At 54.8% G+C, this 57,371-nt stretch carries 54 protein-coding genes (1 of these 54 running past the window's edge); 24 read left to right on the top strand and 30 right to left on the bottom strand.

What is annotated here, in order from left to right; all coding sequences use genetic code 11:
* Both mfd and melR read right to left on the bottom strand, forming a co-directional pair.
* Positions 1–1,201: the 5' portion of a transcription-repair coupling factor gene (gene mfd, locus V6940_RS09415; protein WP_333495662.1), read on the bottom strand. It extends 2,246 nt beyond the left edge of the window; the window shows 1,201 of its 3,447 coding nt (coding positions 1–1,201); the start codon lies at positions 1,199–1,201; its stop codon lies beyond the left edge, outside the window.
* A gap of 116 nt (positions 1,202–1,317) precedes the next feature.
* Positions 1,318–2,244 carry a transcriptional regulator MelR gene (gene melR, locus V6940_RS09410; protein WP_185666400.1) on the bottom strand — a complete coding sequence of 309 codons (927 nt, stop codon included), beginning with the start codon at positions 2,242–2,244 and terminating at the stop codon, positions 1,318–1,320.
* Between the two features lie 249 nt (positions 2,245–2,493).
* Here melR and melA point away from each other — a divergent pair, with 249 nt between their 5' ends.
* The 3 genes from melA (at position 2,494) to V6940_RS09395 (ending at position 5,620) form a co-directional block, all read left to right on the top strand.
* Positions 2,494–3,849: an alpha-galactosidase gene (gene melA / locus V6940_RS09405; protein WP_333495661.1), complete on the top strand. Its 1,356-nt coding sequence runs from the start codon at positions 2,494–2,496 to the stop codon at positions 3,847–3,849.
* 83 nt (positions 3,850–3,932) lie between these two features.
* On the top strand, positions 3,933–5,363 hold the full coding sequence (gene melB / locus V6940_RS09400; protein ID WP_333495660.1) for a melibiose:sodium transporter MelB: 1,431 nt from the start codon (positions 3,933–3,935) through the stop codon (positions 5,361–5,363).
* A 2-nt stretch (positions 5,364–5,365) separates the two neighbouring features.
* Positions 5,366–5,620: a SemiSWEET transporter gene (locus tag V6940_RS09395; RefSeq protein ID WP_185666395.1), complete on the top strand. Its 255-nt coding sequence runs from the start codon at positions 5,366–5,368 to the stop codon at positions 5,618–5,620.
* A gap of 28 nt (positions 5,621–5,648) precedes the next feature.
* Here V6940_RS09395 and V6940_RS09390 read toward each other — a convergent pair whose 3' ends face one another.
* Positions 5,649–6,272 carry a DUF2238 domain-containing protein gene (locus V6940_RS09390; protein ID WP_333495659.1) on the bottom strand — a complete coding sequence of 208 codons (624 nt, stop codon included), beginning with the start codon at positions 6,270–6,272 and terminating at the stop codon, positions 5,649–5,651.
* A 172-nt stretch (positions 6,273–6,444) separates the two neighbouring features.
* On the opposite strand from V6940_RS09390, the gene lolC reads away from it, so the two are divergent.
* The 5 genes from lolC to cobB are packed head-to-tail and all read left to right on the top strand — an operon-like array spanning position 6,445 to position 11,388.
* A complete protein-coding gene (gene lolC / locus V6940_RS09385; protein WP_185666394.1) occupies positions 6,445–7,644 on the top strand; it encodes a lipoprotein-releasing ABC transporter permease subunit LolC in 1,200 nt (399 codons plus the stop codon).
* On the top strand, positions 7,637–8,338 hold the full coding sequence (lolD, locus tag V6940_RS09380; RefSeq protein WP_220439555.1) for a lipoprotein-releasing ABC transporter ATP-binding protein LolD: 702 nt from the start codon (positions 7,637–7,639) through the stop codon (positions 8,336–8,338). Before lolC ends, lolD begins: the two co-directional genes overlap by 8 nt.
* On the top strand, positions 8,338–9,582 hold the full coding sequence (lolE, locus tag V6940_RS09375) for a lipoprotein-releasing ABC transporter permease subunit LolE (RefSeq protein WP_333495658.1): 1,245 nt from the start codon (positions 8,338–8,340) through the stop codon (positions 9,580–9,582). The genes lolD and lolE overlap by 1 nt, the downstream gene beginning before the upstream one ends.
* Positions 9,583–9,642: 60 nt before the next feature.
* Complete coding sequence (gene nagK / locus V6940_RS09370; protein WP_333495907.1) at positions 9,643–10,554, top strand: N-acetylglucosamine kinase; 912 nt, start codon at positions 9,643–9,645, stop codon at positions 10,552–10,554.
* A 12-nt stretch (positions 10,555–10,566) separates the two neighbouring features.
* On the top strand, positions 10,567–11,388 hold the full coding sequence (gene cobB, locus V6940_RS09365) for a Sir2 family NAD+-dependent deacetylase (protein ID WP_185666391.1): 822 nt from the start codon (positions 10,567–10,569) through the stop codon (positions 11,386–11,388).
* 206 nt (positions 11,389–11,594) lie between these two features.
* On the opposite strand, the gene V6940_RS09360 is transcribed toward cobB, so the two are convergent.
* Complete coding sequence (locus tag V6940_RS09360; RefSeq protein WP_333495657.1) at positions 11,595–12,791, bottom strand: ROK family transcriptional regulator; 1,197 nt, start codon at positions 12,789–12,791, stop codon at positions 11,595–11,597.
* Positions 12,792–12,905: 114 nt separating this feature from the next.
* On the opposite strand from V6940_RS09360, the gene V6940_RS09355 reads away from it, so the two are divergent.
* From V6940_RS09355 to V6940_RS09345, 3 genes are all read left to right on the top strand, one after another.
* Positions 12,906–16,163: a DUF5107 domain-containing protein gene (locus V6940_RS09355; protein WP_333495656.1), complete on the top strand. Its 3,258-nt coding sequence runs from the start codon at positions 12,906–12,908 to the stop codon at positions 16,161–16,163.
* A 66-nt stretch (positions 16,164–16,229) separates the two neighbouring features.
* Complete coding sequence (locus V6940_RS09350; protein ID WP_333495655.1) at positions 16,230–17,663, top strand: sugar porter family MFS transporter; 1,434 nt, start codon at positions 16,230–16,232, stop codon at positions 17,661–17,663.
* The gene (locus tag V6940_RS09345) at positions 17,663–18,502 is read left to right on the top strand and encodes an aldose 1-epimerase (protein ID WP_333495654.1); all 840 of its coding nucleotides are present in this window, start codon (positions 17,663–17,665) and stop codon (positions 18,500–18,502) included. Before V6940_RS09350 ends, V6940_RS09345 begins: the two co-directional genes overlap by 1 nt.
* A gap of 40 nt (positions 18,503–18,542) precedes the next feature.
* Here V6940_RS09345 and potD read toward each other — a convergent pair whose 3' ends face one another.
* Genes potD through potA form a run of 4 tightly spaced genes read right to left on the bottom strand, consistent with a single transcriptional unit; the run spans position 18,543 to position 22,371 of the window.
* A complete protein-coding gene (gene potD / locus V6940_RS09340; RefSeq protein WP_333495653.1) occupies positions 18,543–19,589 on the bottom strand; it encodes a spermidine/putrescine ABC transporter substrate-binding protein PotD in 1,047 nt (348 codons plus the stop codon).
* A 16-nt stretch (positions 19,590–19,605) separates the two neighbouring features.
* Positions 19,606–20,397 (bottom strand): spermidine/putrescine ABC transporter permease PotC, encoded by a 792-nt coding sequence (gene potC / locus V6940_RS09335; protein WP_185666385.1) that lies wholly within the window; start codon positions 20,395–20,397, stop codon positions 19,606–19,608.
* The gene (potB, locus tag V6940_RS09330) at positions 20,394–21,251 is read right to left on the bottom strand and encodes a spermidine/putrescine ABC transporter permease PotB (protein ID WP_333495652.1); all 858 of its coding nucleotides are present in this window, start codon (positions 21,249–21,251) and stop codon (positions 20,394–20,396) included. The genes potC and potB overlap by 4 nt, the downstream gene beginning before the upstream one ends.
* Positions 21,235–22,371, bottom strand: a complete 1,137-nt coding sequence (gene potA / locus V6940_RS09325) for a spermidine/putrescine ABC transporter ATP-binding protein PotA (protein WP_333012861.1) — start codon at positions 22,369–22,371, stop codon at positions 21,235–21,237. The genes potB and potA overlap by 17 nt, the downstream gene beginning before the upstream one ends.
* Positions 22,372–22,638: 267 nt before the next feature.
* Between potA and pepT the strand changes: the two genes are divergently transcribed.
* Entirely contained in the window at positions 22,639–23,865 is a 1,227-nt protein-coding gene (gene pepT, locus V6940_RS09320) for a peptidase T (protein ID WP_333012860.1), read from the top strand.
* A 96-nt stretch (positions 23,866–23,961) separates the two neighbouring features.
* Here the strand turns inward: pepT and V6940_RS09315 are convergent, their stop codons facing one another.
* From V6940_RS09315 to V6940_RS09270, 10 genes are all read right to left on the bottom strand, one after another.
* Positions 23,962–25,083, bottom strand: a complete 1,122-nt coding sequence (locus V6940_RS09315; RefSeq protein ID WP_185669972.1) for a ribosomal protein uL16 3-hydroxylase — start codon at positions 25,081–25,083, stop codon at positions 23,962–23,964.
* A 76-nt stretch (positions 25,084–25,159) separates the two neighbouring features.
* Positions 25,160–26,623: a two-component system sensor histidine kinase PhoQ gene (phoQ, locus tag V6940_RS09310; RefSeq protein WP_333495651.1), complete on the bottom strand. Its 1,464-nt coding sequence runs from the start codon at positions 26,621–26,623 to the stop codon at positions 25,160–25,162.
* Positions 26,620–27,294: a two-component system response regulator PhoP gene (phoP, locus tag V6940_RS09305; RefSeq protein WP_035896075.1), complete on the bottom strand. Its 675-nt coding sequence runs from the start codon at positions 27,292–27,294 to the stop codon at positions 26,620–26,622. Before phoP ends, phoQ begins: the two co-directional genes overlap by 4 nt.
* A gap of 123 nt (positions 27,295–27,417) precedes the next feature.
* Positions 27,418–28,788 carry an adenylosuccinate lyase gene (gene purB, locus V6940_RS09300; protein WP_333495650.1) on the bottom strand — a complete coding sequence of 457 codons (1,371 nt, stop codon included), beginning with the start codon at positions 28,786–28,788 and terminating at the stop codon, positions 27,418–27,420.
* Positions 28,789–28,791: 3 nt separating this feature from the next.
* Complete coding sequence (gene hflD / locus V6940_RS09295) at positions 28,792–29,433, bottom strand: high frequency lysogenization protein HflD (RefSeq protein WP_035896078.1); 642 nt, start codon at positions 29,431–29,433, stop codon at positions 28,792–28,794.
* Between the two features lie 74 nt (positions 29,434–29,507).
* On the bottom strand, positions 29,508–30,617 hold the full coding sequence (mnmA, locus tag V6940_RS09290; RefSeq protein ID WP_035896079.1) for a tRNA 2-thiouridine(34) synthase MnmA: 1,110 nt from the start codon (positions 30,615–30,617) through the stop codon (positions 29,508–29,510).
* A 53-nt stretch (positions 30,618–30,670) separates the two neighbouring features.
* Positions 30,671–31,132 carry an NUDIX hydrolase gene (locus V6940_RS09285; protein WP_185669975.1) on the bottom strand — a complete coding sequence of 154 codons (462 nt, stop codon included), beginning with the start codon at positions 31,130–31,132 and terminating at the stop codon, positions 30,671–30,673.
* Between the two features lie 57 nt (positions 31,133–31,189).
* Positions 31,190–31,519, bottom strand: a complete 330-nt coding sequence (csgC, locus tag V6940_RS09280) for a curli assembly chaperone CsgC (protein ID WP_333495649.1) — start codon at positions 31,517–31,519, stop codon at positions 31,190–31,192.
* A 58-nt stretch (positions 31,520–31,577) separates the two neighbouring features.
* The gene (locus V6940_RS09275; RefSeq protein ID WP_333495648.1) at positions 31,578–32,114 is read right to left on the bottom strand and encodes a curlin; all 537 of its coding nucleotides are present in this window, start codon (positions 32,112–32,114) and stop codon (positions 31,578–31,580) included.
* Positions 32,115–32,162: 48 nt separating this feature from the next.
* Positions 32,163–32,669: a curlin gene (locus tag V6940_RS09270; protein ID WP_333495647.1), complete on the bottom strand. Its 507-nt coding sequence runs from the start codon at positions 32,667–32,669 to the stop codon at positions 32,163–32,165.
* Between the two features lie 701 nt (positions 32,670–33,370).
* On the opposite strand from V6940_RS09270, the gene csgD reads away from it, so the two are divergent.
* From csgD to csgG, 4 genes are read left to right on the top strand one after another with little or no spacing between them, the layout of a single operon-like run.
* A complete protein-coding gene (gene csgD, locus V6940_RS09265; protein WP_185670000.1) occupies positions 33,371–34,021 on the top strand; it encodes a biofilm master transcriptional regulator CsgD in 651 nt (216 codons plus the stop codon).
* 2 nt (positions 34,022–34,023) lie between these two features.
* The gene (gene csgE / locus V6940_RS09260) at positions 34,024–34,413 is read left to right on the top strand and encodes a curli production assembly/transport protein CsgE (RefSeq protein WP_442910789.1); all 390 of its coding nucleotides are present in this window, start codon (positions 34,024–34,026) and stop codon (positions 34,411–34,413) included.
* A gap of 9 nt (positions 34,414–34,422) precedes the next feature.
* Positions 34,423–34,836: a curli production assembly/transport protein CsgF gene (gene csgF / locus V6940_RS09255; RefSeq protein WP_185669980.1), complete on the top strand. Its 414-nt coding sequence runs from the start codon at positions 34,423–34,425 to the stop codon at positions 34,834–34,836.
* A gap of 24 nt (positions 34,837–34,860) precedes the next feature.
* Positions 34,861–35,706 carry a curli production assembly/transport protein CsgG gene (csgG, locus tag V6940_RS09250; protein ID WP_185669981.1) on the top strand — a complete coding sequence of 282 codons (846 nt, stop codon included), beginning with the start codon at positions 34,861–34,863 and terminating at the stop codon, positions 35,704–35,706.
* 25 nt (positions 35,707–35,731) lie between these two features.
* Here csgG and rluE read toward each other — a convergent pair whose 3' ends face one another.
* Positions 35,732–36,403 (bottom strand): 23S rRNA pseudouridine(2457) synthase RluE, encoded by a 672-nt coding sequence (gene rluE / locus V6940_RS09245; protein ID WP_333495646.1) that lies wholly within the window; start codon positions 36,401–36,403, stop codon positions 35,732–35,734.
* Positions 36,404–36,632: 229 nt separating this feature from the next.
* Here rluE and icd point away from each other — a divergent pair, with 229 nt between their 5' ends.
* Complete coding sequence (gene icd / locus V6940_RS09240) at positions 36,633–37,883, top strand: NADP-dependent isocitrate dehydrogenase (RefSeq protein ID WP_333495645.1); 1,251 nt, start codon at positions 36,633–36,635, stop codon at positions 37,881–37,883.
* 96 nt (positions 37,884–37,979) lie between these two features.
* Positions 37,980–38,450: a GNAT family N-acetyltransferase gene (locus tag V6940_RS09235; RefSeq protein ID WP_333495644.1), complete on the top strand. Its 471-nt coding sequence runs from the start codon at positions 37,980–37,982 to the stop codon at positions 38,448–38,450.
* Between the two features lie 71 nt (positions 38,451–38,521).
* Here V6940_RS09235 and V6940_RS09230 read toward each other — a convergent pair whose 3' ends face one another.
* Positions 38,522–38,764, bottom strand: a complete 243-nt coding sequence (locus tag V6940_RS09230; protein WP_185669985.1) for a DinI-like family protein — start codon at positions 38,762–38,764, stop codon at positions 38,522–38,524.
* Positions 38,765–38,841: 77 nt separating this feature from the next.
* On the opposite strand from V6940_RS09230, the gene umuD reads away from it, so the two are divergent.
* The gene (gene umuD / locus V6940_RS09225; RefSeq protein ID WP_333495643.1) at positions 38,842–39,261 is read left to right on the top strand and encodes a translesion error-prone DNA polymerase V autoproteolytic subunit; all 420 of its coding nucleotides are present in this window, start codon (positions 38,842–38,844) and stop codon (positions 39,259–39,261) included.
* Between the two features lie 17 nt (positions 39,262–39,278).
* Here the strand turns inward: umuD and V6940_RS09220 are convergent, their stop codons facing one another.
* The 6 genes from V6940_RS09220 to V6940_RS09195 form a co-directional block, all read right to left on the bottom strand.
* A complete protein-coding gene (locus V6940_RS09220) occupies positions 39,279–40,391 on the bottom strand; it encodes a M20 family metallopeptidase (protein WP_333495642.1) in 1,113 nt (370 codons plus the stop codon).
* Positions 40,391–41,146, bottom strand: coding sequence for a glutamine amidotransferase (locus tag V6940_RS09215; protein WP_333495641.1), 756 nt, complete (start codon positions 41,144–41,146; stop codon positions 40,391–40,393). The genes V6940_RS09220 and V6940_RS09215 overlap by 1 nt, the downstream gene beginning before the upstream one ends.
* Before the next feature lie 13 nt (positions 41,147–41,159).
* Positions 41,160–42,239, bottom strand: coding sequence for a phosphotriesterase family protein (locus tag V6940_RS09210; RefSeq protein ID WP_333495640.1), 1,080 nt, complete (start codon positions 42,237–42,239; stop codon positions 41,160–41,162).
* A gap of 3 nt (positions 42,240–42,242) precedes the next feature.
* Entirely contained in the window at positions 42,243–43,244 is a 1,002-nt protein-coding gene (locus tag V6940_RS09205; RefSeq protein ID WP_220440619.1) for an ABC transporter permease, read from the bottom strand.
* Positions 43,245–43,262: 18 nt separating this feature from the next.
* Positions 43,263–44,009, bottom strand: coding sequence for an ATP-binding cassette domain-containing protein (locus V6940_RS09200; protein WP_333495639.1), 747 nt, complete (start codon positions 44,007–44,009; stop codon positions 43,263–43,265).
* A 380-nt stretch (positions 44,010–44,389) separates the two neighbouring features.
* Positions 44,390–45,412, bottom strand: coding sequence for a LacI family DNA-binding transcriptional regulator (locus V6940_RS09195; RefSeq protein ID WP_333495638.1), 1,023 nt, complete (start codon positions 45,410–45,412; stop codon positions 44,390–44,392).
* A gap of 345 nt (positions 45,413–45,757) precedes the next feature.
* Between V6940_RS09195 and V6940_RS09190 the strand changes: the two genes are divergently transcribed.
* Positions 45,758–46,711: an ABC transporter substrate-binding protein gene (locus tag V6940_RS09190; protein WP_333495637.1), complete on the top strand. Its 954-nt coding sequence runs from the start codon at positions 45,758–45,760 to the stop codon at positions 46,709–46,711.
* 4 nt (positions 46,712–46,715) lie between these two features.
* Here V6940_RS09190 and V6940_RS09185 read toward each other — a convergent pair whose 3' ends face one another.
* Positions 46,716–47,585 (bottom strand): ribokinase, encoded by an 870-nt coding sequence (locus V6940_RS09185; protein WP_333495636.1) that lies wholly within the window; start codon positions 47,583–47,585, stop codon positions 46,716–46,718.
* Positions 47,586–47,611: 26 nt separating this feature from the next.
* On the opposite strand from V6940_RS09185, the gene V6940_RS09180 reads away from it, so the two are divergent.
* The 3 genes from V6940_RS09180 (at position 47,612) to V6940_RS09170 (ending at position 50,713) form a co-directional block, all read left to right on the top strand.
* A complete protein-coding gene (locus V6940_RS09180) occupies positions 47,612–48,457 on the top strand; it encodes a BtpA/SgcQ family protein (protein ID WP_333495635.1) in 846 nt (281 codons plus the stop codon).
* Positions 48,457–49,101, top strand: a complete 645-nt coding sequence (locus V6940_RS09175) for a TenA family protein (RefSeq protein WP_333495634.1) — start codon at positions 48,457–48,459, stop codon at positions 49,099–49,101. Before V6940_RS09180 ends, V6940_RS09175 begins: the two co-directional genes overlap by 1 nt.
* A gap of 343 nt (positions 49,102–49,444) precedes the next feature.
* Positions 49,445–50,713, top strand: a complete 1,269-nt coding sequence (locus V6940_RS09170) for a Y-family DNA polymerase (RefSeq protein WP_333495633.1) — start codon at positions 49,445–49,447, stop codon at positions 50,711–50,713.
* Positions 50,714–50,819: 106 nt separating this feature from the next.
* On the opposite strand, the gene V6940_RS09165 is transcribed toward V6940_RS09170, so the two are convergent.
* The 3 genes from V6940_RS09165 to V6940_RS09155 are packed head-to-tail and all read right to left on the bottom strand — an operon-like array spanning position 50,820 to position 55,750.
* Entirely contained in the window at positions 50,820–52,172 is a 1,353-nt protein-coding gene (locus tag V6940_RS09165) for a TolC family outer membrane protein (protein WP_333495632.1), read from the bottom strand.
* Between the two features lie 40 nt (positions 52,173–52,212).
* Positions 52,213–53,574, bottom strand: coding sequence for an HlyD family type I secretion periplasmic adaptor subunit (locus V6940_RS09160; RefSeq protein WP_333495631.1), 1,362 nt, complete (start codon positions 53,572–53,574; stop codon positions 52,213–52,215).
* Complete coding sequence (locus V6940_RS09155) at positions 53,561–55,750, bottom strand: type I secretion system permease/ATPase (protein WP_333495630.1); 2,190 nt, start codon at positions 55,748–55,750, stop codon at positions 53,561–53,563. The genes V6940_RS09160 and V6940_RS09155 overlap by 14 nt, the downstream gene beginning before the upstream one ends.
* Before the next feature lie 594 nt (positions 55,751–56,344).
* Between V6940_RS09155 and V6940_RS09150 the strand changes: the two genes are divergently transcribed.
* The coding region (locus V6940_RS09150) for a retention module-containing protein (protein WP_333495629.1) at positions 56,345–57,371 on the top strand (1,027 nt) is incomplete at its 3' end.

Raw genomic sequence — 57,371 nt, 5'->3', positions numbered from 1 at the left:
GTTCACCCAGCGCTTCACGACGCCCCTCACTCTCTACCGAGAAAATCACCGGGCCGGTAAAGGACTCGATAAACTTACGCAGGTTCTCCAGCGGCGACTTGTTCTGCGCCTGAACGGCAAGCTCCGGCAGCGGCTGGAAGCCGAGGTTGGTGTTGGCCGCTTTCTTCGGCAGGCTCTCGGTTTTGAGCTGTATGCGCGGCCATTTTTTCAGCTCGCTGTTTAGTTCATCCGTTTTCAGCCAAAGTTGGGCAGGCGGCAGCAGCGGACGCATCGGGTCGACACCGCGATTTTCAAATCGTGCCTGAGTATCGGCCTGGAAGCGGTTCGCGCTGGCGTCGATATCACCGGTATTAACCAGCAGCGTATTGGCCGGGAAGTAGCTGAACAGCGGCGGCAGCGGTTCGCTGAAGAACAGAGGCTGCCAGTATTCAATACCGGCGGGCAGCGTGCCTTTGCTGACCTGCTGATAGATATGCTCGGCATCGCGCTTGACGTCGAACTTATCGCGCCATTGGCTGCGGAACAGTTCGATAGCGGTTTTATCGGTCGGGAATTCGTGCGCCGGCAGCAGGTTAATGGCGTCCACTTCTTCGAGCGTACGCTGGCTGTCAACGTCGAAGACGCGCAGGCTGTCGATTTCATCGTCGAAGAAGTCGAGGCGGTAAGGCTGCTCGCTGCCCATCGGATAGAGGTCAAGCAGCGCGCCGCGGGTGGCGTACTCTCCGTGCTCCATCACTTGATCAACATGGCGGTAGCCCGCGCTTTCGAGTTGGTTACGCAGCGCATCACGTGACAGGCGTTGGCCTTTTTTCATCACCAGCGCGTGGCCGTGCAGGAAACTGTGTGGGCAGACGCGTTGCATCAGCGTGTTGACCGGCACAATCAGGACGCCGCGCTGCATGGTTGGCAGCTGGTAAAGCGTCGACAGGCGTGAGGAGATAATGTCCTGATGCGGGGAGAAGCTGTCGTAAGGCAGCGTTTCCCAGTCGGCGAGATTCATCACCAGATTGTCGGTGAACTGGCCGATTTCGTCGTGCAGTCGCAGCGCATTTTGCATATCCGGGGCAATAAGGATCACCGGGCCTGCGTGACGTTCAGCAATCTCTGCTACCAGCGTCGCGCAGGCGGCACCGGTCAGTTCGCCAAGCTGGCGCTGGTCGCCAGGTTTACTCGGTAGGTCGTAACGGGCATGTTCAGGCATAGTCGGCGCACGTTCTCCAGAAAGCCGTGTTTTCACGGTAATAATATAAATTTGCTGTACTTATTATCCGTGATGGCGGCGGGAGTGCAACCGCATAAAATGATGAATCCGGCGGATCAGAGAGTTTGTCGCTTCTGCTGGCTTAGCTTGCGGTACTGCTGCGGTGACATGCCGACGTAGCGACTGAAGGTACTGTAGAAGCGGCTGCTGGAGCGGAAGCCCGCCGTCATCGCCACATCAAGGATGGTTTTGTCGGTGTCGCTCAGCAGGGCGCGTACGTGGTTAATGCGCATGGCGGTGATGTACTGCTTTAAGGTGAGCTGCATCACGCGTTGAAAAATGCCCATCGCATAGTTGGCGTTGAGCTTAACATGATCCGCCACGTCGTTGATGGTCAGCGCCTGATCGTAGTTATCGGCAATAAAACCCAGCATCTGGCTGACGTAAAACTGGGCGTGACGTGAGACGCTGTTCTTGTGGGTACGCGAGGTTTTGTTAAGCAGGATGGGTTGCCAGCCGGAGAGGCTAAAGCGTTTGAGCATCAGACCGATCTCATCGATCGCCAGTTGGCGAATCTGTTCATTCGGGCTGTAGGCCTCCTGCTGCCAGCGTAGCACTTCAAAGGTACTGAGCTGCTGGGTCGCTAGCGATTGCACCACCATGCCGTGGGTGACGTGGTTAATCAGCTCCCGGTCCAGCGGCCAGGAGAGAAACTGGTGCATCGGCAGGCTGAAAATCGCCATCTGCCGACAGTCGCCCGGCCGCGTCAGCTGATGCGGAGTACAGGCCCAGAACAGGGTGATGTGCCCCTGTTTTATCTGTACCACTTCGTTGTTAATCAGATACTCCACGTCGCCGTCAAACGGCACGTTGACCTCCACCTGACCGTGCCAGTGGCTAGCAGGCATGGCGTGCGGCCGACGCAGTTCAATGTCCATGCGCTGATATTCGGAATAGAGCGACAGTGGGCTACGGGTCTGCTTTTCATCGCCGTTGCACATATGCGGATCGCGGGGCAGAAAGGTGATTGGCTCGTCGCTCATGGTAACTCCGTTTCCTGAAATATCAGAATCATGCCGGCAGGGCAGATTCAAACGCGGGTGCTACAACAGATACTAGCCTGATTAGCAGGCCGGATACTCTGCTTTTTAGTCAATTTACTCCCAAAAACTCAGATCTTGTTGTGAGTGGCATCAGATCTGAGTTTCCGGGAATGCTCATCAGGGAAGACGGAGGTTTTCATCCAGGGCGCGTGCCACGATAAAGGCGTTCACTACTGTTTCTGGAGAGTCATGATGACAGCACCAAAGATTACCTTTATCGGCGCGGGTTCGACCATTTTTGTTAAAAATATCCTGGGCGATGTTTTTCATCGCGAGGCGCTTAAATCAGCGCATATCGCCCTGATGGATATCGACGAGACGCGCCTTGAAGAGTCGCACATTGTGGTGCGCAAACTGATGGATTCTGCCGGTGCATCCGGCCATATCACCTGTCATACCGACCGCAAAGCGGCGCTTCAGGGGGCTGATTTTGTGGTGGTCGCCTTCCAGATTGGCGGCTATGAGCCATGTACCGTGACCGATTTTGAGGTCTGCAAACGCCACGGGCTGGAGCAGACTATTGCCGATACCCTCGGCCCCGGCGGCATTATGCGTGCGCTGCGTACCATCCCGCACCTGTGGCAAATTTGCGACGACATGACTGAAGTCTGTCCTGACGCCACCATGCTTAACTACGTTAACCCGATGGCGATGAACACCTGGGCTATGTACGCCCGCTACCCGCACATTAAGCAGGTAGGGCTGTGTCATTCCGTGCAGGGTACGGCGGAAGAGCTGGCGCGTGACCTGAATATCGACCCTGCCACGCTGCGCTACCGTAGCGCCGGGATTAACCATATGGCGTTCTACCTGGAGCTGGAGCGTAAAACCGCCGACGGCCGCTATGTGAACCTCTATCCGGAACTGCTGGCCGCCTATGACGCGGGGCAGACGCCAAAACCGAATATCCACGGCAATGAACGCTGCCAGAATATCGTACGCTATGAGATGTTTAAAAAGCTGGGCTATTTCGTCACCGAGTCGTCGGAGCACTTCGCAGAATACACCCCGTGGTTTATCAAACCGGGGCGTGAAGATCTCATTGAACGCTATAAGGTGCCGCTGGACGAGTATCCAAAACGTTGCGTCGAGCAACTGGCGAACTGGCATAAAGAGCTGGAAGAGTACAAAACCGCCGACCGCATCGATATTAAACCGTCCCGTGAATACGCCAGCACCATTATGAATGCTATCTGGACCGGCGAGCCGAGCGTGATTTACGGCAACGTCCGTAACGACGGGCTTATCGATAACCTGCCGCAGGGCAGCTGCGTTGAGGTGGCGTGTCTGGTGGATGCCAACGGCATCCAGCCAACCAAAGTGGGCACGATTCCGTCGCATCTGGCGGCTATGATGCAAACCAATATCAACGTACAAACACTGCTGACCGAAGCGATTCTGACCGAAAACCGCGATCGCGTTTACCACGCGGCGCTGATGGACCCGCATACCGCCGCGGTGCTGGGCATTGAAGAGATTTATGCGCTGGTGGATGACCTGATTGCCTCGCATGGCGATTGGCTCCCGGCCTGGCTGCATCGTTAAGCCCAACTGCGCCGGGCGTAAGACCCGGCGCTTACCTCTCTAATATCAGAAGGCGGGCGCTGGTAACAGCGACCCGGTACCCTATGAGCATCTCTCTGACAACAAAACTCAGTTACGGATTCGGTGCGTTTGGTAAGGATTTCGCCATCGGTATCGTCTACATGTACCTGATGTACTACTACACCGATGTGGTGGGATTATCGGTAGGCCTTGTGGGCACGCTGTTTCTGGTGGCCAAAATCTGGAATGCGTTCAATGACCCGATCATGGGCTGGGTTGTGAACGCGACGCGCACGCGGTGGGGAAAATTTAAGCCTTGGATCCTGCTCGGCACGCTGGCGAACTCGCTAGTGCTGTTTTTACTGTTCAGCGCCCACCTGTTTGAAGGCACCACGCAGGTGGTATTCGTCTGCATCACCTACATCCTGTGGGGAACGACCTATACCTTAATGGATATTCCGTTCTGGTCGCTGGTGCCCACCATCACCCTGGATAAGCGCGAACGCGAACAGTTGGTGCCGTTCCCGCGCTTTTTTGCCAGCCTCGCCGGGTTTGTGACCGCCGGGATAACGCTGCCGTTCGTGAACTACGTGGGCGGAGCGGACCGCGGATTTGGCTTCCAGATGTTCACGTTGGTGCTGATCGCATTCTTTATCGTCTCAACGATTGTCACGCTGCGTAATGTTCATGAAGTCTTCTCATCAGACAGCGATGCTACTGCGGACAGCAGCCGTCTGTCGCTGAAATCCATTCTCGCCCTCATCTACAAAAACGATCAGCTCACCTGCCTGTTGGGGATGGCGCTGGCCTACAACGTGGCGTCGAATATCATCACCGGCTTTGCCATTTACTATTTCACCTATGTGGTTGGCGATGCGGATCTGTTCCCGTACTACCTCTCCTATGCCGGGGCGGCTAACCTGCTAACACTGGTGCTGTTCCCGCGTCTGGCGAAGGCGCTGTCGCGGCGGGTGCTGTGGGCGGGGGCGTCACTTCTACCGATGGTCAGCGGTGGCGTGCTGTTGCTGATGGCGCTGGCGGGTTCGGCAAACGTGTGGGTTATCTGCCTTGCGGGGATTTTCCTGAATATAGGCACCGCGCTGTTCTGGGTACTGCAGGTGATTATGGTGGCGGATACCGTCGATTACGGTGAGTACAAATTTAACGTTCGCTGCGAGAGCATTGCTTACGCTGTGCAAACGATGGTGGTGAAAGGCGGGTCGGCGTTTGCTGCTTTCTTTATCGCGGTGGTGCTCGGGGTGATTGGCTATACGCCGAACGTTGCCCAGTCTGCCGAAACCGTACTTGGCATGCAGTTCATTATGATTGTGCTGCCTGTCGTGTTCTTTGCGATTACCCTGGTGCTCTATTTCCGCTACTACCGCTTGAACGGCGACCAGTTGCGTAGAATTCAGATTCACCTTCTGGATAAATACCGCAAAGTGCCGACGCCCGCCGAACCGCAAGACACGCCGGTAAGGCCGATTGCCGTCACTCGCGATGCGCAGGCGTAATCATGGAGTGGGCCTCCTGGATTGGCTATGCGGCCGCATGCCTGACGACGCTGTCGTTCTTACCGCAGGCTATTAAGGTGATCGCCACCCGTAACACCCAGGGGATCTCCGGCCTGATGTACATTATGTTCGTTTGCGGACTAATAATGTGGCTGATTTACGGCGTGATGATTGAAGATACGGCGGTCAGCATGGCGAATTTGATGACGCTGGTGTTCGCCATGCCGATTTTGATTATCAAGTTCCGACGCGGGTAGGGCGTATTGTGAGGATTGCCGGATGGCGTTAGCGCCATCCGGCAGCTTTTAGCTGTCGACAGTGCCAACGGGCCAGCACGATAACCGTTGTCAGCGCTCCCAGAAGGGCGCAGAACATATCCGATTGCGTATCCCACGGGTCGCCCTGGGTGCCGAGAAAATCATCCGCACCTTGCCCCATTGCCAGCGCTGCCCACCACTCAATCAACTCGTAGGTCGCACTGATCGCGAGCGCCACGCAGCAGACCAGAAATGCCAGCATCTTACGCCCGCGTACAATGTGCCCACGCAGCAGAATTTCGCGCGTCGCCAGCGCCGGCACCAGCCCCTGGAAAAAATGCCCCAGTTTGTCGTACGGGTTACGGCTAAGGTCAAGCCAGGCCTGCACGTCAAAGCCAATCGGCACCTTAGCGTAAGTGTACTGCCCCCCAACCATCAGAATGATGGCGTGAAAGAAAATCAGCGTGTAAAGCAGTGGGGTGAGGGGATAGCGTTTCGCCGTCAACAGCAGCAGCGGTACGACGATAATCACCGGGGTGACCTCCATCAGCCAGGTCACTTTTTCAGCGGCGCTCACGCCGGTATAAATCAGGAACAGCGCCAGAAGGGCAGCACCTGCGGATAACAGCAGAGGATTTACGGTGCGGATCATCATGAATTCGCAAATAAAGGGAAAACATCACTATTGTCCGTGACGGCCAAAATTTCAATGTTTGCGTCCTTTCGTCAGCGAATGTCAGCCTTGCGCTTACGGTTCAGTCATTTACCCATCCTGCTTTCGCTTATATACTCGTGCATCTGCTTTCAGCAACCAGACGGATTACATGTACCAACCTGTCGCACTATTTATCGGCCTGCGCTACATGCGTGGGCGAGCAGCGGACCGCTTCGGTCGCTTTGTTTCCTGGCTGTCGACTATCGGCATCACGCTTGGCGTGATGGCGCTGGTCACCGTGCTTTCGGTGATGAACGGCTTTGAACGCGAGCTGCAAAACAACATCCTGGGGCTGATGCCGCAGGCCATTCTGACGGCCGAACAGGGCTCCCTCAACCCGCAACAGCACCCGGAACAGAGCGCGAAGCTCCAGGGCGTGACGCGCGTCGCGCCACTCACCACTGGTGACGTGGTGCTGCAAAGCGCACGCAGCGTTTCGGTCGGGGTGATGCTGGGGATCGACCCGGCGCAAAAAGATCCGCTTACGCCGTACCTGGTCAATGTTAAACAGACCGATCTCACCGCCGGAAAATATAACGTGATTCTCGGCGAGCAGCTTGCCGGGCAGCTCGGGGTGAACCGTGGCGATCAGATTCGCGTGATGGTGCCTTCTGCCAGCCAGTTTACGCCGATGGGCCGTCTGCCTAGCCAGCGCCTGTTCACGGTGATTGGTACCTTTGCTGCTAACAGCGAGGTCGACGGTTACCAGATGCTGGTCAATATTCAGGATGCCTCCCGCCTGATGCTCTACCCGTTAGGGAATATTACCGGCTGGCGTCTGTGGCTGGATAAACCGCTGCAGGTGGATACTCTGAGCCAGCAAACGCTACCGCAGGGCACCAAATGGCAGGACTGGCGCGAGCGTAAAGGCGAGCTGTTCCAGGCCGTGCGCATGGAAAAGAATATGATGGGGCTGCTGCTGAGCCTGATCGTCGCCGTTGCCGCGTTTAACATCATCACGTCGCTGGGGCTGATGGTCATGGAGAAGCAGGGCGAAGTCGCCATTCTGCAAACCCAAGGGCTGACGCCGCGGCAGATCCTCACCGTCTTTATGGTGCAAGGCGCCAGCGCGGGCATTATTGGCGCGCTGTTAGGAGCGGTGCTTGGTGTGCTGCTGGCCAGCCAGCTCAACAATTTAATGCCGATTATCGGCGCGTTCCTCGACGGTGCGGCGCTGCCGGTTGCCATCGAGCCGCTGCAGGTTATCGTGATTGCGCTGGTGGCGATGGCCCTGGCGCTGCTGTCGACGCTTTACCCTTCCTGGCGCGCTGCCGCCACTCAACCCGCTGAGGCTTTACGTTATGAATAAGATCCTGTTGCAATGCGACAACCTGTGCAAACGCTATCAGGAAGGCAATGTGCAAACCGACGTTCTGCACAATGTCAGCTTCAGCATTGGCGAAGGCGAAATGATGGCGATTGTCGGCACCTCCGGCTCCGGTAAAAGTACGCTGCTGCACCTGCTTGGTGGGCTGGATACGCCCACCACCGGCGACGTGATTTTCAGCGGTCAGCCGATGAGTAAGCTCTCTTCGGCGGCGAAAGCTGAACTGCGTAACCAGAAGCTTGGTTTTATCTACCAGTTCCACCATCTGCTGCCGGACTTTACCGCGCTGGAAAACGTGGCGATGCCGCTGCTGATTGGCAAGAAGAAAACGGCTGAAATCACCACCCGCGCGCTGGAAATGTTGAAAGCAGTAGGGCTCGAACATCGCGCGAGCCACCGTCCATCGGAGCTTTCCGGCGGCGAACGTCAGCGCGTGGCGATTGCCCGTGCGCTGGTGAATAACCCGCGCCTGGTACTGGCCGATGAACCGACCGGTAACCTGGATGCGAAAAACGCCGACAGCATCTTCAAACTGCTGGGTGAATTGAATCAGTCGCAGGGCACCGCCTTCCTGGTGGTGACGCACGATCTTCAACTGGCGAAACGGATGGGCCGTCAGCTTGAAATGCGCGATGGTCACCTGAGCGACCAACTGACCCTGATGGGAGCGCATTAATGGCTCCGTCCCTCTCGTTACTGATCGGCCTGCGCTTTAGCCGCGGCCGTCGGCGCGGCGGCATGGTGTCGCTGATTTCCGTTATCTCGACGGTTGGCATTGCGCTGGGCGTAGCGGTGCTGATCGTTGGCCTCAGCGCCATGAACGGTTTTGAGCGCGAGCTAAACAACCGCATTCTGGCGGTGGTGCCGCACGGTGAAATTGAAGCGGTGAACCAGCCGTGGAATCACTGGCAGAACGTGCTGCCAAAAGTGGAAGCGGTGAAAGGTATTGAAGCCGCGGCGCCGTACATCAACTTTACCGGCCTGGTCGAGAGCGGCAGCAACCTGCGCGCCATTCAGGTGAAGGGCGTTGACCCGGTGCAGGAGAGCAAGCTTAGCGCGCTGCCGCGTTTTATCCAGGCTGACGCATGGGCTAATTTTAAAGCCGGTGAGCAGCAGATTATTCTCGGCAAAGGCGTGGCCGATGCGCTGAAGGTGAAGGCGGGAGACTGGGTTTCTATCATGATCCCGAACTCGAACCCGGAACATAAGCTGCTGCAGCCAAAACGCGTGCGCCTGCACGTGACGGGGATTCTGCAGTTGAGCGGCCAGCTCGACCACAGCTTTGCGATGATCCCGATGCAGGATGCCCAGCAGTATCTTGATATGGGCGATAGCATCTCCGGTATCGCCATCAAGGTGAACGACGTCTTTAACGCTAACAAGCTGGTGCGTGACGCAGGCGAAGTGACCAACAATTACGTCTACATCAAAAGCTGGATCGGCACCTACGGCTATATGTACCGCGACATCCAGATGATCCGCGCCATCATGTATCTGGCGATGGTGCTGGTGATTGGCGTGGCCTGCTTTAACATCGTCTCCACGCTGGTGATGGCGGTGAAAGATAAAAGCAGCGATATTGCGGTGCTGCGCACACTGGGCGCCAAAGACGGGCTGATTCGCGCCATTTTCGTGTGGTATGGTTTATTGGCGGGTCTGTTGGGCAGCGTGTGTGGCGTGGTCATTGGGGTGCTTGGCTCCCTGTACCTGACCAACATTATCAACGTGATTGAAAAACTTATTGGTCACCAGTTCTTATCTGGCGACATCTATTTTATCGACTTCCTGCCGTCTGAACTGCACTGGCTGGATGTCGTTTATGTGCTGGTCACGGCACTGTTGCTGAGTCTGCTGGCGAGCTGGTATCCCGCCCGTCGCGCCAGCCGAATCGACCCTGCGAGGGTGCTGAGTGGCCAGTAATTTGACGTCCTGACCGTGTGGCCTTGCTGCTGCGCGCGTCAGTTAGAGGAATGAACAATGATGCATTACGGATTTGACATTGGCGGCAGCAAGATTGCACTTGGCGTATTTGATTCATCGCGCCAGCTACGGTGGGAAACTCGCGTTCCCACGCCGAAAGAGAGCTATGAAAGTTTTCTTAACGCGGTCACCGCGCTGGTAAAAGAGGCCGACGAACGCTTTGACTGTCGGGGTACGGTGGGGATAGGTATCCCCGGTATGCCGGAAACCGAAGGTGGTTTGCTGTACGCGGCCAACGTCCCGGCGGCCAGCGGCAAACCACTGCGCGCAGACTTAAGTCGTCTGCTCGATCGCGACGTCCGTCTGGATAACGATGCCAACTGCTTCGCGATTTCCGAAGCCTGGGACGACGAGTTCACCCAGTATCCGCTGGTGATGGGGCTGATTCTCGGCACTGGCGTTGGCGGCGGTATCGTCCTGAACGGTAAATCGATTACCGGTCATAGCTATATCACCGGCGAGTTTGGCCATATTCGCCTGCCGGTGGATGCGCTGGAGGTCGTGGGGCGTGATTTTCCGCTTACCCGCTGCGGCTGCGGCCAGTCCGGCTGCATTGAAAACTATTTATCCGGTCGTGGTTTTGCGTGGCTGTACGAGCACTTTTATCAGCAGCCGTTGACCTCACCGGAAATTGTTGCCCTCTGGCAGCAAGGGGATCCTAACGCGCGTGAGCACGTTGAACGCTATCTGGATCTGCTTGCGGTGTGCCTTGGCAACATCCTGACTATCGTCGACCCGGATCTGGTGGTGCTCGGCGGTGGGTTATCTAATTTTACAGCGATCGCCGATGGACTAGCGCACCGCTTACCGCGTCATTTACTGCCTGTAGCCCGTACGCCGCGCATTGAGCGCGCTCGCCACGGTGATGCAGGGGGGATGCGCGGCGCGGCGTTCCTTCATCTGACCAACTAACATGGAGTAGATATGCAGTCGCGCCGCTTACATCGATTGAGCCGTTTTCGTCGGAATAAACGTCAGCTGCGCCAGCGTCTGCGCCAGCGAATTTTCTTTACGGACAGGGTGATGCCAGAAGAGATGGATAAACCAAGAGTGGTCGTACTGACGGGCGCAGGCATTTCGGCGGAGTCGGGCATTCGGACCTTCCGCGCGGCGGACGGGCTTTGGGAAGAGCATCGGGTTGAGGATGTGGCGACGCCGGAAGGCTACCACCGCGATCCTGAGCTGGTGCAGCGCTTCTACAACGAACGTCGCCGTCAGCTACAGCAGGCGGAAATTGCGCCGAACCCAGCGCATCTGGCGCTGGCAAGGCTGGAAGAGGCGCTGGGCGAGAACGTGCTGGTGGTGACGCAGAACATCGACAATCTGCATGAACGCGCGGGCAACAAAAACGTGCTGCACATGCACGGTGAACTGCTGAAGGTGCGCTGCACCCAAAGCGGCCAGGTCTTCGACTGGCCGGGCGATCTGACCGTTGACGATCGCTGCCACTGCTGTCAGTTCCCGGCACCGCTGCGCCCGCATATCGTCTGGTTTGGCGAAATGCCGTTTGAGATGGACCATATCTACATGGCGCTGGCGAGGGCGGATATCTTTATCGCCATCGGCACGTCAGGGCATGTCTATCCGGCGGCGGGTTTTGTTCACGAAGCGAAGCTGCACGGTGCGCACACCGTTGAGCTGAACCTTGAGCCAAGCCAGGTCGGCAGTGAGTTTGAAGAGAAGCACTATGGTCTGGCAAGCGAAGTGGTGCCGGCGTTTGTGGCCAAACTGCTGAAAGAAATTTAAATCTTTGGTGAAGGTCATGAAAATGCGGAGCTTAGACGCCGCTTCAGACTGATGACAAACTGAGAAAGCGCGCGGACGGTTCCCTCGCCCCTTTGGGGAGAGGGTTAGGGTGAGGGGAAAGATGCTGATTAATTCACAAGTTATTACCCTCACCCCGACCCTCTCCCTGAAAGGGAGAGGGAGAAGGCCGACCCTCATTGCGTAGGTTAAACCTCACTCAACAACGCCTCGACGTAGAGGTAGCCGCTTCCCAGTAGTTGCTGCCCTGGGGTCAGCTGACCGAATCCAATCTGTGTGGCCTTAATTTTTGGCGTATCGCCGTGATCGAAAGGGTTAAACCCGGTCTGACGGATAATGGTGTTCAGCCAGGGTTCGCCAAAGGCGCAGCTTCGACCATACAGCCAGATTTGATTAATATTGAGAATGTTCAGAAAGTTATAAAGGCTCAACCCGATGGCGCTAGCCGCGTTTTCCACCCACGCCCGTACCGGGCCTTCCCCGCGCCGCCAGGCATCGATTAACTGACCGGTGGTGAGATTATCAGGGTCGAGATTCTGGTTACCGGGGCGGGATTTCAGCCAGATACGGGCCTGCTTTTTCAACGCACTTAATGACGCCACCGTCTCAAGACAGCCGTAGCGACCGCAGTCACAGGCCATCCCGTCGGGGTTGATGATGGTGTGACCAATTTGCCCCGAACCATACAGGCTGCCGCGCCAAATCCTGTCGTTAATCACGAACGATGAACCAATGCCGTAGTCGACGTTAATCACGCAGAAATCTTCCAGCGCCGCCGGGTTTTGCCATTTCTCCGCTAGCGCCAGCATCACACAGTCGTTATCCAGGCGCACCTGTATGCCCAACTGCTCTTCGAGTAGATAGCGGATTTCCAGCGGCGCTTTCCACGGTGCCTGCGGCATGGTTTGCGAAACCCCGGTCACCGGGTCGACCTGGCCATGCACGCCAAGCGCCAGGTTAATGGTGGCCTGAGGGTACTGCTTTCTATACCGCCGCCAGTGTGCCGCAATGGCGCTAATCAGCGCGGCGGGCTGCGGGGCGCTAATGGTTTCGTGCTGCACGTCACCGATGGGGAGAAGACGGCTATCGGCGAGTTGGCTGCTGATATGGGTAGGCGATACGTTCATACACAGCGACCAGGCCCCGTCGGTGGGGATCTGAAAGCTGCCGCTGTTGAGCCCGCGCTGGCTGAGGTTTTCCCGCGAATGGGTAATACGGCCTTCATCCAGCAGCTCCTGCAGAATATTGCTGACCGCCGGGATAGACAGCCCGGTTATCTGCGCCAGCCGGGACTTACTGAGCTGTTTTTCGCGCCACAAGTGACCAAGAAATACCTGCTTGTTGGTCTGCCTGACTCGGGCATTATTAAAACCGGTTCGTAACATTTACTTAACTCCCTTAACTGTATTGCGTGAGCATTGCGCATTTTAACCGCGACATGCTCAGCCAGAATGCTGTCATTCCCCCATTTCACTTCAATTTATTTAGTGGAGAGCTGAATGTACAGTGCAGTGAAGGTTTGGCAAGAAACCGTATCCCTCCCGACATGGACCACCGGCGCCGAAGACCCTAACCCGATGTTTCTCGAAAAGCGCGTCTATCAGGGCTCATCCGGCGCGGTCTGGCCTTATGGGGTGATTGATACCCTGACCGGTGAGCGTGAAATGCGCGACTACCGGGCGGTCTGGATGGAGAATGATTTCATTCGCGTCATGCTACTACCGGAACTCGGCGGGCGTATTCATCGCGCCTACGATAAAGTCCGCGAACGTGACTTTGTCTACTACAACGAAGTGGTGAAACCGGCGCTGGTCGGTCTGCTGGGGCCGTGGATCTCCGGCGGCATTGAGTTTAACTGGCCGCAGCATCACCGTCCGACCACCTTTATGCCGGTTGACGTCACTATCCAGGCGGGCAAACAGGGCGAACAGACGGTATGGATGGGCGAAGTGGAGCCGATGCGTGGTCTGCAGGTGATGGCGGGCTTCACGCTCTATCCGGACCGGGCGCTCATTGAAATTACGGGCAAGGTCTTTAACGGCAACGCCACCCCGCGTCATTTCCTCTGGTGGGCTAACCCGGCGGTGAAGGGCGGCGACGATCACCAGAGCATCTTCCCACCGGACGTGACCGCCGTTTTCGACCACGGCAAGCGCGCCGTATCGGCATTCCCTATCGCCACCGGTACGTACTACAAGGTGGACTACTCCGCTGGCGTGGATATCTCACGCTATAAAAACGTGCCGGTACCGACCTCCTATATGGCGGAAAAATCAGACTATGACTTTGTCGGCGCCTACCATCACGGCGAGCATGGCGGGCTGCTGCACGTTGCAGACCATCATGTCTCACCGGGCAAAAAACAGTGGAGCTGGGGCTATGGCGATTTTGGCCAGGCCTGGGATCGTAATCTGACCGATGAGAACGGCCCGTATATCGAACTGATGACCGGGGTCTACACCGATAATCAGCCAGACTTCACCTGGCTGGCCCCGTTCGAAGAGAAGGTCTTTGTGCAGAACTTCCTGCCGTATGGCGAATTGGGGCGGGTGCACAACGCCAGCACTACGCTGGCAATCAAACTGGAACGCAGTGACGACAGCGTCACGCTGGGCGTCTACGCCGTGGCGCCGCTCCATGAAGTCAGCGTTGTGCTGACGGCCGAGGGCGAACCGCAATGGGAGACCGTTATCTCGTTAACGCCGGGGGAAAGCTGGCAGCAGACGCTGCCATCGCCGGGGCCACAACGTTTATCGCTGGCGGTGCTGGATGCCACCGGAACCACGCTGTTGCGCTATGACGAGCATATCCCGCAGGAGACCCCGCTGCCGGATGCGGCACAAGCCCCGGCGCAGCCAGAGGCGCTTGATAACCCGGATGAACTCTATTTCATCGGCCAGCACCTTGAGCAGTACAACCACGCCAGCCGTCATGCGCAGGACTACTACCGCCGGGCGCTGACTATCGACCCTCACGATTATCGCAATAACGTCGCGCTCGGTACGCTGGCGCTGAATGCCGCCGATTGGGGACAGGCGCAGCAGTGCGCGGAAGCCGCGCTGGTGCGCGCGCATCGTCTGAATAAAAACCCGCGCGATGGCGAGGCCAGCTGGCTGCTGGCAACGGCGCTGGAACGTCAGGGTAACGACGATGCAGCATGGGATAGTTATTACAAAGCGAGCTGGAGCGGTAACTGTCGCGATGCGGCCTTCTGGGCGCTGGCGCGGCTGGCGATGAAGCGCGGTGACTATGCTGATGCGCTGGAAAAAGTGGAGAAAAGCCTGCTGTTTAACGGCAGCAACAACCTGGCGATGGGGCTGAAGGCGCTGGTTCTGGCGCGTCTCGGTCGGGAGGACGAAGCGCTGCGCTGGATCGCCCAACAGCTTTCGCAGTATCCGTTGAGCTACCCGCTGCACTATGCGCGCTTTGCGATCCGCGGTGATGCTGCCGATCGTGAAACGCTGCTGCAGGTGACGGGGCAGCGCGGAACCAACGCCAGTATTCTGGCCGGCTGGCTTGTCTCGCTGGGCCTGCGCGAAGACGCGCGAACGCTGCTGGCCATCCTCGACAGCCAGGAGACGCTGCCGCTGCTGTGGCGCGCGGCGCTGGGTGACGATCGTGCCGCCAATCTGCAACGGGCCCGGCAGGCCTTTGCTCTGCGGGTGCGCTTCCCCAATACCCTGGACGAAGTGCAGATGCTGCAACAGCTTCAGGACTCACCTTTTGCTATCTGGCTGCTGGGCTGCTTCTGGTACAGCAAACGTCGTTACGACGAAGCCGTCGCCTGCTGGAAGCAAACCCTGACGCTGGAACCGACCTTTGCCCCAGCTCACCGTCTGCTGGGTATCTGGCAGTGGAACAAACAGCACGATGCCGATGCCGCGGCGCAAAGTCTGGCGCAGGCGGTGGCGCTGGAACCTGAGAATGCGCGCTTCCTGTTTGAGCTGGACTGTCTTGCGAAGCTGAACGCAGAAAGCGTCGAGACCCGCCTGGCTCGACTCAATGACCGCCTGAACGTGGTCTTCCGCCGCGACGATCTGACCGCCGAACTGCTCAGCCTGTGGCATGCCCACGGTGATTATGATGCTGCCGCTGATGTATTGCGCGACCGAGTCTTCCATCCGTGGGAAGGCGGTGAGGGGAAGGTTACCGGCCAGTATTTGCTGAATCAGATGCATCGTGCGTTAGCGCAGAACGATCCTAACAAGGCCACTGCACTACTGGAAGCTGCACTGCACTATCCGCATAACCTGGGAGAAGGTCGCCTGCCGGGGCAAACGGATAACGACATCTGGTATCTGCTGGGTGTCTATGCCTCTCAGATGGGCCAGCACGAACAGGCGCGGTACTACTTCAGCCGTGCCCGTGACGGCGAGTCGGTACTGGAGGCAGGGCGTTACTACAACGACCAGCCTGCCGACTACCTCTTCTGGCAGGGGATGGCGCGTCGGGTTCTCGGCGATAACGCCGGGGCTGACGCGCATTTCCGCAGCTTTATCCGTTGGGCTGAAGCAAATCGTGATACTGCGCCGGAGAGTGATTTCTTCGCGGTATCCTTGCCGGACCTGGTGGCGCTGGATAGCGATAGTCGCCAGCAGCATCAGCAGCACTGCCTGTTTATTGAGGCGCTGGGCTGGCTGGGGCTGGGAGAACGTGAACGCGCCAGTGAATTGCTGACCTGCCTGCTGGCGCTGAACCCGGCTCACGACAAAGCACACCTGTTCCGCCATGTGCTGAAACGCGAGCTGTTGCCATAACATAACAGCGGGTGGCATGAGCCACCCGCCACTCTGACCCTGCGTTTTCCGACTGAGGAAATCAACATGAAAGCTACCGAATTAAAAATGGGGTATGTCTGGACCATCTGCCTGGTCGCCGCCTGCGGTGGGTTGCTATTTGGCTATGACTGGGTGGTGATCGGCGGTGCGAAGCCGTTCTACGAAGCTTATTTTAATATCACCGACCCGGCGCAGTCCGGCTGGGCGATGAGCTCGGCTCTGGTGGGTTGTGTGCTCGGCGCGCTGATCTCGGGCTGGTGTGCCGACAAATTTGGTCGCCGTCTGCCGCTCATTCTGGCAGCCATTCTCTTCAGCGCGTCGGCGTGGGGAACGGCGATGGCCAGCAACTTTGACATGTTTGTGGTGTATCGCATCGTCGGCGGTGTCGGGATTGGGCTCACCTCTGCGCTCAGCCCGCTCTATATCGCTGAAGTAAGCCCGGCGGAAAAACGCGGTCGCTTTGTGGCTATCAACCAGCTGACTATCGTGATTGGCGTGCTGGCGGCGCAGCTGGTCAACCTGCTGATTGCTGAACCGGTCGCCGCCGGAGCAACCCAGCAGGCGATCGTGGAAAGCTGGAATGGGCAAACGGGCTGGCGCTGGATGTTTGGCGCGGAGCTTCTGCCGGCGGTGGCCTTTTTACTGCTGCTGTTTATCGTGCCGGAATCGCCGCGCTGGCTGATGAAGGCCGGAAAAGAGGCCCGCGCCCGTCAGATGCTGGAACGCATTGGTTCGCCGGAATACGCCAGCCGCACCCTGAACGATATTGCCCATACGCTGGCGAAAGACAGCCAGCGGGTTGCTTTCTCTACGCTGTTACAGCCGCAGGTTAAGCCGGTAGTGATAATGGGCATCGTGCTGGCTATCTTCCAGCAGTGGTGCGGCATCAACGTGATTTTCAACTATGCACAGGAGATTTTTGCCTCCGCCGGGTTTGATATCAACGGCACGCTGAAATCGATAGTCGCGACCGGGATTATCAACCTGGTCTTCACCATCGCCGCGCTGCCGCTGGTGGATAAACTGGGGCGTCGCAAGCTGATGCTGCTGGGCGCGAGCGGCTTAACGGTTATCTACGCGTTGATTGCCGGAGCCTATGCGCTGGGTATTATGGGCTGGCCGGTGCTGCTGCTGGTGCTGGCGGCGATCGCCATCTACGCTCTGACGCTGGCGCCGGTCACCTGGGTGCTGCTGGCGGAGATTTTTCCTAACCGCGTGCGCGGGCTGGCGATGTCGCTGGCAACGCTGGGGCTGTGGGTGGCCTGTTTCCTGCTGACCTATACCTTCCCGCTGCTGAATGCCGGGCTGGGGGCTGCGGGCAGCTTCACGCTCTATGGCATCATCTGCGCGCTGGGCTATCTCTACATCCTGCGTAACGTGCCTGAGACGAAAGGCGTGACGCTGGAGGCACTCGAAGAGCAACTGGCGGCAAGCCACCAGAAAAGCGCAACGGCAGCCAACACCGGTCGGGCGCACTGATGACCGAATTGCTGCTTGAGAATGCGCATCTGCGGATGCGCATTACCCCGCAAGGTGGCGCTGTGCTGAGCCTGGAGCGGGTGGCTGACGGCCAGCCGCTGCTGCGCGCAGGGAAGGGAGCGCGGCCGGATGATGTGGCGCTGTTTCCTATGCTCCCCGTGGCGAACCGGGTACGCGATAATCGCTTTAGCCTGGCGGGAGAGCGGATAACGCTGCCGGACTCTCCGGTGGATAACGACTTCTTCCTGCATGGCGACGGCTGGGTAAGCCGCTGGACGGTGGCATCACAGACGGCGCAACGCTGCGTGATGACCCTGAGCCAGCGGCACCGCGGCGGCTTCGATTATCAGGCCGAGTTGAGCTATACGCTGGTGGGCGCGCGTTTGCGGGTGGCGATAACTCTGCGCCATCGCGGGGCCAAACCGATGCTGTACGGCATGGGGATCCACCCGTTCTTTACCCTCGATAGCGGCACGACGCTGACGTTCTCTTCCGCTGGCTACTGGCCAGAAGGGGAACAGCATTTGCCTGAACGATGGCAGCCTGTGCTGCCTGAAGATGCCGACTTTAACCGACCTATGCCGGTCGCCGACCGCTGGCAAAATGTCGGCTATTCGGGCTGGGGTGGCGTGGCGACGCTACGACGATCTGACATGACGGTGCAGCTGACGGCCCGTACGCCCTGGCTGATGCTGTATCACCCACCAGGCGAAGCGTTTGTCTGTCTTGAACCGCAAACCCATCCGGTCGATGCGCACTCGATGGAAGGACAGCCGGGGTTAGTGTTGCTGAGGGCGGGAGAGGAGATGCATTTTACGGCGGAGATAGCGCTGGTGTAGCCCGGCGGCACAGTGGCTGCCGGGCTAGCGGGGCGGTAAATTAACGTCTCGCTTTCAGCTTCTGGTAATACTCTTCATACAGCGTGCTGGCGCTGCCGACATCGTTCTGCCATTCGCCTTTGTTGATGGTTTCGGCATCCGGGTAGAGCGATTTGTCGTTAGCGACTTCCGGGCTCAGCAGTTTGCGCGCCGCCAGGTTTGGCGTTGGGTAGCCGATGGTTTCCGCCACCTCTTTTGCCACGTCCGGGCGCAGCAGGAAGTTAATCAGCTTCAGCGCGCCTTCTTTGTTTTTGGCATTGGCCGGAATAGCGAGGCTGTCCATCCAGAAGATACCGCCTTCTTTTGGCCATACCACTTCCAGCGGCGTACCGGCCTGACGGGCAACGAACGCGGAGCCGTTCCACACCATCCCCAGATTCACTTCGCCTTCCATATACGGGTTAGCCGGGTTGTCGGAGTTGAACGCCGCCACGTTTGGCATCAGCTTTTTCAGCTCGTTGTAGGCCGCTTCAATCTCTTTCGGGTCGGTGGTGTTGCCGGAGTAGCCGAGCTTGCGCAGCGCCACCTGGAACACTTCACGGGCGTCGTCGGTCAGCAGCAGGCTGCCTTTATATTCTGGCTTCCACAGGTCGGCCCAACTGGTGACGGTTTTCGGGTCAATGGCATCGCTGTTGATACCAATCGCCGTGGCGCCCCAGATATACGGGATCGAGTAATCGTTGTTCGGATCGAACGGCTTGTTGAGCATCTCTGGGTCGAGGTTCTTAAAGTTGCTCAGCTGGCTTTTGTCGATCTTCTGGATCATGCCCTCTTTGCGCATCTTGTCGACAAAGTAGGTCGACGGCACCACCAGATCGTAGGCACCGTCTTTGTAAGTCTTGAGCTTGGCGTACATGGTTTCGTTCGACTCATAGGTCGAATAGATAACCTTGATGCCGGTCTCTTTGGTGAACTGTTCCAGAAGGCCTGGCGGCACGTACTCCGTCCAGTTATAGAAATAGAGCGTTTTGCTATCGTCCGCGTGGGCCGCACTTATGCCGAGCGCTAAAGCACCTGCCGCGAGCAGGTGGCGTGACCATTTTTTCATTTTACGTCCCCTGAGTTTAGTGCCTGACCTTCAGGCTCTTGGTTTTATCTCGTGCAATCAGCTGGCTGGCAATGACCATCACCAGCGATAGCACCAGCAAAATCGTTGCCAGCGCATTCACTTCTGGTGAAACGCCAACTTTCACCATCGAGTAGATCTTCAGCGGCAGAATTTCATAGCTTGGCCCGGTCACGAACGACGAGACCACCACGTCATCCATCGACAGGGTAAAGCTTAACAACCAGCCCGCGGCCACCGCCGGCAGCGCCAGCGGCAGAATAATTTTGCGCAGAATAGTCAGTTCGCTGGCGCCCAGATCTTTCGCCGCTTCCAGCATGCGCACGTCAAAGCCTTTGAGGCGCGAGTAGACGGTGACCACCACGAACGGCAGGCAGAAGGTGATGTGCGAGAAGAGCAGCGACCAGAAGCCCAGTTGAATCCCGAGCAGCATAAACAGCACCAGCAGGGATATCGCCATCACGATATCTGGCGACATCATCACCACGAACAGCATGCCGCTGACGAACGGTTTGCCGCGAAAGCGGTAGCGGTACAGTGCCACGGCGGTGAGCGAGCCAATCAGCGTGGCGGCGGTGGCGGAAAAAATCGCCATCGTCAGCGAGTGCTGGGCCGCCTGTAGCAGGCTGTCGTTGTTCATCAGCAGGCTGTACCATTTAGTGGTGAAGCCCTGCCAGTTGATCCCGAAACGCGAACTGTTAAACGAGTTGACGATCAAAATGATTATCGGGATGTAGAGATAGGCATAAATGGCGGACATAAAGCCGCCGCGCAGCAGTCGACCGATCATTCCAGCTCCACCTTCTTGTTCAGCAGGCGCGAAGCGCGCCAGTACACCAGCAGCATCAGCCCCATGACCACGGTCAGCGTAATGCTGGTGGCCGCGCCAAACGGCCAGTCGCGGATGTTGAGGAACTGGCTCTTGATGACGTTACCAATCAGCAGGTTTTTCGCGCCGCCCATCAGGTCAGAGACGTAGAACAGTCCCATCGCCGGCAGCATCACCAGCAGACAGCCGGCGATAATCCCCGGCATGGTCAACGGAATGATGATACGGATAAAGGTTTGCAGCTTGCTGGCGCCGAGGTCTTTAGCCGCTTCCAGCAGCGGTTTATCGAGCTTTTCAATGCTGGAGTAGAGCGGCATTACCATAAACGGCAGCAGAATATAGACGAGACCGATAATCACCGCGCTGGGGGTGAACATGATGCGGATAGGGGTATCAATAATACCCAGCCACAGCAGGAACTCGTTGAGATAGCCCTTAGTGCTGAGGAAAATTTTCAGCCCATAGATGCGAATCAGCGAGTTGGTCCAGAATGGAACAATCAGCAAGAACAGCAGCAGCGGGCGCACGTTATGCGGCAGGCGCGCCAGAAACCAGGCGAAGGGATAGCCCAGCACCAGGCACGCCAGCGTAGCGATAAACGCCATGTTCAGCGAGTGCAGCAGCACCTCGGCATATAGCGGGTCAAGCAGCCGGGTGTAGTTGTCCAGGGTAAAGACCATCTGGACGAAGTTGGCATCATCACGCGTCAGGAAGCTGGTGATGATGATCATCAGGTTGGGCAGGAACACGAACAGCACAAGCCAACCGACGATGGTGGCAATCACCACATTCTGGAACTTACTTGTGCTCTTCATCAGCCAGTACAACCTCCCAGCTTTCTACCCAATTAATCGCCATTTTCTGATCTAACGAGTGGTCAAAGTCGGGGTCGTCTTCGTTGAAGAATTCACTGACCATCACCATTTTGCCGTTCTCAAGCTCTACCACCGACTCCAGCGTCATGCCTTTATAGTTACGCTCGCGCACGTAGCCAATCAGGCCGTCGACGTCGGTACCGTCGTGAATTTCATCGACGCGCAGATCTTCCGGGCGCAGCAGAACGTTGAGCTTCTGTCCTGGAGTGACCGGGAATTTGACGTCAATATTGCATTCGCGGCCTTCGACGCTGGCGCGAACGCGCAGCTCGTCGAGACGTTCAATGACGGTGGCGTTGAAGATATTAATCTCGCCGATAAAGCTCGCCACGAACAGATTCTTCGGCTCTTCGTAGATTTCGCGCGGCGTGCCGTCCTGCTCAATTTTACCGTCGCGCATCACCACGATACGGTCGGACATGGTCAGGGCTTCTTCCTGATCGTGGGTGACGAACACGAAGGTGATCCCGAGCTTGCGCTGCAGCGCTTTCAGTTCGTTCTGCATCTGCTTACGCAGCTTGTAGTCGAGCGCGGAGAGGGATTCATCGAGCAGCAGCAGACTCGGCTTGTTGACCACGGCGCGGGCAATGGCGACGCGCTGTTGCTGCCCGCCGGAGAGCTGGTGCGGTTTACGCTGGGCAAATTCTTCAAGCTGCACCATACGCAGCGCATCGTGAACCCGTGGGCTGATGTCATTTGCCGGCGTTTTCTGCATCCGCAGGCCAAAGGCGACGTTATCGAAAACGGTCATATGCGGGAATAGCGCGTAGCTCTGGAACACGGTATTGACGTGGCGGTTTTCGGCAGGCACGTCGGTGATGTCCTGGTTTTCCAGATGGATGGTCCCGGCATCGACGTTTTCCAGCCCAGCGATAAGGCGAAGAACGGTTGTTTTACCGCAGCCAGAGGGGCCAAGCAGCGTGAGGAACTCGCCGTTATTGATGGTCAGGTTCAGATCGGAGATGACCGTTTTCCCATCGAAATCTTTGCGAATTCCCGCCAGTTGCACCAGCGGTGAAAGCGAACGCGATTTTGTATTCAATTTCTTACTCTGTCCCATGTCAACACACCGGATGGCTTACCGATGCGGGGTTTGTGGTTATCCACCTTTAGACGTTTAGAGGTCTGAGATTTATTAATAAGGGCTGGCATTCTACGGCAAACGATACCCAATCGCCAATCCTTGTCTAAGCTACCTTAGGTATATCTGATGATTAGCGACGAATTGATGAAAAAAATGGCCTTTGCCGGGCTAAAAGTGACCTGACGCAATATTTGTGTTTTCCTGCTTATTGATAATGTTGTCACAAAAAGTGAGGGTGGCTACATGGATAAATTGCTTGAGCGTTTTTTGCAGTACGTTTCACTGGACACACAGTCGAAGCCCGGCGTGCGTCAGGTGCCGAGTACCGAAGGGCAGTGGAAACTATTACATCTGCTCAAAGAGCAATTGGAAACAATGGGGCTGGTTAACGTCACGCTGAGCGAGAAGGGAACGGTGATGGGCACCCTCCCGGCGAACGTCAGCGGCGATATTCCGGCGATCGGTTTTATCTCCCATGTTGATACCGCTCCGGATTTCAGCGGCAAAAACGTCAATCCGCAAATTGTTGAAAACTATCGCGGCGGCGATATCGCGCTGGGGATTGGTGATGAAGTGCTGTCACCGGTAATGTTCCCGGTGCTGCATCAGCTGCTGGGGCAGACGCTTATCACCACCGACGGCAAAACGCTGCTGGGTGCCGATGATAAAGCCGGTATTGCCGAAATCATGACCGCGCTGGCGGTGCTGAAAGAGAAAAACATTCCGCACGGCGATATTCGCGTGGCATTTACCCCGGACGAAGAGGTCGGCAAAGGGGCGAAGCACTTTGATGTCGACGCCTTTAACGCCCAGTGGGCCTATACCGTGGACGGCGGTGGCGTGGGTGAGCTGGAGTTTGAGAACTTCAACGCGGCCTCTATTACCATCAAGATTGTCGGCAACAACGTGCATCCGGGTACCGCGAAAGGGGTGATGGTCAACGCACTGTCGCTGGCGGCTCGCATTCATGCGGAAGTACCGGCCGACGAGAGCCCGGAAACCACCGAAGGCTACGAAGGTTTCTACCATCTCACCAGCATCAAAGGCTCGGTGGATCGCGCGGAGATGCACTACATCGTGCGTGATTTCGACCGCAAGCAGTTTGAAGCACGTAAGCGCAAGATGATGGAGATTGCCAAGAAGGTAGGGAAAGGTCTACACCCGGATTGCTATATTGAGCTGATAATTGAAGACAGCTATTACAATATGCGCGAAAAGGTGGCCGATCATCCTTATATTCTGGATATTGCCCAGCAGGCGATGCGCGATTGCGATATCGAGCCGGATCTCAAACCGATTCGCGGCGGCACAGACGGTGCGCAGCTGTCGTTTATGGGACTCCCGTGCCCGAACCTCTTTACCGGCGGCTATAACTACCACGGCAAGCACGAGTTTGTGACCCTGGAAGGGATGGAGAAGGCTGTGCAGGTGATTGTGCGCATTGCGGAGCTGACTGCGAAACGCGGTTAATTAGCAAAGAAAACCCGGCGGCGCGTCGCTTGGCCGGGCTACAATCGTGCAATATGTAGCCCGGGGGAGCGAATGCGACCCCGGGGTTATCGCGCTTTACTCAGCAAAAAACCAATACCCGCTGTTCACCAGCGCGGCCAGCATCGCCAGGAAGGATGGGTCGTCCAGCGCCTCACCAAAATGCTGGCTCTCCAGCATAATACTGCCCGCCATCGCGTCCAGCGCCTGCTGATGCGGTGAATCTACTTTCTCGCCGTTAACGAAGAAGTCATCGCCGATACGAATCACCCGCAGGCCGCCCAGACGTTGCAGCATATCGCCCTGTTGCAGCGCATCGTAAATTTCGTCTGGCTGATACGGTGGCTCTGGCGGTGCGATATCCAGCTCATGGCGCGACTGGCTGATAAACTCGCCCAGCCACTGCTGGAAATGCTCCGGCTGCTGGATCAACCCGAGCATCATGTCGCGCAGACGATCCACTTCCTGCGGCAGCAGATCCGCTGGATGATCGCGTGACGGTACGTCCGGGTCGCTGTAGTGCTGGTTGCCGAGGTCGCGCTGCAGAATATAGTCAGCAAAGCCGCTAATCAGCTCGCGGCTGTTCGGCGAACGGAAGCCTACGGAGTAGTTGAGTGAATTCTCCAGCGCATAGCCTTCGTGCGGGAATCCTGGTGGAATATAGAGGATATCGCCGGGCTCCATCTCTTCATCGATGATCGCTTCGAACGCCTGCACCTGCAGCAGATCCGGATGAGGACAGTGCTGCTTGAGCGCGGTTTTCTCGCCCACGCGCCAGCGACGACGGCCGGTACCCTGAATAATAAAGACGTCATACTGATCGACGTGCGGGCCAACGCCGCCGCCCGGCACCGAGAAGGAGATCATCAGATCGTCAATGCGCCAGTCGGGAAGGGCGCGGAATGGGCGCATCAGCGCGCTGGAGGGTTCGTGCCAGTGGTCAACAGCCTGAACCAGCAGCGACCAGTTGCTTTCACCGAGGTGATCGTAGCTTTCAAAGGGACCGTGGCTGACCTGCCAGTTACCATCAAGGTGGCTTACCAGTCGGCTATCGACTTCATTTTCCATCGCCAGACCAGCCAGTTCATCCGGTGAAATAGGGTCAATAAAGTTGGCGAAGCCGCGTTTCAGCACCACCGGGCGTTTTTGCCAGTAGCGCGCCATAAAATCGGGCCAGTTTAACGTTAAGTGGTATTCCATATTGATATTTCCGCAGCAGATGTATGTCCGGATTATACATCGTATTCACAAAACTACCCTGCTACGGAAACATTATTTACCCTTCGTGACTCTCCAGACCCTGATGCCCGAAAATGACCTCCATTTTCACCCCGCCGAGCAGGCTTTCGTGGGCAATGATCTGTCCGTCATACTGGTCAACAATATCGCGGGCTACCGATAGACCAACCCCTTGTCCTGGGCGTAACGTGTCGGCGCGCTGGCCTCGGTCAAAGACGATGTCGCGCTTGCTTTGCGGGATGCCAGGGCCGTCATCTTCGACAAAGATATGCAGATAATCATCGGTCTGACGGGCGGAAACCTCGACGAACTCAAGGCAGTACTTGCAGGCGTTATCCAGCAGGTTGCCCATTACTTCCATAAAGTCGTTCTTCTCGCCGACAAAGGAGATCTCCGGCGAAATGTCCAGGGTGATGTTGACCCCTTTACGCTGATAGACCTTATTAAGCGCCGACGTCAGGCTGTCTAACAGCGGGGCGACCGGGTGAAGTTCGCGGCTAAGCAGGGTGCTATCGCTACGCATGCTGGCGCGATGCAGGTAGTAGCCAATCTGCTGCGAGATGCGGCTAATCTGTTCCAGCATCACCGGCTCGGCCTCGCTGACGGTGATCTTTTCACTGCGCAGTGAACGTAGTGAACTTTGCAGCACCGCCAGAGGTGTTTTCAGGCTGTGGGTCAGATCGGTGAGCGTAGTGCGGTACTTGTCGTAGCGATCGCGCTCGCTTTTCAGCAGCCGGTTCAGGTTGCGCACCAGACTCGTTAACTCACGGGTAGTGTCGGGATTCAGATGCTCGCGGTGATGCTCCTCCAGCTCACGAACCTCGCGGGTGAGGTCGGCGATGGGGCGTAGGCTCCAGTGGGCAGCAATCCATAGCAATGGGATAACCAGTAGCAGGTTGGCGGCCAGTACGTAGGAGAACCAGCTCCAGACCATATAGGAACGCTTAAGCTCAATCGGAATGGTATCGACGACGACGATGGTCAGCGCGGGCATCAGGCTGGTGGCCGGATAGCTGTTGACCGCCACCGAGTGGGTCATCTCCGAATCGTCGCCTTCCTGACGCATCTCGGTCAGCTCTTTTTGCATCTCATGATCGTCGCGCAGCAGGGTGCTGCTAGCGGTAGCATCGGCTTCTACCTCATAGAATCCGTTGCCTTTTAACCAGTCGGGTTGAATGCTCTTCACCAGCCACGGCAGATCTTTTTGCTGCCACAGCAGTTTGCCCTGCTCGTTATAGATCAGTGCGACCGTGGGGCCCTGCATATTGAGATTTTCGGGGATATCGACGTGCAGCGCGTTGTCTTCCCATTTGGAGAGGGTATAGAACAGGTTGCTCTCGCCGCGCAGCAGACGGAAGGTGGTTTTATCGAAGCTGACGCTGTAGCCAACCAGTGCCACCATGCCGTAGGCCAGTGACAGCACGATAACCACCGCGGCCGTCGCCAGCAGGAAACGCATCCGCAGCGACAGCGGCAGGAGATGCCGACGTAAGCTCTTCATTCGCGTAGTTCGAACAGATAGCCCTGACCGCGCACGGTGATAATCACGTCCTGGGGATACTGAGCCTGAATTTTCTTACGCAGGCGGCCCATCAGTACGTCGATGGTGTGGCTCTCGCGCAGCTCCGCATCCGGATAGAGCTGAAGCATCAGGGAGTCTTTGCTGACCACTTTCCCGTTATTGCGGATCAGCGTTTCCATAATGGTGTATTCAAACGCGGTGAGCTTAATCACCTCGTCATTAATGGAGAGTTCGCGGCGAGAGAGGTCAACCTGGAACGGCGGTAGGGAGATAACCTGTGAAGCATGGCCGCTGTTACGGCGCATCAGTGCCTGCATACGAGCCGCCACTTCCTCAATATGGAAAGGTTTGGTGACATAGTCGTCGGCGCCCGCGCTCAGTACTTCGACCTTATCCTGCCAGCTTTCACGTGCGGTGAGCACCAGAATAGGCAGCGAAATGTCGTGGCTGCGCCAGCGGCGGATTAGCGACAGGCCATCCTCGTCGGGAAGCCCTAAATCAACAATCGCAATATCCGGGATATGCTCGCCTAAGTAATAGTCTGCTTCCTTCGCGTCTTCTGCGGCATCCACCTGGTGGCCCATTTCCTGGAGCTGAACTTTCAGGTGGTGACGTAACAGAGCGTTGTCCTCTACGACGAGTACGCGCATGCTGTTTCTCCATTAAATTAATGACGTGAATAGTTTAACGCGATTATGAGCTTATGGAGATAAACATTAACTAAATTGGCGGGAAAGTCCCCTCCTTCAGGAAGAAGGAGGGGGAGGGCGGGATTATTTCAGCTCGTCAACCATGGTGATGGCGCGGCCGATATAGTTCGCCGGGGTCATGGCTTTCAGACGGGTTTTCTCTTCTTCCGGCAGCGCCAGACCGTCGATGAACTGCTTCATACCTTCGGCATCTACGCGCTTGCCGCGGGTCAGTTCTTTCAGCTTCTCGTACGGTTTTTCGATACCGTAGCGGCGCATCACTGTCTGAATTGGCTCAGCCAGGACTTCCCAGTTGTGATCCAGTTCGTCGAGCAGACGATCGCGGTTCACTTCCAGTTTGCTCACGCCTTTCAGGGTGGACTGGTAGGCGATCAGCGCATAGCCAATACCCACGCCCAGGTTACGCAGCACGGTGGAGTCGGTCAGGTCACGCTGCCAGCGGGAAACCGGCAGTTTGCTTGCCAGGTGCTGCAGCACGGCGTTGGACAGGCCCAGGTTACCTTCGGAGTTTTCGAAGTCGATCGGGTTGACCTTGTGCGGCATAGTGGAAGAACCGATTTCACCGGCGATGGTTTTCTGCTTGAAGTGGTTGAGCGCAACGTAACCCCACACATCGCGATCGAAGTCGATCAGAATGGTGTTGAAGCGAGCGATGCAGTCAAACAGCTCGGCAATATAGTCGTGCGGCTCAATCTGGGTGGTGTACGGGTTCCACTGAATGCCCAGAGAGGTGACGAACTCTTCGCTGAACTGGTGCCAGTCAACGTCCGGATACGCGGCGATGTGGGCGTTGTAGTTACCAACCGCGCCGTTAATCTTGCCGAGGATCTCAACCTGTGCCAACTGACGGTACTGACGCTCCATACGGTAGGCCACGTTCGCCATCTCTTTACCGATGGTTGACGGCGTGGCTGGCTGACCGTGAGTACGGGAGAGCAGCGGAATATCACGATACTGAACGGCCAGATCTTTGATGGCATCGATGGTTTTGCGCCAGTACGGCAGCACCACTTCTTCGCGCGCGGTTTTCAGCATCAGCGCGTGGGACAGGTTGTTGATGTCCTCGGAGGTGCAGGCAAAGTGAATGAATTCCGACACGGCGTGCAGCTCAGGCACGGCCGCGACTTTTTCTTTCAGGAAATACTCAACCGCCTTCACGTCGTGGTTGGTGGTACGCTCGATAGTCTTAATGCGTGCCGCGTCTTCTTCATTGAAGTTTGCCACGATGCTATCGAGGAAACCGTTTGCGTCGGCAGCAAAAGCAGGAACTTCCTTGACGGCTGCGTGCGCGGCCAGCTTCTGCAGCCAGCGTACTTCGACTTGTACACGGAATTTCAGCAAACCGTATTCGCTGAAAATCTCGCGCAGCGCGCTGACTTTATCGCCGTAGCGTCCATCGACAGGGGAAACGGCGGTCAGTGAGGATAATTCCATAGATCATAACTCCGGGGTTAAATGAGCAAGAATTTGTTTGGCCTGAGTGGTCAGGCGATTACGAGAAAACATCAGCTGTAGACGGCCACCGCCAACCTGGTGCCACAGCACCGCGGCGCGGATACCTGCCAGCAGCGAAGCGCGGACCTTAGACTGCACCTGCGGGCTTTGCAGCACGGCAGGGGAGCCGGTCACCTGAATTCGCGGGCCAAGCGGGCTAATCACGTCCACATAGATACCTGCCATCGCGCTCAGCAGGGTGTCTGACTGTAAATCAAAATGGTCGAGCTGGCGTTGCAGACCGGTAATACGGTTGCCCAGAATATCCATCGCTCCTTTGGCGGCGGCGAGCTTACGCTCCAGCACCATCAGGCTGAGGGTATAGCGGGTCAGTTCTGCGTTCAGACCCTGACGGCTGCTGGCGTTCAGCACCGCGAGCAGGGTTTCAAGGCCGAGGCGAAGATTGGCTTCACTGCCACCGAAGACGCCCAGCGCAGAGTCTGGGTTGAGATCGATAATACTGTTCAGCGAGACGTGTAACGCATCGCCGTCGCAGTGCCCCTGATGGGCTAGCTGCTGCACCAGACGGGCTGACTGGCAGATGCCGGCCAGCGCCAGGGTGATGTCATAGTAATTCTTCGCCACGCTCACTCCTTGTTGGCATCTGACCTGCGGCGCGACGCGGGCCAGAGTGCGTTATACCCTATCGAGGCAGGGCTTTATTCCACTGGCAGCGGCAGGCGCTGCTCAATCACGCCGCCACCCAGACAGATTTCCCCGTTGTAGAACACGGCGGACTGACCTGGGGTGACTGCGGCAACAGGTTCTTCAAAACGAACCTCAATACGGCCTTCATCCAGCGCGGTGACGGTGCACGGGATATCGGTCTGGCGATAGCGGGTCTTCACGGTGCAGCGGAACGTGCCGGTGACCGGTTCGCGGTCAACCCAGTGCAGCTGCTGTGCGATAAGACCAACGGACATCAGACGCGGGTGATCGTGACCCTGGGCGACAACCAGCACGTTGTTTTCAACGTCTTTGTCGACCACGTACCACGGATCTTCCGTCCCTTCTTTGGTCCCGCCAATACCCAGACCTTTACGCTGACCGAGCGTGTGGTACATCAGCCCCTGATGGGTGCCGATCTCTTCGCCGTCAACGGTGATGATTTTGCCCGGCTGCGCCGGCAGGTAGCGACCGAGGAACTCGCGGAATTTACGCTCACCGATAAAGCAGATTCCGGTAGAGTCTTTTTTCTTCGCGGTGATGAGATCCAGCTCTTCGGCGATTTTACGCACCTGCGGTTTTTCCAGCTCGCCGACCGGGAACAGGCTCTGTGCGATCTGTTCGTGGCCCAGCGTATAAAGGAAGTAGCTCTGGTCTTTGTTGCCGTCGAGGCCACGCAGAAGCTGGCTTTTACCGTTCACATCCGCGCGGCGCACATAGTGGCCGGTTGCGATGTAATCAGCGCCCAGATCTTCAGCAGCGAACTCGAGGAAGGCTTTAAATTTGATCTCTTTGTTGCACAGGATATCCGGGTTCGGCGTACGGCCCGCTTTGTACTCTTCCAGGAAGAGCTCAAATACGTTATCCCAGTATTCGGCAGCAAAGTTCACGGTGTGCAGCTCAATACCGAGCTTATCGCACACCGCTTGTGCATCGGCCAGATCCGCCGCCGCAGTGCAGTATTCCTCGCCGTCATCTTCCTCCCAGTTCTTCATGAACAGGCCCTCCACCTTATAGCCCTGTTGTTGTAACAGGTAGGCGGAAACGGAGGAATCAACACCGCCGGACATGCCGACGATCACTTTTTTCTGGCTTTCTGACATTGGAATACTCACGACATTGGACTTCAAGGCGGCATATTCTATCACGCGGCCCTTTACTTGACACCCTCTGTAAACGGCCAGTTAAATTCGCCGATTAATGATAGCGGATAGCGTGCATCCTGCTGATAGCTACGAATACTTTCGGCAACCAGCGCGGAACGCAGGTTTTTAGCCTGCAAAATCTCGTCGGCGCTGAGCCATAAACAGCGGTCAATGTCGCTATCGTGCGGTTCGGTCGCGCAGATGCTGTCGAGTTCAATGACGAACAGGAATCGCAGGAACGGCGTGTTGTCCGGGGCCAGCCACTGGTGCATTCGGAGAAAATGCTGCGGCTTAGCGCGGATGCCGGTCTCTTCCCATAGCTCGCGCTCGGCGGCCTGGGCCAGCGTTTCATCTGCCTCAAGGTGGCCTGCGGGCTGGTTCCATAGCGCTTTGCCGTTGATGGTCTCTTCAACGACCAGAAATTTATCTTCAGCGTGAACCACGCAGGCGACGGTAACGTGTGGCTTGAACATGCGGCATCCTTATCGAGCGAGAAAGAAGATAAGGATATAAAGAAGAAGAGGGGGAAATCAAACTCGCGCCGACGATTGCCAGCTTTGCTGCACGATGATGCCCTGGCGGTTGCTGAGGGTGACGGTCACTTGCGCCCACTCTCCCGGCGGCAACGTCAGCGTCATGCTGGCCAGCGGCTGCGGCTTTTTCCCCTCAAGCGTAATGCTGCCGCGCTGGCTGCTGGAGCTTTGCCCGGACGTCCCCTGATGAATGACGCTTACGGTTAACTGGCACTGACAATCGTCGGCCAGCGTGACCATCGGAGTAATAACGACCGCATCGGCCTGCTGTTGGGTATCAAACCAGAGCTGATTGCTGAGGGCGGCGGCGATAAGCAGCAGATGCATAGGAGCCTCCTTTTGGTGAGTGAAATCAGCCGGATGAGAGGCTCATCCGGCTGTAGTGTTATTGCTGTGAGGTGTACGAGTTATTGTGGTTACCGCTTTGGTTCACAATCGTCAGCGAGTTATTGTACGACTGGTTAACGTTGCTGTTGTTGTACCAACCGCTCTGGGAGACCAGCACCATCGCGTCATGGGCGGACTGGCCGACGGTTGAGCCGTTATAGCTGCCGGTCTGTTTCACTTCAATCGAGCTTCTATCGCCGGTCTGCACCGCCGTTGAGTAGTTACCGTTACCGGCCTGGTCGATGCTCGTCAGGCTGCGATCGCCGGTCTGGCTTGCCACCGAGGTGTTGTTACTGCCGCCCTGATGCACATCGATTTTCGATTTGTAGGCGCTGCTTTGCACGGCGCTTGAGGCGTTGCTATTGCCAGACTGGTAGACATGGATCATGGCATCCCAGTTACCGACCTGAGGCAGCGTCGGGCTGCTGTACTGCGGGAACTCTGACGGACCGCCGCCACCTGAATGGCTACCGGAGGCCAGTGCTGAACCCGAGACGAACAATGCTGACAAAACAACAATTTTCCACGTTTTCATGAAGATACCCCATAGGTTTATCGATAGTTAACTCACCCGTACCGCTTGCTAATTTTGGGTAATGCGAATTGCCATTCCTGCTGAGTTTTGCACAACGCCCGCGCTGCGGTTTGTGCCCGTTTGATTAATCTGCGTAATATTGCCGTTGCCTTTATTGACAATTTCCGCAAAGTTATCAAAACCCGTTTGCGTAATATCTGCCTGATTACCCGTGCCTGCCTGCACTAATATTGCGGAGTTATTCGTCCCTGATTGGGTAACATTGGCAGTATTACTATTGCCGTATTGAGCCAGCGCCGCGCGATTATTAAAGCCACTCTGGCTTAACGTTGCGGCATTATGTCCACCAAACTGCGAAATTGAGCCAAATAAATGACTGCCAGACTGAGTAATAGCAGCGAAATTTCCACTGCCTTGTTGACCAGTAATAGCAATTTTATCGTAGCCCTGATGGAATTTATCCAGCCCGGAGAATTCTGAGCCCGCTAAATCCCCTCCAGCAGTTGCCAGACAGGAATAACCCAATACGGGTATTAATAAAAACCACTGTTTCATAATGGCACCTTGATTTAACCGACGGTTAAAGTCAGGAGTTAAATCGGCGCGCCAATAGCCTGCTTATGAATAATTGGCTGCGCTGATTTATGGCTTGAGTATGTCGGAGGGGAGAAACTAATTTTTTCGCCTGAATTGCGTATTTTGAAAAATCACGTCAGTCATTAGTATGAGTTTTTTGAGGGCAGCTCGTGATTGGGCGCGGTGCGTACGGGATGTTACCGGTATGTGTTCTTACACGATCAGTACGTATTGGTTTACACCTTCCGCAAAACCCACCATTTCTATGACAAATAATGTCAGCTCTCATTTACACCCACTGCCTTTTTTGGTGGGTCTGGCAATATCATGCATAAAATACGATGTATCTATGAAGCCAATCCCCTAATTTTGCTAAAGGGCAATCCCGCTATTTTTTGTAGGAAAATCAGCAGTAAGGTGTAATTTGGCTGAAACAAACTGACACGATCTTGTTACAATTTGAAACACAAATAATCCTTGCGATAAAAATGGCAATGTCTAGATTGAACAGTATTGCAGCACTTTCTGGAAACAAGCGCCAATTGTGCGTCCATTTTCCCTTTATTGTCATACTTATATATCAGCAACTACACAGAACAGCACCTCTTTCTTGATATGCATTTTTTATGCATATCAGAAAGAGAGCTTGTTCCGAGCAGCAAGCGGAATGGGGTTTCATAATGCCGATAGAAATAGAAGCGGTGAATAATGATGCGTTAATGCTAATAACCCGGCCTTCATTGCAGGCCACTGCCCTTGTACATCAACTCAGAAGTTCGTTAACGATTAATGTCAAAACCCAGAATATTTTAAAATCGCTCGATCAGCTGAAAGCGGAGCGATTGCTGGTGCTTTTTGACTTAAGCGAGTCGGATAAAAAACGGAATTTACTCTGGCAAACGGAGTTGCGGCGGTTACGCGATAAAGTCAAAGTCCTGTTGATCAATATGCCGGATGATTACGCCTTCCACGAAGTGGAGAGCTGGCCGGGGATTAGCGCGGTATTCTACTTATCCGTTGACGAGCACACCCTGATTGAAGGCATCCGTAACGTGCAGAAAGGCGGCTGCCATTTCCCTCACGATCTCACCAGTTATCTTATTAATCAATCAGGTAGTTACCGTTATCATGATGATACCAGCGGGCTGACGCAGCGCGAGAAGGATATCCTGAATAAACTCAGGATGGGCGCTTCAAACGTGGAGATCGCCAGGCTGCTGTTTATCAGCGAAAATACGGTAAAAACGCATCTCTATAATCTTTTTCGCAAGATTGCAGTTAAAAACAGAACGCAGGCCGTCTCCTGGGCTAACGAAAACCTCAGGCGATAGTTATGAAATATTTATTCCGTATTACAGCATTAATATTGATGCTGATGGTATCGCATGCCAGTTATCCAGCTGAAGTCGAAGTACCGGGCCTGGTTACCGATAACACGATTACGCGGGTCGGGCATGATTTTTATCGTGCCTTCACCGACCACTGGGAGGCGGAATACCCTGCGGCTATCACAATTAATGAACGCCCCAGCGCACGCTGGGGTAGTTGGATAACGATTAAAATCGACCAGGATGTTTTATATCAGACTTTTTTATTTCCGAGTAAAAAAGACTTTGATAAACAAGTCTCAATGGCCATCGCTGCTGTTTATGACTCTGTATCGAAAAGAGCCATTAACAAAGCATTATTAAATACCGGTGATTTGACCCACGACGAGTTCTAGGAGCGTACGATGAAAGTGCTTTCTGTGATGCTTGGCATCGGCTTGCTATCGACTTCAGTTCATGCTGGGAATTTAACCTTCCAGTTTATTAACCCTAATTTTGGCGGTAATCCCAATAACGGTGCATTTTTACTTTCAGAAGCGAATGCGCAGAACTCTTATAAAGATCCCAATGCTTATGATTGGGGGGCTGTTTCGGGAACATCGGCATTAGATAATTTCTCTTCCGCCGTTCAGTCACAATTATTGGGTAGCCTAATGGGAAATGTCTCCAGCGGTAAACCGGGACGGTTAGTGACCAATGATTTTATTGTTGACATTAAAAATGTCGACGGTCGGCTCCTGATGAATATTCTCGATCGTAAAACCGGGAAATCCTCAACCATCGAAGTTGACGGTCTGAACAGTGTTTCATCAAATTAATCACCTCCGTGGCGAGATGCAGAAATGAAAAATATAGCTGGCGCAGTGGTTATTTTTATTAGCCTGTTTATGCTTACGGGCTGTATTACCTCTCCCCCTAAACAGGCAGCGAAACCGACGCTATTACCGCGGTCGCAAAGCTACCAGGACCTCACGCATTTACCGTCGCCGAAGGGCAAGCTGTTTGTCTCGGTTTATAACATTCAGGATGAAACCGGGCAGTTTAAACCCTATCCGGCCAGTAACTTCTCAACGTCCGTTCCGCAAAGCGCCACCGCCATGCTGGTGTCAGCGTTGAAAGACTCCAACTGGTTTATTCCTCTTGAACGACAGGGACTGCAAAACCTGCTCAACGAACGCAAAATTATTCGTGCGGCGCAGGAGAACGGCACCGTGGCGGTGAACAACCGCACTCAGTTGCCGTCGCTGGTGGCGGCGAATATCCTGATCGAAGGATCGATTATCGGTTATGAAAGCAATGTGAAAACCGGCGGGGCAGGGGCGCGCTATTTTGGTATTGGCGCCAGTACCCAGTACCAGCTTGATCAAATCGCCGTGAACCTACGCGTGGTCAACGTCGGTACCGGGGAGGTGCTTTCATCGGTAAATACCAGTAAAACGATCCTCTCCTATGAGTTCCAGGCGGGGATCTTCCGCTATATCGACTATCAGCGCATCCTGGAAGGCGAGGTGGGCTATACGGTAAATGAACCGGTGATGCTCTGCCTGATGTCGGCGATTGAAACCGGGGTCATCTATCTGGTGAATGACGGGATCACGCGTAACCTGTGGCAACTGCAAAACCCGTCGGACGCTAACGCACCGGTGCTGGAGAAATATAAGAACATCATTGTGCCCGATATTTCCTGATTGGGATTTTCCTGCGAGCGCGGTGTTAGCCGCGCTCTGCGGCCGATGCATCGGCATCGCGCCATTCGCCGTTTTTCAGGTCATCCAGCGTATAGCTACCCATCGCATAGCGAATCAACCGCAGCGTTGGGAAACCTACGTGGGCGGTCATCCGGCGCACCTGACGGTTACGTCCTTCATAGAGCGTGACCTTTAGCCATGCGGTTGGAATGGCTTTGCGCTCACGGATCGGCGGATTGCGCGGCCATAGCCATTCCGGCTCGTCCACTCGCTCAATACCGGCGGGCAAGGTGGGGCCATCGTTCAGCGTCACGCCATTACGCAGTGCCTCAATGGCCTCCGGCGTCGGTTCACCCTCAACCTGCACATAGTAAATTTTCCCGGTGCGCTTACCCGGCTGGGTGAGCCTGGCCTGCAGCGCGCCGTCATTGGTTAACACCAGCAGCCCCTCGCTGTCCCGGTCGAGACGACCTGCGGCGTAGACATTTTGCACCGGAATATAATCTTTTAGCGTGCTACGTCCTGCTTCGTCGGTAAATTGCGGCAACACATCGTAGGGTTTATTGAACAGAATAACGCGTTTTGGTTGGTTATCTTTACGCGTCCTGGTGGCTTGTCGTGAGCTGAATCGCTCAAGCTGGTTTTTTCTAAATGAAGTCTTAATCATAGTATTTTCAGGCTCTATAGATTCGCGCATTATAGCCTAATAACGAGAGTCTTTCATGGCGACAAACAATCAGGTAGTATTGACAGGCTTATTACAAAACATTAACAAAATGCTCTAACTCTTTGTGTTGCAGGAAGACGGTAAGACAGTGCATCTCCAGGCTATACCTAAACGGGATAAGTGGAGTGGGCGTAGTAGCGGCAAGAACCTGTGGCGTAAAGGATGACGAGCACACCAGAAGCGCTCGAAGGAGAGGTGAATGGAAAGCAAAGTAGTTGTTCCGGCGGAAGGTCAAAAAATCACCCTGAAAGACGGCAAGCTGAATGTGCCACACAATCCGATTATCCCATTTATTGAAGGCGACGGTATCGGTGTTGATGTCACCCCAGCAATGCTGAAAGTGGTTGATGCCGCTGTTGAGAAAGCCTACAAAGGCGAGCGTAAAATTTCCTGGATGGAAATTTACACCGGGGAAAAATCCACCCAACTTTATGGCCAGGACGTATGGCTGCCAGCAGAAACGCTGGATCTTATCCGCGACTACCGTGTTGCTATCAAAGGCCCTCTGACGACGCCAGTTGGCGGCGGCATCCGTTCTCTGAACGTTGCGCTGCGTCAGGAGCTTGACCTGTACGTGTGTCTGCGTCCGGTTCGCTACTATCAGGGCACCCCAAGCCCGGTTAAACACCCAGAACTGACCGATATGGTCATCTTCCGTGAAAACTCTGAAGACATCTACGCGGGTATCGAATGGAAAGCTGACTCTGCTGACGCTGAGAAAGTGATCAAATTCCTGCGCGAAGAGATGGGCGTGAAGAAGATTCGCTTCCCTGAACACTGCGGTATCGGCATCAAGCCGTGCTCCGAAGAAGGGACCAAGCGTCTGGTGCGTGCGGCGATTGAATACGCTATCACCAACGACCGCGATTCTCTGACCCTGGTTCACAAGGGTAACATCATGAAGTTCACCGAAGGCGCGTTCAAAGACTGGGGTTACCAGCTGATTCGCGAAGAATTCGGCGGCGAACTGATTGACGGCGGCCCGTGGCAGAAAATCAAGAACCCGAACACCGGCAAAGAGATCATCATTAAAGATGTGATCGCCGATGCGTTCCTGCAGCAGATCCTGCTGCGTCCGGCTGAATACGACGTGATCGCTTGTATGAACCTGAACGGTGACTACATCTCCGATGCGCTGGCAGCTCAGGTTGGCGGTATCGGTATTGCACCGGGCGCGAACATCGGTGACGAATGCGCACTGTTCGAAGCGACCCATGGTACTGCACCGAAGTATGCAGGTCAGGACAAAGTGAACCCAGGTTCTATCATCCTGTCTGCAGAAATGATGCTGCGTCATATGGAATGGTTCGAAGCAGCTGACCTTATCGTTAAAGGTATGGAAGGCGCTATCAACAACAAGACCGTGACCTATGACTTCGAACGTCTGATGGAAGGCGCTAAACTGCTGAAATGTTCAGAGTTTGGTGACGCGATCATCAAAAACATGTAATCCACTTGCTGGGTTATAGATGAACGGGAGCCGGTGGGTTCCCGTTTTTTTTTTGCCTTGTAAAAACGACAATAATGATAAGCGAGGGAAATACTGATGCAAATCAGACAAGCTACACCGCAAGAAGCTGAACGATGCTGGGATATTCGGAATCAGGCCATTCGCGCGGGATGCACATCGAGCTATGACGCGACGGTTATTGACGCATGGACGCCGGACAATATGCCTGAGCAGTATCGCCAGGAGATTGTTAACTATCCGTTTTTTGTGGCGGTGGACGATAGCGATCGGCCGGTGGCAACGGGTTATCTCGATCTCACGTCCGGTAGCGTAGAGGCTATTTTTACTCTGCCTGAGTACACCGGAAAGGGATTGGCCGGATCGATTATGAATGCCATAAAAAGAGAAGCCCGCACCCGTGGATTTCAAACGATTACCTTGTCCTCTACGCCCAATGCGCAGGGGTTTTATGAGACGCAAGGATTTACCGTTGTGAAGGAAAGCGTGCACTTCTCTGCGTCGGCGAACGCGCAATTACGCTGCGTCGATATGATGCTGAAACTGTAAGGGCGACGCGAACTTCTCTGGCGCTAACGACGCTCGGCGGGTTTTGTGCCAGAGAAAGCAGAGGCACCGCGTTATTCACTCACCAGCCAAAACTCCGCCTCGTCAAACATCTCCTGCACCGTGCGGCTGATCTGCTCTTTTTCATGCTTGCTGGCATCCGTATTGATGGCTGGCAGCGTCATCATCGGTTTCACACGAACTTCGGCATCCGGGAAAATGCGGTGCACTCTCTTACTCAATTCGCCGAGAATAATCTCTTTTGCGCCAGGCAAACCCTCAAAATTCCTTTTGTCATAAACGAGTTCCACGAACATTTTTAGCCTCTCTTTACTGGGTATAATGACAGTATATATACTGTATGTATAAACAGTGTCAATAGAGTGAGTTCATTATGAAGTTTTATTCACCCACCGGCCCAGGCCAAATGGCGGCGCTGCCGTTGTTCGGCGACCTCGTACCCTGCGGGTTTCCAAGCCCGGCGCAGGACTATGTTGAGCAGCGAATTGATTTAAATAAGCTGGTGATAAGGCATCCCAGCGCGACCTATTTTGTTCGCGCCGCCGGGGATTCCATGAGCGGCGCGGGAATTGGCAATGGCGATTTGCTGGTGGTCGATAGCGCTAAAACCGCGCAACACGGAGATATCGTGATTGCGGCGGTTGACGGTGAGTTCACGGTTAAGCGCCTGCAAACACACCCGTCGGTAATGCTGATTCCTGAAAACCCGTCCTATAAACCGATTCAGTTCAGCGGCGAGGACTCGCTGGATATTTTTGGCGTCGTGACACATATCCTGAAGACGGTCGGCTGATGTTTGCCCTGTAGATGTTATGCCATCCAGTCACTGATAATTTCCCCATATAGCCGCTCAGCGTCGTCGAGTCGACTGAGCAGACAATATTCGTCGGTTTGATGCGCCATAGCCGGTTCGCCAGGCCCGAGAATAATGCAGGGCGGGTTACCCAGCGCGGGCAAGAGTAGAGACGCGTCGGTAAAGTAGGGCACTACGCGCGGCTCGAGCGGTTTATCGTGCAGTGGCTGGCAGCGCTGATAAACCTGTTTTATCCAGGCGTGATTCTCCTCGCTTAATACCGCAGGCAAATCAACCAATGTGGTGACTGTCACGTGCTCGCCCAACAGCGTGGTGAGTTGCTGACGAATGGTCGCGTGCTGCAAATTGGGGGCGCTGCGGATATCGACATCAAAACGCGTGCGATCCGGCACGGAATTGATATTTAGCCCACCCTCAATGCGCCCGACGTTAAGCGTGGCTTGCTTCATTAACGGATGCGGTGCACCCGGTGAAAAATGCTGAATCTTGCCCAGCGCATCCGCCGCCAGATAAATAGCATTAATTCCCAGTTCGGGCATCGCGCCGTGCGCGGTTTTCCCTCGGGTTTCACAGCGTAGCCACAGTGCGCCCTTGTGTCCGATGACGGGGTAATTGGCGGTCGGTTCTCCGACGATCAGAGCTCCGATCTCCGGTAACGCGCCGGACGCAATTAATGCTCTTGCGCCATCACAGCCGGTTTCTTCTCCGCCGGTAATCAGCAATACCGCCCCGCGCCCGGCGAGAATAGCTTCCCGATGCTGTACGCAGGCGATGGCAAACGCCGCCACAGCCGCTTTCATATCACTGGAACCGCGGCCGTAAAGACGAGTGTCGTCAACCTGCGAGCCGAAAGGATCGTACAGCCACTGTGCATTACCCAGCGGTACGGTATCCAGATGGCCGGTAAAGGCCAGCGGTTTTCCGGCTTTCGCGCCGGGAAGCGTGGCGATCAGATTACTGCGTCTTGAACCGAATGATGATAGCGAAACCGCAAAGCCATTATCGCGAAGCCAATCGGCAAAGAACTGCATACAGTCGGTTTCGTTGCCTGGCGGGTTAATGGTATTAAAGCCCAGCAGATGCTGGGCGAGTTCAAGAGTGGCGCCCATCAGTCGCGTTCCGTCAGCCAGTCGAGACAGTTAACCCACAGCTGGCGGTAGCCTGGCCATTTGGCAAACTCTTCCGGTAGCCAGTGCGCTGACATATCGCTGGTCCAGACCAGAGAACGGCCTTGTTGATATTCGCGAATGGCCAGCAGCGGGTGACCGGTGCCCGCAACGGTCGCCAGCAGTTTGCCTTCCGGATGCATCTCCACTTCGTTATAACCCAGCAGCCACGGCCATTCGCCGGGAAGATCGTTAAACAGCGCGTGGGGTTCCGTCATTTCGGCATAACACCCTTCTGGGGTTTCAATACGATCGTCCCATGCCAGACAACGAACCGGCAGCACTTTCTCTACGGCGGTATGACGATAACGCGCGCCGCCGTTAATGCCCTGGAAGCTGTAGTAGCCGCCAATCATCATCAGCGCGCCGCCAGCCGCAACATAATCATGCAGTAGCGTCAATCGGTTAGCGGTACGGCGGCTTTTCAGCCAGGTATCCGGATGCAAAAGCAGAGTATTGGCACCAATATCCGACAGGATAATGGCATCCCATTGCTGTAGTGCTTCCAGCGTTAGCGGAAACTCGACCGCTGCCGCATGGGCGGGCATATAGGTGATGGCGTAATGGCTATCGGCTAGCGCGGCCAAAAAGTCCGTTGCCCCGGTGTGCCAGGTCGCGGTGGCAAACTGGTCGAAGCCTTTAACGTGCGTTGATGTGCTGGTCCAGGATTCACCCACCAGTAAAATTTTCTTCTGCATTATGACGTTCCTTTTATCCGCCAAAGACCCGTTGGGGATTTCCAATCATCAGGGTTTCGAGTTGCTCCCCGCTAACGCCGTGACGACGTAAGCGGGGAACAAAATGTTTGAGTATGTAGCCGTAGCCGTGACCGCCGTAGCGGGTGAGCATAGTTTTCAGGAACACATCCTGTGAGAGTAAAATTTGCTGGATATAGCCATCGTCAATCAGCTCGCAAATGGCGCGGGCGTTCTCTTCATCGGAAGGCGATTGTGCCGACTCATCGGCGTAGTAGTAGCTCATGCCGATCATGTCATATTCGAGAAACGCCCCGCGCTGTGCTAACTCGCGCTGGTAGCGCTTATCGGCAAAGCTGGGATTCATATGACACAGCACTGTATGACGTAGATCGGCCCCTTCCTGTTCGAGAATATCCAGCACCCGGTGCCCCAGCCGTTCCCAGCCGGGCAGATGGACCTCGATTGGCACACCGGTTGCTGCGCTTGCCCGACCGGCTGCGCGCAGAGACTTCTCTTCATCTGAAGTAAAATGGCTGGAGATGCCAATTTCCCCGATCAGTCCGGCCAGCACCTCCGGTTTCTCCTCTGCGCCACCGAGATCGTAGATTAACCGCTCGGTTAACTGCTCGATGCTGCTGGTTTTTACCCACTCAGGGTGCGACGGCTCCAGATAGAAGCCGGTACCCATAATAATGTTGAGCCCGGTCAGGCGAGCGATACGCGCCAGCGCTTTCGGATCGCGGCCAATGCCAATATTGGTCGGGTCAACGACCGTCTCTCCGCCAAGGGCACGATATTTAGTCAGCTCCTCAATCGCCACATCAACGTCAAACAGCTGGCAGTTATCACGACTCATGAGCGGATTCAGCGACAGTTCGCCGAGGTTTTCCATCTTCACCGGCATTTCAGCAAGATGGCGATCGCTACAGCAACAGGGCGGCACCCATTTCCCGGAGGCATCCAGCAGGATGTGCTCATGCATTAGCGTCACGCCCATCTCGCTAATGGGCAGCGGGCCTAACACCGTCATGGCATAACCGCTGCTGACGCCGACCGGCAGCGGAGTAGGGTGACGAAAAATTGATCCTTTCATCTGTTATCCTTTGGCCGCAGAGCGCGTGGGGTTGAGAATGCGGGTGTTCAGCCAGATAGCCAGCAGGATGATGGTGCCGGTCGCTATTTGGGTATAGAACGGTGAAATGTGCGACAGGATCAGTCCGTTCTGAATGACCGCAATCGACAGTGCGCCGAGTAACGTGCCAATAATGGTACCGAAGCCGCCAAACAGGCTGGTGCTGCCGAGCACCACTGCGGCAATCACCTGCAGTTCGAAGCCTTCGCCCTGGTTGGAAGACCCGCTGCCGAGGCGTGCGGTAATAATCATTCCGGCCAGCGCGGCAGCCATTCCACTAATGATGTACACCTTCATGGTCACGGCTTTCGTGTTAATACCGCTGCGTCGTGCGCCCTCTGCGTTCGCACCGATGGCGGTAACGTAGCGGCCAAAACGCATATGATTCAGGACGATATGTCCGATAACCAGAATCATAATACCGATCACCGCTGGCATCGGGATGCCCACAACCCAGGCGCGCCCTATAAAGGTAAACAGGCTGTCCGCCGGGACGGGAATGGAGTAGCCCTGAGTCACCAACAGCGCGATACCGCGAACCACGGCCAGAGTGGCAAGGGTGACGATAAACGCCGGTATCCCTTCATAGGCAATAAAGAACCCGTTGATGGCACCAACCAGACCGCCGAGCAACAGACCGCCGAGCAGGACAACCGGCCACGGCAACCCCCAGTTATTCAGCGCGATAGCGGAAAGTGCGCCAACCAGCGCCAGAGTGGAACCTACCGACAGGTCTATGCCACCGGTGGTAATCACCAGCGTCATTGCCGTTGCCACGATCAGCAGCGGGGCGCTCTGACGAATAATATTCAGCCAGTTGGTACCGGTGAGGAAATTACTGGTGATCAGCGAAAACACCACGCAGCAGAAAACAAAAAACAGCGCGATGCTGACGACGCCAGAGTGGTTATGCAGCAGGCGGCGCGGCAGCGAATGCTGGATCATGCGAGAGCTGCTTAAGTTCATGATACTCATCCTGTTACCTCAGTGTGCGGCCGCAGAGCGGGCGGTAAACTTTTCGCCCACAATCAGATTAACGATATCGCTTAGGCTGGTGTCAGCGACGCGCCGGTCGGCGACGTTGGTGCCTTCATACATGACCATGATGCGGTCACAGACCAGGAACAGGTCCTGCAAGCGGTGAGTAATCAGAATCACGCTCACGCCGCGAGCGGAAACGCGGCGGATGAGTTCCAGAACCGCTTCAACTTCCGCGACGGCAAGTGCGGCGGTAGGTTCGTCCATAATCAGCACCTTCGGGTCAAAGGCCGCCGCGCGGGCGATGGCAATGGCCTGGCGCTGACCACCGGAGAGGTTCCTGACCAGCAGGCGGGTATCGGGAATAGAAATGCCTAGCCCTTTGAGCATCTCACGAGCATCGGCGTGCATTCTGGCTTCGTCGAGAAAAGGGATACCGAAAACGGATTTCATCGGCTCGCGGCCCATAAACAGGTTGCCTGCGACGTCAACCGTATCGCATAGCGATAGATCCTGATACACCATCTCGATATGACAGCGGCGAGAATCCGCCGGATTGGTAAACTGGTGCTGTTCGCCGTCGATACGAATCGTGCCGCTGGAAGGGATTACCGCGCCAGATAACACTTTAGTCAGGGTCGACTTCCCCGCGCCGTTATCGCCCACCAAACCCAGTACTTCACCAGGTGCCAGCTCCAGGTTGACACCGCGCAATGAACGTATCGACCCGTAGGTCTTGGTGATATTAATCATCTCCACCCTTGGCGGGGTAGTGTGTGGCTGCTGCATCTGATAACTCCCATTGCTATTGCCGGGAAAATGTTCGCCCATCCTGCGCGAGAGACTTCATCCAACACGATTTACAATCTAGTAAACCGGTTTACCTGATGAATGAAGCACTCACATACACAGTCAGGCTAACGCTATTTAAGATATTTATTCGCCAGTAAGAACATTGCAGCATCCGTGCCAGGGCAGAAACAACACAGCAGCCCTGTGACCTAACACTATGTAATAAATAGGTTTTATTTATTACTCTCCGGTAAACCGGTTTACTGATTATAGTGAACGGTTTTTAAGTTGATTGTTTTTTGCGCCAAAACTGGGCGCTTTTGCGCCATTTTGGGACGAGCTTAACAAATTTTGATCGAATCGCGGCCGACCCATTCAACCGGCAGACGGGTTTCCGCAGGGATATCTTTCTCGTTGTTGAGCAGGCGCAGCATGATGTTCACCGCCGTATGGCCCAATTCCCGGGCGGGCTGCCGGATAGTTGAGATGCGGGGTTGGGTGAAATCGGCATAGTTGGCATCATCGAAACCGACTAGCGACAGTGCTGCTGGTGCCTGCAGTCCGCTGGCACGTAACCCGTCGAGCAGGCCCAGCACCAGATAGTCACTAGCAGCAAAGACAGCGGTAGGGCGGATCGGTTGGTTAAACAGGTGGTGCAGCGCCTGCTGGCCGAATTCTCGCCGATAGTCGCCATACATGATCCATTCAGGTGGCCAGCTCAGACCTGCTTGCTCCATCGCGGTGCAGAATCCCTGATAACGCTCGCGGACGCTCATCAGTTTGTCTGGCCCGCCAACGAAGGCGATATGGCGATGCCCGGCGGCGATCAGCTTTTCAGTGGCAATTCGCCCGCCCTGTACGTTATCAGCAAATACTTTCGGTACCTTGCTGCCGGGAATATCTTCATCCAGCAGCACGATGCGTTCATGGCGCTGAATTTCTTTCCGCAACAGACCGTTATCCGGTCGGTTAGTGGTGAACAATAGGCCATCGACCTGGCAGGTATCCAGCCAGCGAATAAACTGACACTCTTTATCAGGATTATTGCGGGTGATGCACAGTACCAGGCTGTAACCGCTGGCAGAAGCGGCCTCTTCGGCAGCATCGGCCAGTTCTGCGAAGAAGGGGTTGGTGATATCAGGTAACACCAGCCCAAGCGTTTCGCTTCCCCCTTTGCTCAGGCGGCGTGCGAGGCTGTTGCCGCGATAGTCCAGTTCGTGGATAGCCGTTTCAATACGATCGATAGTGTCCTGCGGCAGCACAATGCTGTTGTTCATATAGCGTGACAACGTCGCTTTAGATAGCCCTGCCAGCTTTGCCACATCGGATAGCAATACGCGTTTTATACTCATTTGCTGCGCCATTTCTGCCAGAATCGGCTATCTGTAACATAGTTAAGCGCCGTGGATACAGCAATTTCTTGGGTAACCATGTGGTGGAAATTAATGCTTGACAAATTTTAATCGGCAGAGAATTGTATAGGCAGTTTACCGCATCATCCGGGAAGTCATTCCCAAACCAGCTTTAGACGTTCCAGTCGCGCACCGAAACGGACCGGTTGCCGGAATGTTGTAAAGCGGGATCCAGCCGAACAGTTTTCGATTGTTCTGGCTACAAACTCGATATTTGCCCGCCAAAACATATCCCTTCTGCGTTCGTATGCAACGCGGAACTCTGCTGGCTATCAACTATTCCCGACGAGGATACTGATGATGTTATTTAACACCGGAAAACTGCGTTTTATTGCTATAGCAACGACGATGCTGGCATCAGTGAGTTTTATTTCTGCAGCCAATGCTGAAAGTCCAACTTATGCGTTGGTGCAGATCAATCAGCAGGCTTTGTTCTTTAATCTGATGAATAAAGGCGCGCAGGATGCAGCAAAGGCGAGTGGCAAGAATCTAGTCATTTTCAACTCTAATGATAATCCCGTTGCGCAAAATGATGCGATTGAAAACTATATTCAGCAAGGCGTTAAAGGGATTCTGGTTGCCGCTATCGACGTTAACGGAATTATGCCCGCGGTCAAAGAAGCGGCGGCGGCGAACATTCCTGTCATTGCTATTGATGCCGTATTACCTACCGGGCCTCAGGCTGCTCAAGTCGGCGTTGATAATATTGAAGGGGGGCGGATTATTGGTAAATACTTCGTCGACTATGTGCAAAAAGAGATGGGCGGCCAGGCACGTCTGGGGATCGTTGGGGCGTTAAATTCAGCTATTCAAAACCAGCGGCAGAAAGGCTTCGAAGAGGCGCTGAAAAGTAATCCAAAAATTACGGTTGCGAACGTTGTTGACGGACAAAACGTGCAGGATAAAGCAATGACCGCGGCGGAAAACCTGATTACCGGCAACCCCGATCTGACGGCGATATATGCAACCGGTGAACCCGCTTTATTGGGCGCTATTGCTGCTGTGGAAAATCAGGGGCGCCAGAAGGATATTAAAGTCTTTGGTTGGGATCTGACGGCGAAGGCGATTTCGGGTATTGATAGTGGCTACGTTACCGCCGTGCTGCAGCAGGATCCTGAAAAAATGGGTGCAGAAGCCCTGAATGCGCTCAACAGCATCACGTCGGGTAAAACCGTGCCGAAGACCATCCTGGTACCGGCCACGGTAGTGACCAAAGCGAACGTTGACACTTACCGTTCGCTGTTTAAGTAGGTTGCTACTTGCCGCCCTTTGCGAGCAGGGCGGCAAGTTCATGGTTGTCTGGAAATGCGCTATAGGTGCCCCGACGGCTAACGGTAATCGCGGCAGCAAGGCTGGCGTGGGTAAGCGCCAGGGTATCAGGTTCTACCCCACGCCGCAGCGAGGACGCGAGCATGACGGCAAGGAAAGTGTCGCCTGCGCCGGTGGTATCAAGCGCCTCGGCGGGGATGGCGGGACAGAACTGGCGCTGGCCGTCCCGAACCAACCAGGCCCCAGCGGCGCCCTGGGTAATGATTAAGGTTTTCACGCCATCAGGCTGTAACAGTTCGGCCTCTGATTCGTTGACCACGGCGATATCGATCAGTGGCCACAGATGGCAAAAATCAGGATTAACCGGTGAGGGGTTGAATACCGTCGTCATACCGCGTGTTTTGGCAAACTGGAACAGGGTGCGAGTTTTATCCAGAGAGAAATTACCCTGTTGTAGCAAAATATCACCGACTGCGGCGTCAGCCATGTGCGAGATAATATCATCAATGCCAAATGTATCGGCGGCTGAGGTGGTAGTAATAATGGCATTATCACCATCATCACTATTTAAAATAATTGAGGTGTCACTATGTTGATTGACATGAAAATCGGGTAGCAGCGATAACGTCTCACCTTTTATTTGCTGGCGGATCCAGATGCCGTTGCTGTCACTTCCCGTGGCGGCAATTAAACGTGTGTCTATTCCGCAACGGGATAATATGATCGCCTGATTCGCGCCTTTACCGCCGATATCCTGCGAGACTTTAATTCCATGAATTGATGAGCCTTTTTTTGGTATGTCCGAAATGGACCAGGTTTCATCTACGGTAATATTACCAGTAACGTAAACACGCATAGTGTTTCCTTAATAGGATGGATAAGATGGTTGCTATCTCAGCAGAAAAAACGAATGCAATACAAGCTATTTTTTCACGTAAAAAAGCAGTTATTGGTGTAATTCATTGCGACCCTTTTCCTGGAACGCCTAAATATCAAGGAAAATCAGTGCGCGATATTATTGAACGTGCGCTTCGTGATGCGGAAAATTATATTGCAGGCGGCGTTCATGGTCTGATTGTTGAAAACCATGGCGATATTCCTTTTTCCAAACCAGAAGATATCGGTCATGAAACATCGGCACTGATGGCGGTCATTACCGAGAAAGTTCGCGAACGCTTTGGGGTACCGCTAGGTATTAACGTATTGGCTAATGCGGCGATCCCGGCGCTTGCAACCGCATTGGCGGGTGGGGCTGATTTCGTTCGCGTAAATCAGTGGGCTAACGCCTATATTGCCAATGAAGGGTTTATTGAAGGGGCGGCGGCTAAAGCGCTGCGCTACCGTAGTATGCTGCGCGCTGAACATATCCGTGTTTTTGCCGATAGCCACGTCAAACATGGCAGCCATGCCATCGTTGCCGATCGTTCGATTCAGGAGCTGACTCGCGATGTCGATTTTTTTGAAGCCGATGCCGTGATCGCCACCGGTCAACGCACGGGTGATAGCGCTACGATGGAAGAAATTGATGAAATTCGCGCAGCGACAGAGTTACCGTTGCTGGTCGGTTCTGGAGTAACGCCGGCTAACGTTTGTCAGATTCTGGGGCGTACTCAGGGGGTGATCGTTGCCAGTACGATGAAGGTGGACGGTGTCTGGTGGAACGATGTTGATTTGGCTCGGGTAAAACATTTTATGTCTATCGCTCAGGCCGCGCTGGAGGAAGCATAATGGAACCGTTTACCGAGCGACTGCTACGTGAGCATGATCAGGCCTGGCAGGTCATGCAGCAGCATCGTTTTGTGGTAGATATTGAGCAGGATCGTCTGCCAACAACGGTGTTTAACCGCTACCTTGTTTTCGAGGGGAATTTTGTCGCCACGGCGATTGCAATTTTTGCCCTGGGGATCAGCAAAGCGCCGGGTATTCAGCAGCAGCGTTGGCTGGTTGGTGTACTGAATGCGTTAGTTGATACGCAGATAGCCTGGTTTGAACGTGTATTAGCAGAACGCCGGATTAATCCTGCCGATTATCCGGACGATCTGCCCGGCGTGCGGCGTTTCCGTGATGGTATGTTGCGAACCGCTCAGCAAGGCAGCTATGAGCAGGTTATTACCCTGATGTTCGGTGCGGAATGGATGTATTACGCCTGGTGTCGACGAGTGAATGAGCGCCATCAGCGCGATGCTGACGTTCGGCGCTGGGTGGAAATGCATGCGGAAGACGAGTTTTATCAGCAGGCGCTTTGGCTGAAGAATGAGTTGGATCGCTGTGCTGTAGCGCTCAGTGAGAGTGAAAAACAAACGCTGTCAGCGCTATATGGTGAAGTGCTGCAGTGGGAAATTGATTTCCATAGCGCGGCGTATGAGCCTTAGACCGATAAGTCGATAATGAGAAAAACGTCTGCCGGAGCCGAAATTTCTTCTGGTTCCGGCAGAGGTGGAGCCATCCGGTCAATCACTGCCATGCCGACTGCATTCGCCACGCTGCTGGCTGCACGCACTAGCCGTTTACTAAATTATCTAAAACTTCAGGGGGTTTGGTTTATCGCCATGAAAGCGGCTTGCACCTTCGCTAGCTCTTGCTTTACTGTGTTTATATACAGTAATTTGAGCGATGATAAATTATGCATAATTCGAATCGGCCAATTCAGGTCAGCGGCGAAACCTCGCTGGATATTTTTAGCGTTGTCACGCATATCCTGAAGACGGTCGGCTGATGTTCGCGCTTGTTGATGCGAACTCGTTTTACGCCAGCTGCCAGACGGTGTTCCGGCCAGACCTGAAGGACAAACCGGTGTGCGTGCTGAGTAACAACGACGGCTGCGTTATCGCCTGTAGCCACGCCGCCAGAGCGCTTGGCATCAAAATGGGCACGCCCTGGTTCCGGCTAAAAGGGGTGGCGTTCCCCGAACGCGTCCATTTTTTTTCCAGCAACTACGAGCTGTACGCCGATATGAGCCTGCGGATGATGACCACGCTTGAAGAGATGTCTCCCCGGTGCGAGGTGTATTCAATTGACGAGTCATTCTGCGACCTGACGGGCGTCAGCAACTGCCGTGATCTGGTGGATTTTGGTCGGGAGATCCGCCGCACCGTGCGTCAGCGCACGCACCTGACTGTGGGTGTCGGTATCGCGCAGACCAAGACGCTGGCGAAGCTGGCCAATTATGCCGCCAAGCGGTGGCAGCAGCAGACCGATGGCGTTGTCGACCTGTCTAACGTGGAGAACCAGCGTAAGCTGATGGCCGCGCTGCCGGTTGATGAGGTGTGGGGGATTGGGCGTCGGATCGGCAAATCGCTGCAGGCGATGGGGATCAACACCGTGCTTGAACTGGCGGACACCGATATTCGTTTTATCAGGAAGCACTTTAGCGTGGTGCTGGAACGAACGGTACGTGAACTGCGAGGCGAACCGTGCTTTGCGCTGGAAGAGTTTGCCCCCGTGAAGCAGGAAATTATCTGTTCCCGCTCGTTTGGCGAACGGATTACCGATTACGAGCAAATGCGACAGGCTATCTGCAGCTATGCCGTTCGCGCGGCGGAGAAACTGCGCGGCGAGCATCAGTACTGCCGGTTTATTTCCGCGTTCGTGAAAACGTCTCCGTTTGCAGAAAGGGTGCCGTACTATGCGAACAGCGCATCCGTGAAACTCCTTACGCCCACGCAGGACACCAGGGATATTGTCGCCGCCGCGACGCGCTGTCTGGAGGCCATATGGCAGAGCGGTCATCGCTACCAAAAAGCAGGCGTCATGTTGGGGGATTTTTACAGTCAGGGCATCGTGCAGCTCGACTTGTTTGATGATAACGCACCAAGGCGTAATAGCGCGTCGCTGATGGATGTGCTGGACCGTATCAACACAAAAGCCGGGAAGGGGACGCTCTATTTTGCGGGGCAGGGTATTCAGCAGGAGTGGCAAATGAAAAGAGAGATGCTGTCGCCGCGATACACAACGAGGTATAGCGATTTACTGCAGGTGAAGTGAACAACAGGTGTAAAACGGCAACCACCAGGGGGCGCCGGGGTGAAAAGCAAACTCCTCTTCCCTGGCACCGCCAGAGAAGAGGAAGACCATCGCTACTGGCTAGCGATTATTTCAATTCAGGAAGATTGCTGTGTGCCGTCTGTTGCTCATCCACCGGCTGTGCGGCCGTTGGTGCCTGAATATTCAGCTGTTTTAGCAGATCGCCAATACGGGCGTTGATGCGGTAGGTGGTGAACATCTCCACAAACTGCATTTCGACGTAGCGGCGCTGGGCGTTGAACACTTCGTTTTCGCTGTCCAGCATATCCAGCAGGCTACGTTCACCGATGCTGAACTGCTCCTGGTACGCGGTGCGCACCACGGCACTGCGATCGGCGTAATCTTTGGCGATCGGCACCTGCTGTTTGGCGTTCTGCCAGGCGTTCCAGGACAGACGCAGCTCCTCATCCAGCTGGCGAAGGGCGTTGCGTTTGACGTCCTGCGCTTCCTGCATTTTGTAGGCATAAGATGACAGCTGTGCTTTATCGCTGCCGCCGTTAAACAGGTTATAGTTCATGCGAACCATTGCCTGCCACTCCTGATCGTGACCACGCGTGCCGTCGACGTTGTTATCCATACGGCGGCCAAGGTCGATATCCACGCTCGGGTAGAAGCGGGATTTCGCGGCTTCATACTGCTGGCGGGTGGCTTCAACGTCCGCATCGGCCTGTTTAAGCAGCGGGCTGTTTTCCAGCATCTGCTTACGGGCTTCGGCCTGAGAACCCGGGACGTTGGTCGTCATCGGCATTGACAGACCGGTGGCTTCTTTACCGACCACGCTGTAGTAGTTGGCCTGGGCATCTTCGAGGTTGGTTTGTTCGGTCAGCAGGTTGTTTTTCGCCTGTGCCAGACGTGCCTGTGCCTGCTCATAGTCAGCCTTACGGCCTACACCCTGTTCGGTACGCAGACGGATTTGGTCAAATACGCGCTCGTGGCTCTTCAGGTTATTTTGTGCCAGTTGCACCATTTTTTGACGCATCAGAACGTCGAGATAGCTCTGAATCGCATTCAGCGCGGTCACTTCACTGGTGTTCATCACCGTGTACGCCCGGGAGTTCACGGTCGCCTTTTGCCGGGCCACTTCGCTGGTGGTCGCGAAGCCGTTAAACACATTCTGGCGCAGATTAAGGCTGGATTCGCTGCGGTTCAGGTTGCGACGGTGATCGTTGGCTGCACGGGTGCTGGAGTTATCGGTCTGCTCCCAGCCGGTGCCGGCGGAGAGGTTCAGGGTGGGCAGATAGCCGCCTTTTGCCGCCCGTAAATCCTCATCGGCAGAATAGCGGCTGTTGACGGACGCGCTCACCTGCGGGTGCCAGAGCAAGCTGTCTTTGACGGCCTGTTCGAGCGTAGCCGCGCTAACGTTGTTAGCGAACAGCAGCGGCAGAGAGAGGCTGGTTAATACCCGAATGTGTTTGTTCATAATGTCATCCTTTCATCAATTTCCATCGTATATAGGGGTACTATCGTTCTTGAAGTGCTTCTGACTTCGCTCTTAATATTGGTTTTAATAGGTAACTGAGTACGCTTTTCTTCCCTGTCATGATATCGACAGAAGCCACCATTCCCGGAATAATCAACAGCGGCTTCTCCTCACTACCGAGATAATTACGATCCGTTCTTAAGCGAATTTGATAAAAACTACGGCCCTCTTTGTCAGTGATGGTATCAGCACTAATATGCTCCAGAGAGCCTTGCAGACCGCCATAGATGGTGTAGTCATAGGCGGTAAATTTGATCATCGCTTTCTGTCCTGGATGAAGAAACGCAATATCTTGCGGCCTTATTTTGGCCTCAACCAGCAGACTGTCATCCAGCGGAACAATTTCAACCAGTTCGCTGCCGGGCTGAATAACGCCGCCAATCGTGGTGACCAACATTTGCTGGATAATTCCGCGTACCGGTGAGGTCACTAATGTACGATTGACTCTGTCTTCAATGGCTTTGCCGCTGGCTTCAATTTTGACAAGGTTGGTGCGCGCTTCATTTAACTGTCCCAGCATTTCGCTGTGATAGCGTCCGCGAGACTCGGCAATCTTATTTTCTATCTCTTTCACCGCCGACCGGGCCCGAGGAATGGCGAGCACGATGGAGTCGAGTTGGCCGCGGGTATCGACTTCAGAGCGGCGCAGGCGAAGTATTTCAACTTTTGAAATCGCGCCAGCGTTGACCAGCGGCTCTGACATTCTGACTTCTTGCTGAATGAGCCCCAGGCTATGGCTGAACTGCGTTTTTTTGGCTTCATAATCGAGCAGTTCCTGTTTTTTCTGTGATAACTGCTCTTCCAGACCCGCAATTTCGCTGCTGAATCGCGCACGTTGCGTATTGAACAGCGCCCGCTCGCCGCTGGCAATATTCGGCGCTTCACGCTCAATATCGTCACTCAGAACGAGGGGTTTATCCGCAATTTGCGCTTCCAGCCGTGAAATTTGCGCCATTAAGGCGTAGCGGTCGGCTTCGCTTTCACCAGCATTCGATTTAAAGCGTGTGTCGTCGAGCCGAAGCAGGGGCTGCCCGGCTTCGACCACCTGACCTTCGTGGACGAAGACTTCAGAAACGATGCCGCCTTCCATGTTCTGGACCTTTTGCAGACGTGATGATGGAATCGCCTTACCATCTCCACGGGCAACCTCATCAATCTGCGCGTTGGCTGCCCAGATGATTAAGACAATAAAGAACGCCAGACATGACCACAGGGTGGTGCGGGCTGAACGTGGCCCGTCCGCCATCACGAGTCCGTTGATGCCATTAATCGTGAGATCGTTGTCGTTATAGCCCAGTCCTAACCGCCGCAGCAGGTTTTTCAGCCATTTATTGTGTCGCATGGATTTGCCCCTTCTTCAGCGCGACCAGGACGTTCTCTCTTGGGCCGTCAGCAATAATGCGTCCACGGTCAATGATGATCAGCCTATCGACGAGGGAAAGCATGGAGGCTCGATGCGTGACCAGCAGCAGCGTCCGCCCTTTGATGGAGTCCATTAGCGCGCGACGCACGCTATCTTCCGTGGTGTTGTCCATGGAACTGGTTGGCTCATCAAGCAGCAATACCGGCGGCTCCAGCAGCAGCGCGCGCGCCAGCATTACCGCCTGACGCTGGCCGCCGGAGAGGTTGAGGCCTCGCTCGCCAACCTGCATGTTGTAGCCGTCCGGGTGCTTGCGTGCGAACTCATGGACGCCCGCCTGCTGGGATGCCCGAAGCAACGCCTCGTTTTCTACATAGCTGGCGCCGCTGATTAAGTTTTCGCGTAGCGTACCGCTGAACAGGTGAATATCCTGCGGCCCGTAGCCAATGTTATGGCGCACATCGTTAACATCAATCTGGTTGGCATCCATACCATCCAGCAGAATTTCACCTGAGTCGGGTTGATAAAAGCCGATAATCAGTTTTGCTAGCGAGCTTTTCCCCGAGCCGCTACGGCCGATAATACCGACTCGTTCCCCAGGGGTGATGGTAAAAGAGAGGTTATTGAGCGAGGGACGTTTCTGGCCCGGGTAGGTAAAGGTGACGTTCTGGAAGGCGATGCCGCCCAGCAATTTCTCACGGGCGACCAACGGGCGATCGTCCTGACGCTCCTGAGGCAGGTCCATCATATCTTCCGTGGTTTTCATCGTCATTTTGGCCTGCTGATAGCGGGTGACAAGCCCGCTTAACTGGCCCATCGGCACCAGTGCGCGTCCGTTAAGCATGTAGCAGGCAATCAAGCCCCCCATGCTGAGCTGACCATCAATAATCAGATAGACGCCCGCCACGATCATCGCCACGCCTGAGAATTGTTGTAGCCAGGAGGTAAAGTTAACGGCGAGCGTGGAGAGCGATTTAACGCGCAGCTCTTTTTTACTAAGGGTCACCAGCGTGCTTTCCCACATGTACTGGCGCTCGCTTTGGGCGTTATTGGCCTTCATTGCATCCAGGCCACTGAGCGTTTCAATCAACACCGCCTGCCGTTCAGAGGCCAGCTTCATGGTGTCATCAATAGTCTGGTTCAATGGTTTCTGGATGGCCCAACTCACGGCCAGCGCCAGCGGGAAGGCGACTAAAGGAATGAACACCAGCGGCCCACCGATAACGCCAATCACCAGTAGCATCAGCAGCGTGAAGGGCATATCGATAAGCGTTGCCATGGTTAATGACGAGAGGAAATCGCGTAGCGATTGAATTTCATGGATATTTTGAGCAAAGCTACCCATGCGCGCCGGGCGCGCTTTTATGGCCATACCGGTGATGCGCTCAAAGAGTGACGCGGAGACAATCATGTCGGTTTTCTTGCCGGCAATATCCAGGCAGCGCGAGCGCAGCGTTTTCAGCAATAGATCAAATAAGAAGGCGACTGTGATACCGATTGCCAGTACCCATAGCGTGGACGTGGCCTGATTGGGGACCACACGGTCGTATACGTTCATGACAAACAATGGCGTACAGAGCGCAATCACGTTAATCAAAAAGCTGGCGACAATAGCATCGACATAGAGAAAGCGTGACAGTTTCAGCGTATCGCGAAACCAGGTTCGCGTCCGCGGGAGCAGGCTGGCTTTGGTTCGTTCACTCTGGTGAATGGGCTGAATAAACAGCGTGATGCCGGAATATTCTTCAGCCAGCACGGATGGCTCTACGGTAATTTCTCCACCGTTGGTGTCGCCGGTTAGCAGCCGTGCTTGCCCATTTTCACTCCATCCAAACAAGACCGCCGTACGGTTATTCTTCAGGATAAGGATGGCGGGTAAAGATAATGCGTTGATCTTACCCAGCTCGCGTTTGAGCATCCGCACTCGCAGCCCGGCTCGCGCTGCTGCACGAGGAAAAACGGGAAGCGTAAGGCGGTTATTTCTTAACGGTAAACCCGCTGTCAGTGAAACGCGGCTGGAGGCTTTTCCGTGTAGTGTGCAAATAGTCATCAGACTATCAAGCAGCGGATCATCACAGAACTCGCGCTGATCAAAGTTAATCTCGTCTTGTCGCTCTGTTACGTCATTCTCGTGAGCCGCTGTGGAATGTAGCGTCATAAGTTATATCCTTAATAACAAACCCGGCTAAGGCGGTTAGTTTTTTCTTATCCTGAAATTCCGGGGAATGACTCCAAAGACATTACAATACTTGATTACTGATGCAATTTACCAGATATACATGCAGGAATTGCTTATATAAGTCTTTAATAATTCTTTATAATCACAGCTAATAATAATCACGTACAATTCTTAAAAGATCCAAATGAAAGAGGTTTGGAATCATAAACAAAAAATGGAATTTAGGTTTTTTTTGAAATTCATGAGTTATTATTTTTTGAGAAATTATCAATAAAATCATTGTTATGATGATTCTTCTGGAGCGATTTTACTCTCGTTTTATTAATCTATTACCATCGCTTAAGCTAATGCTGAATGCGAAAATTACAATGAAATTGATACCTTTAAAATAAATACAAAAATAACACGTGAATATTATTACTAATGCGATAAATGATATATATATTTGGAGTTTAAAAATTTAGACTGATGTCTAGCGCCAACAATGGATACGTAATTAATACGATAAATATGATTGATAAGTGGGCTATTCCATTTTCTACCGCGTAATTTGCATTCTAAGGAGAGACAGCTATGTCAGCGATTATAGGAACGATAAAGGCAGTTATGGGACAGGTGTGGATCGTCGCGTCTAATGGTACTCGTCGTCTGGCAACGGAAGGTGAGCAGGTTATGCGCGGGGAATTAGTCGTAACCGATCAGGGAGCGGTAACCGTTACGCTTCCCAATGGCAAAAATATGGATCTGGGCCGTGGAAGTGAATGGGGCAGCGAGGCAACGTCAGCGTCTGCTTCTGCTGATGTTGACCCGCAGGCCATTGCCGCAGCGCAGCAGGCGATTGCTGAAGGTGCTGACCCAACCCAGATTCTTGAAGCAACGGCTGCAGGTAACAGCACTATTATTGATTCGTCATCCGCACCGACGGGTGACCATAGCGGCCATACCCACGTAATCCTCGACCTGACCGGTGAAATCCTTGACCCAACGGCAGGCTATCCGACAGAAGGGCTGGATACGGCGACGATTGCGCCGGTGGAAGACATCACGTTGTTAAAACCGGATGTCGTCAGCAGCAATGATGAACCTCACCCATTGCCTGAAGCCAGTATCACGATTGATGTGATTGCGGGTGATAACGTTATTAATAAACACGAAGCCGACCAGGATAAGATCGAAATCAGTGGTACGACCGGGCTGGATGTGCGCCCAGGCGATACGGTAACCGTGACGGTTAACGGCAATGAATATCAAACAAAAGTCGGTATTGACGGGCGATGGTCTGTGGCGGTGAATACCAGCGATTTAGTGGCGACTGGTGATGTTCATGCCAGCGTGACGACTTATGATCAGTATGGAAATCAGGCAACCGCAAATGCCGAGAGTTCGGTGTCAATTGCGACCACCCCGCCAAATGTCGCTCTGAATATCGACACCATCAGCGACGGTTATATCAACGCCGATGAGGCCAAAACCGAGACCACCACCGTCAGCGGCACCGTCGGCGGGGATGCGAAGGCCGGGGATATTGTCCATCTGGAGGTGAATGACAAGGCGTACACCGCAACCGTCACCGAAGATGCGAACGGCAAGCTGGTCTGGC

It is taken from the genome of Kluyvera sp. CHPC 1.251 (assembly GCF_036759945.1).
GTDB lineage: Bacteria > Pseudomonadota > Gammaproteobacteria > Enterobacterales > Enterobacteriaceae > Kluyvera > Kluyvera sichuanensis.
The sequence above is the reverse complement of the archived record's forward strand: the minus strand, read 5'-3'. Positions and strand labels throughout refer to the sequence as shown.

Coding starts and splice junctions, on each gene's coding strand:
- melR (WP_185666400.1), bottom strand. CDS start 2,244: ATGAGCGACGAGCCAATCACCTTTCTGCCCCGCGATCCGCATATGTGC.
- melA (WP_333495661.1), top strand. CDS start 2,494: ATGATGACAGCACCAAAGATTACCTTTATCGGCGCGGGTTCGACCATT.
- melB (WP_333495660.1), top strand. CDS start 3,933: ATGAGCATCTCTCTGACAACAAAACTCAGTTACGGATTCGGTGCGTTT.
- V6940_RS09395 (WP_185666395.1), top strand. CDS start 5,366: ATGGAGTGGGCCTCCTGGATTGGCTATGCGGCCGCATGCCTGACGACG.
- V6940_RS09390 (WP_333495659.1), bottom strand. CDS start 6,272: ATGATCCGCACCGTAAATCCTCTGCTGTTATCCGCAGGTGCTGCCCTT.
- lolC (WP_185666394.1), top strand. CDS start 6,445: ATGTACCAACCTGTCGCACTATTTATCGGCCTGCGCTACATGCGTGGG.
- lolD (WP_220439555.1), top strand. CDS start 7,637: ATGAATAAGATCCTGTTGCAATGCGACAACCTGTGCAAACGCTATCAG.
- lolE (WP_333495658.1), top strand. CDS start 8,338: ATGGCTCCGTCCCTCTCGTTACTGATCGGCCTGCGCTTTAGCCGCGGC.
- nagK (WP_333495907.1), top strand. CDS start 9,643: ATGCATTACGGATTTGACATTGGCGGCAGCAAGATTGCACTTGGCGTA.
- cobB (WP_185666391.1), top strand. CDS start 10,567: ATGCAGTCGCGCCGCTTACATCGATTGAGCCGTTTTCGTCGGAATAAA.
- V6940_RS09360 (WP_333495657.1), bottom strand. CDS start 12,791: ATGTTACGAACCGGTTTTAATAATGCCCGAGTCAGGCAGACCAACAAG.
- V6940_RS09355 (WP_333495656.1), top strand. CDS start 12,906: ATGTACAGTGCAGTGAAGGTTTGGCAAGAAACCGTATCCCTCCCGACA.
- V6940_RS09350 (WP_333495655.1), top strand. CDS start 16,230: ATGAAAGCTACCGAATTAAAAATGGGGTATGTCTGGACCATCTGCCTG.
- V6940_RS09345 (WP_333495654.1), top strand. CDS start 17,663: ATGACCGAATTGCTGCTTGAGAATGCGCATCTGCGGATGCGCATTACC.
- potD (WP_333495653.1), bottom strand. CDS start 19,589: ATGAAAAAATGGTCACGCCACCTGCTCGCGGCAGGTGCTTTAGCGCTC.
- potC (WP_185666385.1), bottom strand. CDS start 20,397: ATGATCGGTCGACTGCTGCGCGGCGGCTTTATGTCCGCCATTTATGCC.
- potB (WP_333495652.1), bottom strand. CDS start 21,251: ATGAAGAGCACAAGTAAGTTCCAGAATGTGGTGATTGCCACCATCGTC.
- potA (WP_333012861.1), bottom strand. CDS start 22,371: ATGGGACAGAGTAAGAAATTGAATACAAAATCGCGTTCGCTTTCACCG.
- pepT (WP_333012860.1), top strand. CDS start 22,639: ATGGATAAATTGCTTGAGCGTTTTTTGCAGTACGTTTCACTGGACACA.
- V6940_RS09315 (WP_185669972.1), bottom strand. CDS start 25,083: ATGGAATACCACTTAACGTTAAACTGGCCCGATTTTATGGCGCGCTAC.
- phoQ (WP_333495651.1), bottom strand. CDS start 26,623: ATGAAGAGCTTACGTCGGCATCTCCTGCCGCTGTCGCTGCGGATGCGT.
- phoP (WP_035896075.1), bottom strand. CDS start 27,294: ATGCGCGTACTCGTCGTAGAGGACAACGCTCTGTTACGTCACCACCTG.
- purB (WP_333495650.1), bottom strand. CDS start 28,788: ATGGAATTATCCTCACTGACCGCCGTTTCCCCTGTCGATGGACGCTAC.
- mnmA (WP_035896079.1), bottom strand. CDS start 30,617: ATGTCAGAAAGCCAGAAAAAAGTGATCGTCGGCATGTCCGGCGGTGTT.
- V6940_RS09285 (WP_185669975.1), bottom strand. CDS start 31,132: ATGTTCAAGCCACACGTTACCGTCGCCTGCGTGGTTCACGCTGAAGAT.
- csgC (WP_333495649.1), bottom strand. CDS start 31,519: ATGCATCTGCTGCTTATCGCCGCCGCCCTCAGCAATCAGCTCTGGTTT.
- V6940_RS09275 (WP_333495648.1), bottom strand. CDS start 32,114: ATGAAAACGTGGAAAATTGTTGTTTTGTCAGCATTGTTCGTCTCGGGT.
- V6940_RS09270 (WP_333495647.1), bottom strand. CDS start 32,669: ATGAAACAGTGGTTTTTATTAATACCCGTATTGGGTTATTCCTGTCTG.
- csgD (WP_185670000.1), top strand. CDS start 33,371: ATGCCGATAGAAATAGAAGCGGTGAATAATGATGCGTTAATGCTAATA.
- csgE (WP_442910789.1), top strand. CDS start 34,024: ATGAAATATTTATTCCGTATTACAGCATTAATATTGATGCTGATGGTA.
- csgF (WP_185669980.1), top strand. CDS start 34,423: ATGAAAGTGCTTTCTGTGATGCTTGGCATCGGCTTGCTATCGACTTCA.
- csgG (WP_185669981.1), top strand. CDS start 34,861: ATGAAAAATATAGCTGGCGCAGTGGTTATTTTTATTAGCCTGTTTATG.
- rluE (WP_333495646.1), bottom strand. CDS start 36,403: ATGCGCGAATCTATAGAGCCTGAAAATACTATGATTAAGACTTCATTT.
- icd (WP_333495645.1), top strand. CDS start 36,633: ATGGAAAGCAAAGTAGTTGTTCCGGCGGAAGGTCAAAAAATCACCCTG.
- V6940_RS09235 (WP_333495644.1), top strand. CDS start 37,980: ATGCAAATCAGACAAGCTACACCGCAAGAAGCTGAACGATGCTGGGAT.
- V6940_RS09230 (WP_185669985.1), bottom strand. CDS start 38,764: ATGTTCGTGGAACTCGTTTATGACAAAAGGAATTTTGAGGGTTTGCCT.
- umuD (WP_333495643.1), top strand. CDS start 38,842: ATGAAGTTTTATTCACCCACCGGCCCAGGCCAAATGGCGGCGCTGCCG.
- V6940_RS09220 (WP_333495642.1), bottom strand. CDS start 40,391: ATGGGCGCCACTCTTGAACTCGCCCAGCATCTGCTGGGCTTTAATACC.
- V6940_RS09215 (WP_333495641.1), bottom strand. CDS start 41,146: ATGCAGAAGAAAATTTTACTGGTGGGTGAATCCTGGACCAGCACATCA.
- V6940_RS09210 (WP_333495640.1), bottom strand. CDS start 42,239: ATGAAAGGATCAATTTTTCGTCACCCTACTCCGCTGCCGGTCGGCGTC.
- V6940_RS09205 (WP_220440619.1), bottom strand. CDS start 43,244: ATGAACTTAAGCAGCTCTCGCATGATCCAGCATTCGCTGCCGCGCCGC.
- V6940_RS09200 (WP_333495639.1), bottom strand. CDS start 44,009: ATGATTAATATCACCAAGACCTACGGGTCGATACGTTCATTGCGCGGT.
- V6940_RS09195 (WP_333495638.1), bottom strand. CDS start 45,412: ATGGCGCAGCAAATGAGTATAAAACGCGTATTGCTATCCGATGTGGCA.
- V6940_RS09190 (WP_333495637.1), top strand. CDS start 45,758: ATGATGTTATTTAACACCGGAAAACTGCGTTTTATTGCTATAGCAACG.
- V6940_RS09185 (WP_333495636.1), bottom strand. CDS start 47,585: ATGCGTGTTTACGTTACTGGTAATATTACCGTAGATGAAACCTGGTCC.
- V6940_RS09180 (WP_333495635.1), top strand. CDS start 47,612: ATGGTTGCTATCTCAGCAGAAAAAACGAATGCAATACAAGCTATTTTT.
- V6940_RS09175 (WP_333495634.1), top strand. CDS start 48,457: ATGGAACCGTTTACCGAGCGACTGCTACGTGAGCATGATCAGGCCTGG.
- V6940_RS09170 (WP_333495633.1), top strand. CDS start 49,445: ATGTTCGCGCTTGTTGATGCGAACTCGTTTTACGCCAGCTGCCAGACG.
- V6940_RS09165 (WP_333495632.1), bottom strand. CDS start 52,172: ATGAACAAACACATTCGGGTATTAACCAGCCTCTCTCTGCCGCTGCTG.
- V6940_RS09160 (WP_333495631.1), bottom strand. CDS start 53,574: ATGCGACACAATAAATGGCTGAAAAACCTGCTGCGGCGGTTAGGACTG.
- V6940_RS09155 (WP_333495630.1), bottom strand. CDS start 55,750: ATGACGCTACATTCCACAGCGGCTCACGAGAATGACGTAACAGAGCGA.